The organism is Microseira sp. BLCC-F43 (assembly GCF_041929235.1).
GTDB lineage: Bacteria > Cyanobacteriota > Cyanobacteriia > Cyanobacteriales > Aerosakkonemataceae > Microseira.
Genome location: NZ_JBHFNP010000131.1, coordinates 115,344 through 173,014, shown reverse-complemented (window position 1 = coordinate 173,014; position 57,671 = coordinate 115,344). Strand labels below are relative to the sequence as shown.

Annotated in this window: 55 protein-coding genes (2 of these 55 cut by a window edge); 28 read left to right on the top strand and 27 right to left on the bottom strand. The window is 44.4% G+C overall.

The window, feature by feature from the left end:
- The 3 genes from ACE1CM_RS18865 to ACE1CM_RS18855 form a co-directional block, all read right to left on the bottom strand.
- Positions 1-343 carry the 5' portion of a hypothetical protein gene (locus ACE1CM_RS18865; protein ID WP_374879269.1) on the bottom strand. 74 nt of this gene lie to the left of the window's left edge, so the window shows 343 of its 417 coding nt (coding positions 1-343); it begins with the start codon at positions 341-343; its stop codon lies off the left edge, out of view.
- Positions 344-433: 90 nt separating this feature from the next.
- Positions 434-790 (bottom strand): DUF2442 domain-containing protein, encoded by a 357-nt coding sequence (locus ACE1CM_RS18860; RefSeq protein WP_374879268.1) that lies wholly within the window; start codon positions 788-790, stop codon positions 434-436.
- Positions 783-1,025, bottom strand: a complete 243-nt coding sequence (locus ACE1CM_RS18855) for a DUF4160 domain-containing protein (RefSeq protein WP_374879266.1) — start codon at positions 1,023-1,025, stop codon at positions 783-785. Before ACE1CM_RS18855 ends, ACE1CM_RS18860 begins: the two co-directional genes overlap by 8 nt.
- A gap of 30 nt (positions 1,026-1,055) precedes the next feature.
- Between ACE1CM_RS18855 and ACE1CM_RS18850 the strand changes: the two genes are divergently transcribed.
- Positions 1,056-1,187 carry a hypothetical protein gene (locus tag ACE1CM_RS18850; protein WP_374879264.1) on the top strand — a complete coding sequence of 44 codons (132 nt, stop codon included), beginning with the start codon at positions 1,056-1,058 and terminating at the stop codon, positions 1,185-1,187.
- Here ACE1CM_RS18850 and ACE1CM_RS18845 read toward each other — a convergent pair.
- Positions 1,184-2,248, bottom strand: a complete 1,065-nt coding sequence (locus tag ACE1CM_RS18845; RefSeq protein WP_374879262.1) for a glycosyltransferase family 4 protein — start codon at positions 2,246-2,248, stop codon at positions 1,184-1,186. The genes ACE1CM_RS18850 and ACE1CM_RS18845 overlap by 4 nt on opposite strands.
- 729 nt (positions 2,249-2,977) lie before the next feature.
- Here ACE1CM_RS18845 and ACE1CM_RS18840 point away from each other — a divergent pair.
- Positions 2,978-5,956, top strand: coding sequence for a tetratricopeptide repeat protein (locus ACE1CM_RS18840; protein WP_374879260.1), 2,979 nt, complete (start codon positions 2,978-2,980; stop codon positions 5,954-5,956).
- A gap of 687 nt (positions 5,957-6,643) precedes the next feature.
- Here the strand turns inward: ACE1CM_RS18840 and ACE1CM_RS18835 are convergent.
- The 4 genes from ACE1CM_RS18835 to ACE1CM_RS18820 form a co-directional block, all read right to left on the bottom strand.
- Entirely contained in the window at positions 6,644-7,297 is a 654-nt protein-coding gene (locus tag ACE1CM_RS18835; protein WP_374879259.1) for a transposase, read from the bottom strand.
- 119 nt (positions 7,298-7,416) lie between these two features.
- Positions 7,417-10,170: a DUF3656 domain-containing protein gene (locus ACE1CM_RS18830; protein ID WP_374879258.1), complete on the bottom strand. Its 2,754-nt coding sequence runs from the start codon at positions 10,168-10,170 to the stop codon at positions 7,417-7,419.
- Between the two features lie 163 nt (positions 10,171-10,333).
- Entirely contained in the window at positions 10,334-13,048 is a 2,715-nt protein-coding gene (locus ACE1CM_RS18825; RefSeq protein WP_374879256.1) for a CHAT domain-containing protein, read from the bottom strand.
- A 141-nt stretch (positions 13,049-13,189) separates the two neighbouring features.
- Positions 13,190-13,774, bottom strand: coding sequence for a hypothetical protein (locus ACE1CM_RS18820; RefSeq protein WP_374879254.1), 585 nt, complete (start codon positions 13,772-13,774; stop codon positions 13,190-13,192).
- A 152-nt stretch (positions 13,775-13,926) separates the two neighbouring features.
- Between ACE1CM_RS18820 and ACE1CM_RS18815 the strand changes: the two genes are divergently transcribed.
- Positions 13,927-15,099, top strand: coding sequence for an RNA-guided endonuclease InsQ/TnpB family protein (locus ACE1CM_RS18815; protein WP_374879252.1), 1,173 nt, complete (start codon positions 13,927-13,929; stop codon positions 15,097-15,099).
- Between the two features lie 53 nt (positions 15,100-15,152).
- Here the strand turns inward: ACE1CM_RS18815 and ACE1CM_RS18810 are convergent, their stop codons facing one another.
- Positions 15,153-16,610 carry a filamentous hemagglutinin N-terminal domain-containing protein gene (locus ACE1CM_RS18810; RefSeq protein ID WP_374879250.1) on the bottom strand — a complete coding sequence of 486 codons (1,458 nt, stop codon included), beginning with the start codon at positions 16,608-16,610 and terminating at the stop codon, positions 15,153-15,155.
- 252 nt (positions 16,611-16,862) lie between these two features.
- Entirely contained in the window at positions 16,863-19,856 is a 2,994-nt protein-coding gene (locus ACE1CM_RS18805) for a filamentous hemagglutinin N-terminal domain-containing protein (protein WP_374879248.1), read from the bottom strand.
- 395 nt (positions 19,857-20,251) lie between these two features.
- Between ACE1CM_RS18805 and ACE1CM_RS18800 the strand changes: the two genes are divergently transcribed.
- Positions 20,252-21,907, top strand: coding sequence for a S8 family serine peptidase (locus tag ACE1CM_RS18800; protein WP_374879246.1), 1,656 nt, complete (start codon positions 20,252-20,254; stop codon positions 21,905-21,907).
- A 128-nt stretch (positions 21,908-22,035) separates the two neighbouring features.
- Here ACE1CM_RS18800 and ACE1CM_RS18795 read toward each other — a convergent pair whose 3' ends face one another.
- A complete protein-coding gene (locus tag ACE1CM_RS18795) occupies positions 22,036-22,224 on the bottom strand; it encodes a DUF928 domain-containing protein (protein WP_374879245.1) in 189 nt (62 codons plus the stop codon).
- 660 nt (positions 22,225-22,884) lie between these two features.
- Between ACE1CM_RS18795 and ACE1CM_RS18790 the strand changes: the two genes are divergently transcribed.
- The 4 genes from ACE1CM_RS18790 (at position 22,885) to ACE1CM_RS18775 (ending at position 29,291) form a co-directional block, all read left to right on the top strand.
- Positions 22,885-23,601, top strand: coding sequence for a transposase (locus ACE1CM_RS18790; protein WP_374879243.1), 717 nt, complete (start codon positions 22,885-22,887; stop codon positions 23,599-23,601).
- On the top strand, positions 23,495-26,278 hold the full coding sequence (locus ACE1CM_RS18785) for a peptidase domain-containing ABC transporter (protein WP_374879241.1): 2,784 nt from the start codon (positions 23,495-23,497) through the stop codon (positions 26,276-26,278). Before ACE1CM_RS18790 ends, ACE1CM_RS18785 begins: the two co-directional genes overlap by 107 nt.
- 220 nt (positions 26,279-26,498) lie before the next feature.
- The gene (locus ACE1CM_RS18780) at positions 26,499-28,343 is read left to right on the top strand and encodes an HlyD family efflux transporter periplasmic adaptor subunit (RefSeq protein WP_374879239.1); all 1,845 of its coding nucleotides are present in this window, start codon (positions 26,499-26,501) and stop codon (positions 28,341-28,343) included.
- Between the two features lie 225 nt (positions 28,344-28,568).
- A complete protein-coding gene (locus tag ACE1CM_RS18775) occupies positions 28,569-29,291 on the top strand; it encodes a peptidylprolyl isomerase (protein WP_374879237.1) in 723 nt (240 codons plus the stop codon).
- 258 nt (positions 29,292-29,549) lie between these two features.
- Here the strand turns inward: ACE1CM_RS18775 and ACE1CM_RS18770 are convergent, their stop codons facing one another.
- The 9 genes from ACE1CM_RS18770 to ACE1CM_RS18730 form a co-directional block, all read right to left on the bottom strand.
- Positions 29,550-29,705, bottom strand: coding sequence for a hypothetical protein (locus ACE1CM_RS18770; RefSeq protein WP_374879235.1), 156 nt, complete (start codon positions 29,703-29,705; stop codon positions 29,550-29,552).
- A gap of 389 nt (positions 29,706-30,094) precedes the next feature.
- On the bottom strand, positions 30,095-30,265 hold the full coding sequence (locus tag ACE1CM_RS18765; RefSeq protein WP_374879233.1) for a hypothetical protein: 171 nt from the start codon (positions 30,263-30,265) through the stop codon (positions 30,095-30,097).
- A 577-nt stretch (positions 30,266-30,842) separates the two neighbouring features.
- Positions 30,843-32,102, bottom strand: a complete 1,260-nt coding sequence (locus tag ACE1CM_RS18760) for a ScyD/ScyE family protein (RefSeq protein WP_374879231.1) — start codon at positions 32,100-32,102, stop codon at positions 30,843-30,845.
- A 52-nt stretch (positions 32,103-32,154) separates the two neighbouring features.
- Positions 32,155-33,273 (bottom strand): T3SS effector HopA1 family protein, encoded by a 1,119-nt coding sequence (locus tag ACE1CM_RS18755; RefSeq protein WP_374879230.1) that lies wholly within the window; start codon positions 33,271-33,273, stop codon positions 32,155-32,157.
- Between the two features lie 25 nt (positions 33,274-33,298).
- A complete protein-coding gene (locus ACE1CM_RS18750; RefSeq protein ID WP_374879228.1) occupies positions 33,299-34,453 on the bottom strand; it encodes a phosphotransferase in 1,155 nt (384 codons plus the stop codon).
- A 566-nt stretch (positions 34,454-35,019) separates the two neighbouring features.
- The gene (locus ACE1CM_RS18745; RefSeq protein WP_374879227.1) at positions 35,020-35,274 is read right to left on the bottom strand and encodes a hypothetical protein; all 255 of its coding nucleotides are present in this window, start codon (positions 35,272-35,274) and stop codon (positions 35,020-35,022) included.
- 464 nt (positions 35,275-35,738) lie between these two features.
- Positions 35,739-35,960: a hypothetical protein gene (locus ACE1CM_RS18740; protein ID WP_374879225.1), complete on the bottom strand. Its 222-nt coding sequence runs from the start codon at positions 35,958-35,960 to the stop codon at positions 35,739-35,741.
- A gap of 19 nt (positions 35,961-35,979) precedes the next feature.
- Positions 35,980-37,239: a nif11-class peptide radical SAM maturase 3 gene (locus ACE1CM_RS18735; RefSeq protein WP_374879223.1), complete on the bottom strand. Its 1,260-nt coding sequence runs from the start codon at positions 37,237-37,239 to the stop codon at positions 35,980-35,982.
- 81 nt (positions 37,240-37,320) lie between these two features.
- Positions 37,321-37,659, bottom strand: a complete 339-nt coding sequence (locus tag ACE1CM_RS18730) for a Nif11-like leader peptide family natural product precursor (protein ID WP_374879221.1) — start codon at positions 37,657-37,659, stop codon at positions 37,321-37,323.
- 292 nt (positions 37,660-37,951) lie between these two features.
- Between ACE1CM_RS18730 and ACE1CM_RS18725 the strand changes: the two genes are divergently transcribed.
- The 3 genes from ACE1CM_RS18725 to ACE1CM_RS18715 all read left to right on the top strand — a co-directional run bounded on the left by ACE1CM_RS18725 (position 37,952) and on the right by ACE1CM_RS18715 (position 39,951).
- Complete coding sequence (locus tag ACE1CM_RS18725; protein ID WP_374879220.1) at positions 37,952-38,242, top strand: hypothetical protein; 291 nt, start codon at positions 37,952-37,954, stop codon at positions 38,240-38,242.
- 263 nt (positions 38,243-38,505) lie between these two features.
- The gene (locus tag ACE1CM_RS18720; RefSeq protein WP_374879218.1) at positions 38,506-39,096 is read left to right on the top strand and encodes a transposase; all 591 of its coding nucleotides are present in this window, start codon (positions 38,506-38,508) and stop codon (positions 39,094-39,096) included.
- A 588-nt stretch (positions 39,097-39,684) separates the two neighbouring features.
- On the top strand, positions 39,685-39,951 hold the full coding sequence (locus ACE1CM_RS18715; protein WP_374879217.1) for a hypothetical protein: 267 nt from the start codon (positions 39,685-39,687) through the stop codon (positions 39,949-39,951).
- A gap of 212 nt (positions 39,952-40,163) precedes the next feature.
- Here ACE1CM_RS18715 and ACE1CM_RS18710 read toward each other — a convergent pair whose 3' ends face one another.
- Positions 40,164-40,421: a hypothetical protein gene (locus ACE1CM_RS18710; RefSeq protein WP_374879215.1), complete on the bottom strand. Its 258-nt coding sequence runs from the start codon at positions 40,419-40,421 to the stop codon at positions 40,164-40,166.
- 581 nt (positions 40,422-41,002) lie between these two features.
- Here ACE1CM_RS18710 and ACE1CM_RS18705 point away from each other — a divergent pair.
- Together ACE1CM_RS18705 and ACE1CM_RS18700 are read left to right on the top strand one after the other, a co-directional pair.
- The gene (locus ACE1CM_RS18705) at positions 41,003-41,203 is read left to right on the top strand and encodes a hypothetical protein (RefSeq protein WP_374879213.1); all 201 of its coding nucleotides are present in this window, start codon (positions 41,003-41,005) and stop codon (positions 41,201-41,203) included.
- 111 nt (positions 41,204-41,314) lie between these two features.
- Positions 41,315-41,494: a hypothetical protein gene (locus ACE1CM_RS18700; protein ID WP_374879211.1), complete on the top strand. Its 180-nt coding sequence runs from the start codon at positions 41,315-41,317 to the stop codon at positions 41,492-41,494.
- A gap of 396 nt (positions 41,495-41,890) precedes the next feature.
- On the opposite strand, the gene ACE1CM_RS18695 is transcribed toward ACE1CM_RS18700, so the two are convergent.
- Entirely contained in the window at positions 41,891-42,367 is a 477-nt protein-coding gene (locus ACE1CM_RS18695; protein ID WP_374879209.1) for a hypothetical protein, read from the bottom strand.
- Between the two features lie 599 nt (positions 42,368-42,966).
- Between ACE1CM_RS18695 and ACE1CM_RS18690 the strand changes: the two genes are divergently transcribed.
- Positions 42,967-44,526, top strand: a complete 1,560-nt coding sequence (locus tag ACE1CM_RS18690) for a Rieske 2Fe-2S domain-containing protein (protein ID WP_374879207.1) — start codon at positions 42,967-42,969, stop codon at positions 44,524-44,526.
- A 42-nt stretch (positions 44,527-44,568) separates the two neighbouring features.
- On the opposite strand, the gene ACE1CM_RS18685 is transcribed toward ACE1CM_RS18690, so the two are convergent.
- On the bottom strand, positions 44,569-44,829 hold the full coding sequence (locus ACE1CM_RS18685) for a hypothetical protein (protein ID WP_374879205.1): 261 nt from the start codon (positions 44,827-44,829) through the stop codon (positions 44,569-44,571).
- Positions 44,830-45,001: 172 nt separating this feature from the next.
- Between ACE1CM_RS18685 and ACE1CM_RS18680 the strand changes: the two genes are divergently transcribed.
- From ACE1CM_RS18680 to ACE1CM_RS18650, 7 genes are all read left to right on the top strand, one after another.
- Positions 45,002-46,093, top strand: a complete 1,092-nt coding sequence (locus ACE1CM_RS18680) for a sulfate ABC transporter substrate-binding protein (RefSeq protein WP_374879203.1) — start codon at positions 45,002-45,004, stop codon at positions 46,091-46,093.
- A gap of 28 nt (positions 46,094-46,121) precedes the next feature.
- Complete coding sequence (gene cysT / locus ACE1CM_RS18675) at positions 46,122-47,066, top strand: sulfate ABC transporter permease subunit CysT (protein ID WP_374879202.1); 945 nt, start codon at positions 46,122-46,124, stop codon at positions 47,064-47,066.
- Positions 47,059-47,925, top strand: coding sequence for a sulfate ABC transporter permease subunit CysW (cysW, locus tag ACE1CM_RS18670; protein WP_374879200.1), 867 nt, complete (start codon positions 47,059-47,061; stop codon positions 47,923-47,925). The genes cysT and cysW overlap by 8 nt, the downstream gene beginning before the upstream one ends.
- 2 nt (positions 47,926-47,927) lie before the next feature.
- On the top strand, positions 47,928-48,206 hold the full coding sequence (locus tag ACE1CM_RS18665; protein ID WP_374879198.1) for an NIL domain-containing protein: 279 nt from the start codon (positions 47,928-47,930) through the stop codon (positions 48,204-48,206).
- 455 nt (positions 48,207-48,661) lie between these two features.
- Positions 48,662-48,997 (top strand): NIL domain-containing protein, encoded by a 336-nt coding sequence (locus ACE1CM_RS18660; protein ID WP_374879196.1) that lies wholly within the window; start codon positions 48,662-48,664, stop codon positions 48,995-48,997.
- 395 nt (positions 48,998-49,392) lie between these two features.
- Positions 49,393-50,520: a sulfate ABC transporter substrate-binding protein gene (locus ACE1CM_RS18655; RefSeq protein WP_374879194.1), complete on the top strand. Its 1,128-nt coding sequence runs from the start codon at positions 49,393-49,395 to the stop codon at positions 50,518-50,520.
- A gap of 367 nt (positions 50,521-50,887) precedes the next feature.
- Positions 50,888-51,538 (top strand): cadmium resistance transporter, encoded by a 651-nt coding sequence (locus ACE1CM_RS18650; protein WP_374879192.1) that lies wholly within the window; start codon positions 50,888-50,890, stop codon positions 51,536-51,538.
- 60 nt (positions 51,539-51,598) lie between these two features.
- On the opposite strand, the gene ACE1CM_RS18645 is transcribed toward ACE1CM_RS18650, so the two are convergent.
- Together ACE1CM_RS18645 and ACE1CM_RS18640 are read right to left on the bottom strand one after the other, a co-directional pair.
- Entirely contained in the window at positions 51,599-52,396 is a 798-nt protein-coding gene (locus ACE1CM_RS18645) for a sulfite exporter TauE/SafE family protein (RefSeq protein ID WP_374879191.1), read from the bottom strand.
- 74 nt (positions 52,397-52,470) lie between these two features.
- Complete coding sequence (locus ACE1CM_RS18640; protein WP_374879189.1) at positions 52,471-52,722, bottom strand: hypothetical protein; 252 nt, start codon at positions 52,720-52,722, stop codon at positions 52,471-52,473.
- A gap of 137 nt (positions 52,723-52,859) precedes the next feature.
- Between ACE1CM_RS18640 and ACE1CM_RS18635 the strand changes: the two genes are divergently transcribed.
- The 6 genes from ACE1CM_RS18635 (at position 52,860) to ACE1CM_RS18610 (ending at position 55,805) form a co-directional block, all read left to right on the top strand.
- The gene (locus tag ACE1CM_RS18635) at positions 52,860-53,312 is read left to right on the top strand and encodes a hypothetical protein (RefSeq protein WP_374879187.1); all 453 of its coding nucleotides are present in this window, start codon (positions 52,860-52,862) and stop codon (positions 53,310-53,312) included.
- Positions 53,313-53,507: 195 nt separating this feature from the next.
- The gene (locus tag ACE1CM_RS18630) at positions 53,508-53,816 is read left to right on the top strand and encodes a cadmium resistance transporter (protein ID WP_374879287.1); all 309 of its coding nucleotides are present in this window, start codon (positions 53,508-53,510) and stop codon (positions 53,814-53,816) included.
- Complete coding sequence (locus ACE1CM_RS18625; protein ID WP_374879185.1) at positions 53,762-54,127, top strand: cadmium resistance transporter; 366 nt, start codon at positions 53,762-53,764, stop codon at positions 54,125-54,127. The genes ACE1CM_RS18630 and ACE1CM_RS18625 overlap by 55 nt, the downstream gene beginning before the upstream one ends.
- 61 nt (positions 54,128-54,188) lie before the next feature.
- On the top strand, positions 54,189-54,452 hold the full coding sequence (locus ACE1CM_RS18620) for a hypothetical protein (RefSeq protein ID WP_374879183.1): 264 nt from the start codon (positions 54,189-54,191) through the stop codon (positions 54,450-54,452).
- 15 nt (positions 54,453-54,467) lie between these two features.
- Positions 54,468-55,295 carry a sulfite exporter TauE/SafE family protein gene (locus tag ACE1CM_RS18615; protein ID WP_374879181.1) on the top strand — a complete coding sequence of 276 codons (828 nt, stop codon included), beginning with the start codon at positions 54,468-54,470 and terminating at the stop codon, positions 55,293-55,295.
- A gap of 18 nt (positions 55,296-55,313) precedes the next feature.
- Positions 55,314-55,805, top strand: a complete 492-nt coding sequence (locus ACE1CM_RS18610) for a DUF1634 domain-containing protein (protein WP_374879179.1) — start codon at positions 55,314-55,316, stop codon at positions 55,803-55,805.
- A gap of 59 nt (positions 55,806-55,864) precedes the next feature.
- Here ACE1CM_RS18610 and ACE1CM_RS18605 read toward each other — a convergent pair whose 3' ends face one another.
- Both ACE1CM_RS18605 and ACE1CM_RS18600 read right to left on the bottom strand, forming a co-directional pair.
- Positions 55,865-56,080: a hypothetical protein gene (locus ACE1CM_RS18605; RefSeq protein WP_374879177.1), complete on the bottom strand. Its 216-nt coding sequence runs from the start codon at positions 56,078-56,080 to the stop codon at positions 55,865-55,867.
- A 462-nt stretch (positions 56,081-56,542) separates the two neighbouring features.
- On the bottom strand, positions 56,543-57,130 hold the full coding sequence (locus ACE1CM_RS18600) for a Crp/Fnr family transcriptional regulator (protein WP_374879175.1): 588 nt from the start codon (positions 57,128-57,130) through the stop codon (positions 56,543-56,545).
- Between the two features lie 71 nt (positions 57,131-57,201).
- Here ACE1CM_RS18600 and ACE1CM_RS18595 point away from each other — a divergent pair, with 71 nt between their 5' ends.
- Positions 57,202-57,671 carry the start of a sulfate/molybdate ABC transporter ATP-binding protein gene (locus ACE1CM_RS18595; RefSeq protein WP_374879173.1) on the top strand. It continues 547 nt past the right edge of the window, so 470 of the gene's 1,017 nt are visible here — the first part of the coding sequence; the start codon lies at positions 57,202-57,204; its stop codon lies beyond the right edge, outside the window.

Below are 57,671 nucleotides of genomic sequence, written 5' to 3'. Positions count from 1 at the left end.
TTTGACGCCCAGTATCAAGAGCCAAAGATATTCCGCTATGCCTCAAGTAGATGGTTCCCTCAACGCAAAAAATGTGGATATCGTTATCGTGAGAATCCGCGCTTAGAATTTCAAGCGATCGCGATTCTATTACTGATAATTCTGTGAACCGACTCGAACTACCGTAGGGTTCATACTCAAACTTCTGGCAGTTATCTAGAGTCACAATTATACTTTTTCCATCTTCAGAGAACATCTGCCGTAGGTAGAGAATATTTACGCGAACTTGTACTTTTCCGGGGATATTGCCGCTGATACTGTCAATACATCCATCATGGAGCATGTTCCAAATTTGTTCTGACATGAATCATTTTCTCACCGTGTAACGCTGAAGCTGACGGGCATGGTTAAGAATGGATTTGCGATTTGCGATCGCATCCCAAGCACCAAAACCCTAGCTTGCTTGTTTCAACTTGATTTGTTCCATCCAAGCTTGAGTCCCGAAGGCACCTGCCAAAAGAGCGGGAACGCTAAAATCTGCATCCAATTTTTCCCAGTGCAACCCATCACCTGAGGGAGTAATTTCAACGTCTGCTAAATCTTCAGAGGAAGCACCTGCCAAACCGGGCGCGATTTCTGTTGGAAAGCTGAAAGTTGCGCCGCTTTTTAAATTAATTACAATGCGATCGCTACTAGAGTCATAGTATGCTGACTCAGCTCTGGGTTCAATAGCATTTGCAATTGCTGCTGCTTCTCTTGCCTTGGCAATTGCTGCTTTCAACGCTGCCTCATCCAAGTTTGCATTAGCCATGATATTCCTCGCACCTTTGCAGTAGTTCTACTTGATGCTCAATTATTATTGATAGCGCTTTTGCAGCATCTTTATCGCTCATTCCTTCAAGCTCAACCAGTTGAGGACTTTCAGTTCCACTACCGAGGCTAATTCTTGCCTGTCCTCCACCTTTGAAAACATGGACGTGAGGAGGCAAGTCGTCGTTAAAGTAGATGCGAACGGCAAAGCCATCCTTCCTGAGAACAGTTGGCATAATTATATCTTGACAGGTTAGCGATCGCTCGTGTTTCTACAAACCCCATTATTTCAGAAAAGTAACGGCAAAACCCTCGACTCCCATTATTTCATAAATGAGAAAGCGATCGCATCCCAAATTCGGTATGCGATCGCATTGTTCAAACCTCTGCTGCTTTAAATTAAGCTGCGTAAGCGTCCATTTTGAGCCAACTTTTCTGCCAAAATTTGCTGATAAACCGCCTCATAGCCATCGGTCATTTTCTGAACGCTGAAGCGATTCTCTACATGCTCTCGACAATCATCGCGGTTGATTTCCTCAACTCTTCTCACCCCACTGACGCACTCGGCAACCGAGTTGCATAAAAAGCCGGTTTTTCCATCAGCAATGACTTCGGAAGTAGAGCCTAATTTCATGGCAATCACTGGCGTTCCCGATGCCAGTGATTCAATCATTACTAAGCCGAAAGGTTCGCTCCAAGTTATGGGGAATAAAGTGGCGATCGCTCGCCCCATCAATTCATTTTTCTGAGCATGATTTGCTTCACCCAAATACTGAATTTGCTCGCCATCAATGTGGGGTTTGATTTCGTTTTCGTAATACTCGACATCAACCACATCCACCTTACCCGCTATTTTTAACGGCAAACCCACTTGTTTGGCAATTTCTATGGCATGGTGCGTCCCTTTTTCCGGCGATATCCGACCTAAAAACGCTAGATAGGGAGGCTGATCGGGTTGCGGGTAAAACTCGTAACTGCCTACATCAATTCCATCGTAAACCGTCGCCACCCAATTTAACCCTAATCTAGGCTCCCGTTGCGTATTGGAAATGCTTACATATGGCTGCTTTTTGGCATATGTAAACATTTTTTCATTGTCTGGCGTAAAAATGCCATGCAGCGTGTGAAGCGTGGGGGTTTTTACCAGATTGACATAAGGTAGTGCAGCGCAACCCATATGGGAATGAATGATGTCAAATTCTGACGCTTGTTCGTACACTCGACTCAGTTGCAGCATCTCATAAATACCGTATTCTTTCACGCTGGTATCGAGTCTTAAAGCGCGGGGATGAACCGATTCAAGTTTCGCTAAAGTGATAGAATCTCCCGATGCAAAAAGGGTAACTTCATGTCCACGTCGCACTAATTCATCGGTTAGCAGACTTACCACTAACTCAATACCGCCATACCCAGGAGGTGGGACTCTCTCCCATAAAGGTGCGATCTGTGCAATCCGCATAATCATCTCCTAAAAACTGAAACTTTAAACTGCTTTCAATCGATTCACCAGGCGAGCGAAACCGGGTTTGAATCCTAACTCGCTCAACAATTTCATAAACATTTTGTAAGTTTAACCGGGTGAATTCTACTACCTTAAGGTAGAGAACGCCTATGTCTTGAAGCGTAAATTCACATAAACCCGGTTTGTTCTAGAAACCGGGTTTCTGGTGACATCTGCTCGCCCTACAATACCCACTCCCTTACAGCGCTAGCGACCTGGGCAATAGGCAAACTAATTTGCCAAAATAGCAAATATTATTTTTGTATAATCCAATGCACAATTCCCCCGACGACATATCTATCAAGAAAACGGCAAAGAAATAGGTAGAGCCGATACCGACTTAGAACGCGCTGCTCATATGCTATTCGTAGTCCGTGGCGGCACCTTTTAACCCCTCCCCCCCCTCGTTCCCAGGCTCCTGCCTGGGAACGCAGATGGAGGCGAGGCCTCCCCATCCTTTGACGGCGCTTAAGCGCCTACTACTAACTGACTGACGGCGCTTGGGCGCCTACTACTAACTGACTGACGGCGCTTGGGCGCCTACTACTAACTGACTGACGGCGCTTGGGCGCCTACTACTAACTGACTGACGGCGCTTGGGCGCCTACTACTAACTGACTGACAGCGCTTGGGCGCCTACTACTAACTGACGGCGCTTGGGCGCCTACTACTAACTAAAACAAACAAATGACACGCACATTACCAGGAGAAAAAGGATTTTGGGGTAAAGTTTGGGACGGAGTAAAAGCCGTATTTACTCCCACAGTTTACCAAGCCGACAGACAAGCAGAAACCCTAACCCGCAACACAGATTTAACCATTGAAGCCAATCAAAGACTCGAAGAAAGTCGGCAACAACTCCGCAAACAAGAACTAGCATTACAAGAATTCCAGCGCCAAGCCAACCTAGAATTTCAAGCTGAACAAAACGATCTAAATAGTTCCTTACAATCAGAACTAGCAAGACTTACCCGCGAATTACAAACCCAAGAAGCATTACTAAACCGCGAATTCCAAGCGAGTGAAGGCCAGAAAAACCGCAAACACCAAGAAAAACTTGCCCGCCTCAACATGGAATTGCAAGCCGAAATAGCAAAGCTCAACCGCGAATTTCAAGCCAAGGAAGGTAAACTCAACCGCGAACACCAAGTCCAACTAGAAATTTTCCGGTCAAACCTGCAAAAATGGTGCATCGAACAGCAAAAAGAACTGCAACTAGAACTTAAAGCCCTCGATGCCGAACTCGCTCGCGAACTGAGAATTTATCACCGCCAAACTGCTATAGAAGTTATCCACGAACAGCAACGGCAAAACAACTACCCCATTTGGTTAATTGCCGAAGATCTTCTCCACTCTAATCCAAATCAAAATCCGATTCCCCTGCGAGTTTTTCTCTCGCCTCCCAGCCTGCGGTTCGACCGTTCCGGCGATGGAAATGATGCAGCAAAAGACTTTCCCGATATGGAAGAAACACTGGGAGCCTACCTGCAACAGTTCTTTGAAAAATATTCAGCCCAAGGGCGTCCAATTGAATTCCTCTCAGGTGCTTGGACGAGTAAGTTTTTCCACAGCCAAGCAGCTACAAAATCAATGTTTCGCGGCTTAAAAACCGAGCCTACTTTAATTTTAGAATCTGCTGCTGAAGGGGATTATTTCAATCTCCGCTTTGGTTATTGGGGTTTAAATTGGGCTACTTACCGCTACAAATCAGCTATTACTATGCTGCCTTGGCAAGAAGTGCTTTTCGACTTTGCTAAACAGCGCGCCTTGCGGTGGAAAGAAAAGCGAGACAAGCACATCGCTGCGGGGAAAAATGCCGAAGAATTTGATAACCGCTACGGGATGGAGACGGTAAAGCGGTATCGCCGAAACTTGGAAATAATTGAAAACGAGCGGCTGTGTATAGAAGATGGCGATGACCCCAGCGAAATTGAACGCCTCTACAGTATCCATCAAAACGATTACAATCAATTGCGTCAATTTATCGGCATTTGTCATTGCATCATCGCGGGTTTGCTTGCCGATGAATACTTTTTAGTTCACGTTTCCCCTGAAGTCCGCCAGCCGCCCCTGTTGCCTCAAATTTTGCCCGATTTGCTGGGAGAAATACCCTCAGAAGAACAGGATAATTTAGCAGAAATTGTTGTAAATTTTTACAGGAAACTGTATAATGTTATTGGGCAAGAAGAATCGGCGTGGGTTGCAGAAATGTGGTTAAATTTAGCCGAAAGTATTCTCAGATTGCCAAAAAAACATTGGGCAGAAGCGCAAATATTTGAGTCGGTAAAAGCTTGGCTAAACTTAAAGAAACCGGGTTTTTTAGAAAAACCCGGTTTCTGGGGGGAAGGCGAACTATTAGATGCCTTAGATTCAGCTTTGACAATCGACGATTTGAGTTACGTTGAGAAGCTTAATAGCTGTTTAGATGCTGTGGGTAAAAATCGCAATTTTAGTGTTGTTAAGTCTTGCTACACCCGGGAAATTCAACATGGCAAAGAGGAAAAATATCTAGCCGCTATTGATGACTTCAACCAAGTGATTCAAATCAATCCCGATTTAGCTGACGCTAATTACAATCGGGGATTGGCTTATGCTAAATTAGGCGAGTATCAAGCGGCAATTGAAGATTACACCAAAGTATTGATATTGAATCCAAATAATGCCAATGCTTATGACAAATTGGACGAATCCGAACGAGCAATAGCTGACTACAACCAAGCATTAAGCATCAATCCCAATTTACCAGTAGTTGCCCACAACCGCGATGTGGCACAAGGCGTGTGGGATGAGAAAAAGCGCCAGCATCGGGAAGAAGAGGAACGGCGAAAAGTGGAGGAAGAGGAGAAAAAACAAAAGCAGCGAGAAGAAGAGGAATCTAAAGGGCAAGAATTTCATTTTGAGATTATTACAGTCAATGCCCAAGGGCGCGAAATTAGTCGCAAACCGGGTAAAGCAATCCAGAAATTGGCAGAATTGGGTAATGGTATCAACTTGGAAATGGTTTACATTCCGGGGGGAACATTTGAAATGGGTTCATCGGAATACTCTGGCGAACAACCCGTACATCAAGTAACCGTACAACCTTTCTTTATGGGCAAATATCCCATCACTCAAGAACAATGGCAAGCGGTGATGGGAAATAACCCTTCTAGTTTCAAAGGTGCGAAACGTCCGGTAGAAAACGTATCGTGGCAAGATGCCATGGAATTCTGTGGCAAATTGTCGCAAAAAACGGGGAAAAATTATCGCTTACCCAGCGAGGCGGAGTGGGAATATGCTTGTCGTGGGGGTACAACGACACCTTTCCACTTGGGCGACACTATTACCCCCGATTTAGTCAATTATGACGGAAACTACCCCTTTGCTTCGGCGCCAAAAGGACTTTACCGCCAAGAAACAACCCCGGTGGGGAGTTTTCCGCCGAATGCCTTTGGGTTATACGATATGCACGGGACTGTTTGGGAATGGTGCAGCGATCGCTGGCACGATAACTATAATGACGCGCCTACTGATGGAAGTTCTTGGGAAACTGGTGGATCTGATTACCGAGTCCAGCGTGGTGGTTCGTGGGACGACGATGGGGTCCTTTGCCGCAGTGCCTACCGCATCAGGAACGCGCTGGGCAATAGGTACAGGGTTTTCGGATTTCGGGTTGCGGTTTCTTAGATTCCGGGCGTTTGGTTTTCGAATTTTTAGTTTCCGCCTTTTTGGTTGCCAGTGTTTTGATTTCTGCTGGCGATGACTCTTCTTCTCTTCCCTTTAACCCTTTAGTCCTTTGCTCTTTTTCTTTTTCTCTCTTTTGCCGAAGGCGGAGCGAATTTTTTTTCAGAAACCCGGTTTTTCCAAAAAACTGGGTTTCTAGGATTTAAAAACAACCGTTTTTCGGAGAAATTAAAAGAGTATCCATTTTTCTCGTACAAGCGAGAGAGTGGAGAAGGGGCAGGCACTTCCGAGTGCAGCGTGGTGGTTCGTGGAACAACAATGCGGTCAATTGCCGCAGTGCCAACCGCAACAGGAACGCGCTGGGCAATAGGAACAGGAATTTAAGTTCGTAGTAGGTAGTTCAGTACCTCGACCTCGGGCGATCAATCGCCTACTACGAACTGCTTGTATCATCCAACTAAGATTAAGTTCGTAGTAGGTAGTTCAGTACCTCGACCTGCGGCGATCAATCGCCTACTACGAACTGCTTGTATCATCCAACTAAGATTAAGTTCGTAGTAGGTAGTTCAGTACCTCGACCTGCGGCGATAAATCGCCTACTACGAACCGCTTGTATCATCCAACTAAGATTAAGTTCGTAGTAGGTAGTTCAGTACCTCGACCTCGGGCGATAAATCGCCTACTACGAACCTAATTATCCCATTCTTTACCATAATCTCGAACGGGGTATTTAACCCACAAATCTCTTAACCATTCCCTTTTATAATGTTCTAAATACCAATGTACGCTGCTTTCAACCCAATCATAAGGAGATTTTGCCCATCCATGTTTGACGGGATTGTAGTGAATATAGTTCAAGGTTGTATAATAGTGCCGTTCGGAACGAATTGCGCGATCGCTATAACGAAACCAAACTTTACGTTTAGTTACATTGTCTGACAAATTCCATTGCCGAGAAGAAACACCATGAACTGAACGAAATATTTGTCCCAAATTATCAAAGTTAGTAGTAGGCGCTTGGGCGCCGTAATCGTAATAGTTAGTAGTAGGATCTTCAGCGTCACTATTAACCTTCACTAATAAATGATAGTGATTCGGCAAAACAACCCAAGCTCGTATTTCCATCCCTACGTTTATAAATTTTTCAAACAGCAAATTGAGTATTTGTTGACGACGCAGAGCGGATTTCATATGACACCGATGTTCGTAACAAGCTGCTGTCAATATGTAAAAAACTTGGTCGCGCACGGGGTGAGGAGGTTCGTGAGGTGGAAAACCACGAAGTTTGCGATCTTGAACTAATTGTGCTTTTTGTTCTTGGGTTAAGTGGCGATATTCGTACATGTTAGTTATTTTGTGATGAAATTGATCTAGAGTGATGGTTTCGGCGCTTTAGCGCCTACTACGAACAGTTTAGTTGTTGCGGCGCTCAAGCGCCTACTACGAACAGTGCCTAGTAGGTGTCAGGTAGATGTTAATCCCAAAGAACCCCTTGTAACGCCTAGTTGATTTTGCAGTTTTAGTTCTCGCCAAAGTTGGGCAGCTGTTATTTCTCCTTGCAGTAGTTGACGATACCGATTAATTGTCTGGGTTACTTGTGCGGGTGTTTCGTTGACGAATTCGATGCGGAAGTTGCACAAGGAGAGCGATCGCATGTGCTGCACGTACTCTGCACCTGTTTGTGCTGTGCCGTTATATACGGTATTGCGACAACCTGCATCTGCCTGGAGGATGTGTTCGCTACCGACACGGTCTCGCATTTTCACTTCGTACTTTTCGCAAGGACGACCGCAGTTAGTATAATCGGTTCCCTCGGACAAAAACGCACAGAAAACGCAATGTTCCATATGAAACATCGGCATGTGTTGGTGAATTGTTACCTCAAACCAATTAGGCGGACAACTAACAAGCAAGTCTTCCAATTGATTGATATTCAAATCGTAAGATGCCGTTAACCTTTCTAGTTTAAATTGCTGCTTAAAATAATCCGCCGTTAAAGCATTGGCGACGTTGAGGGAAAAATCCCCGATGCATCTATCTGCACCAAAAAATTGCAATTGGTCGTAGTTTCGTACCAAATATCCATCCGCTTCGCAGGAACGCACTTGTTGCAAAATCCAGTTTTCCCCCGGTTTGGTAATTCGCGGCGGTGCCACCCAAATTGTTTGGTTAGCAACTGTTTGATTTTCGCGGACAAACTGCACTGCTTTACCATAAGCACGGGGATCTTCAAATTCGCAGTAAATGGTCTCTATTCCCGCTGCTAATGCTGTTTGCAGTTGTTGCATAGAACGTACTAACACAATTAAGTTGGTGCCTTGAACATTAGCGATATTTGGTTGATAGTTTTGTGGGATGGGCGTCTCGCCCGTCTCTTGTAATATCGCGGCGGGCAAGATGCCCACCCCACAAGAGTTATCCTCTACTTGTGCTGCGGGCAAGATGCCCACCCCACAAGAGTTATCCTCTACTTGTGCTGCGGGCAAGATGCCCACCCCACAAGAGTTATGCCCAACTTGTGCCACAGTTTTTTTAGCTGGCAATAAATCTGTAATAGCAGCATCTTTCCGCAATTCCCAACGTTTAGGTTTCGCTCTCAATTCTTCTAACTGGGATACAATCTCTCGCCGCAAGCGGTTCAATTCGCTTACGGGCAACATCACATCACCCTTGAGGTGATTTGTCAATTCCCCTAAACAAAAAGGAGTATTGCCCAAGCGCCCGAATTGTTCTTGCAATCGTTTGGTTGTCAGGGGTTGATTCTGCGCTGCTGCTAGGGTAATTGCAGATTCTACTTTAACTATATGACCGGATTCGTCGCGTGCGATCGCGCACAAATGCCCCCCCATTTCCCCATAAATTTCTAACCCAATCGGACGCTGAAATTTGGGATTTTCCCCAGCGAAACTCTGACGCAATTGTTTGTCTAATTCCGGATCGCTAGTTTTCCAAACTTTATCGCCTACTTGTATCCGTCGCCAGTTCAAATCCCCTCGTCCAAAAGTCAGCAATGTTTCGGCACCTTTTTGTTCCACCGCATAAACTCGACCGCCTTCTTCTTTTGTTTCCGGGCGATTACAATCAAACACAACCCCATCCCCAGGTTTAACAGGTGCTTCTAACCGCAACGCTATCTTTTCATTGCGGATGCGAATCACTTCACCTAAATAAACTCCCCGCTTTTTACCAAACCTGGCGTGAACCAATTCTTGATTGTTAATTCCCTCAAACCATCCCGTATAAAGTCCGCGAGAAAATGCCATTTCCAAGTTGTATTTTTCTTGTTCAGAAACAGAAAACTTCTTCCCTTCCTCCCCTTCCTTCCCCGCGTCCCCACGTCGGGGCGTCCCCCCGTCCTCTTCCACTCGATCCAATGCTTCGCGATAAACTCGAGTCACATTTGCCACGTACTCAGGACTTTTCAAACGCCCTTCAATTTTCAAAGAACTTACGCCAGCTTTGACTAACTCTGGTAATATCTCTAACCCCGCTAAATCTTGAGGACTTAACAAGTATTTCCGGTTACCCAAATCTGCCACTTTTCCATCTACAATTAACTCATAAGGCATCCGACAAGCTTGAGCGCATTCGCCGCGATTTGCCGAACGTCCTCCTAATGCTTCGCTAGTCAAACACTGACCCGAATATGCCACGCACAAAGCACCGTGTACGAATACTTCTAAAGGCAACGAAGCATTTTTTTCTGCTATTTGTTGCTGAATTTTATCAATTTCTTTCAGCGAACATTCCCGCGCCAGTACAACCAACTGACAACCCAAAGACTTAGCAAACTCTACCCCAGTCGCGCTGGTAATAGTCATTTGAGTAGAAGCATGGATGGGAAAATCTGACGAGAGGTGACGAATTACACGACAAATTCCCACATCTTGAACGATCGCTGCATCTACACCCGCTGCAATAATCGTGCGGATATATTGTTCTGCTTCTGCTAGTTCGCCCGCAAAAATTAGCGTATTAAAAGTCACGTAGCCTTTTACACCTCTACGGTGCAAAAATTCCATCAAGCGGGGTAAATCAGCTTCGGTAAAATTTTGCGATCGCATCCGCGCATTAAACCGCTCCAAACCAAAATAAATCGCATCTGCCCCATTTTCCACAGCAGCTTTAGCACAATCCCAATTACCTGCGGGAGCAAGCAACTCCGGGCGCTTAAAATTGATAGAGGTAGATTCCGATTGTTGGGTGGGTACGTTCATCTTGGGTGCGTGCGGCTTTTTGCAGTTCCATAGCCATGATATCGTCGATTGCTCTATACGTACACAGGCAGCGCGATATCCCTACAATTTCTACCAACCTCTTCTTCTTGGCGTTCTTGGCGTCTTGGCGGTTCGTTTAAAAGTTAAATACAATTTCTCAGATTTAAAGCCAATTACCCAATAACACATAGGGTGCCCAGAATCGCGGACGTTGATACTGAGAATTTTGCAACAGATTTAGCTGAGCTTGACGCAAAGCTTCGGCTTTTGTAAGTTGTTTGTCAGCAATTCCTTGATAGAACTGACTCATCAACAGACTAGTGGACTTATCATCTACTTGCCACAAAGAAGCGAGAGTACTGCGCGCCCCCGCCCGCAGCGCTACTCCAGCTATTCCCAAAGCTGCTCTTTTGTCTCCTTTAGCAGTTTCGCAGGCACTCAGGACAAGCAATTCAATTGCTTCCGGACGGCGTTTGTCTCTACTTCGGAGCAAGCTGTTTAATTCATTAACTTTAATCGGTTTATCCCAAGCCAGAATAAAAGTTTCTTCGGCATTGGAACTAAACTTACCGTGAGTCGCTAAATGTACCACGGTCAGCGCCTGCAAATTAATTTGATTGTTGAAAGATTGGGTATTAAATAGCTGATTTAACAACATTTGCCCAGAAACTTCAGATTGAATTTGCTTTAACTCATTCTCAACATTAGGGAGAGGCGAGAAACCATACCGCGCTTCGGAGATTCCTGCAATTAAAGCTTTCAATTGTATTTGTTTCACCGGTTTTGGTTCAACAATTTGCAGACCTGGTGAAGAGGCAATGGCATACTTTTCAATCAGATATTGCTGCCCATCGTAAAGTGCTGCCATCGGGATATTTCGCAACGAACCATCTAGGACAAATACTATGGTTTTGATATTGCTTTGCTCTAAATCTGTGGCAGCGGGTCGAATCAACCAGTTATACACTTGTTGCGATAAAGATTGAGCTTCTTTAAGCCTGTCTGGTTCTGTGAGGTATCGCCGCAATTGTTCTAGAATACTTTCTACTTCTGACTGAGCAATAGAAGTGGTGTAACGACGCAATGGTTGTTGGGGTAATTTGAAGATAACCTCGATGCGGTCTGGCAAAATAATTGGATAGATAAATGCTGCTGTTTGGTCTTGCTCAACTACAGCGTCAATCGGACGTTTGGCAACTAAACAAGCTTGCCGAAAGAAGTTATCTAGTTCTGCTAACTGTAAAGATTCGATCGCTTGACGCGCTTTCAGGAGATTTTCTTGTTTGGGTTGAGCTGGAAGAGGACGCGGGGAAACAGGGACGCGGGGACGCGGGGATTCTAACAAGGAAAAATTTTCTTGGTTTAGAGGAATAAATGAAGAAGGGTCGCGCAGAGCTTCTCCCCAACTCCTTGTCTCCGCGTCTTCTTCCTCAGGGGATTGCAATAGTAAATCAACGAACTGCCGATAAACGGGTTCCACTTTTTCGCGAAAAGAAAATTGCACGTCGGAATTGATTGCCACTAAATCGGAACGCAGGGATTGCAGGGTTTGGACGGCTTGTTCGTAAGCTGAAATGGCTCTTTCATTATCTCCCTTAGTTTTTAGCAGGCGTCCGATCTGCCATTGCCATTGATAAGCAATTTCCGAGGCATCAATTGTTTGCGCGATCGCTAATGCTTGCTGAGTTAGGCTAAGTGCATCAGACTCCTGCTGGTTTTGTTCGTATAATTGCCCTAATGTGCCAATTGCATAGGATTCGGCGCGTTGGTCTTGCAGATTTTTTGCCGCTTGGACGGCTTTTGCCAGCATCTGTGCAATATCGCCGGATACCGCCAACCCCGATTCCTCAATCGTTGATAGTTTCATCAGACTTTCAGCTAAGTCAATGCGGGCGTAGACAGTGGTTCGACTTGGGGGTAAGCTATCAATTTGAGTTAGGATGGCATGCCATAAAGTAGAGGCTGCATTCCATTGCTTTTCTTCCAACAACAAACTCAGTTGATTGAGTTGGATTTGGATTTTGATGGTAGGGGAAGGAGAGGAAACGATCGCTTCTTGGTAATAATTTAAAGCACTTTGGTTATCTCCTCTGGCTTGAGCGGTTTTGCCCAAACCGAGTAGCGCTTCGCTAATATATTGGGGCGAACGCACAGTTCGAGCGACTGCTAAACTCTGTTGCAAAGCTGCCTCAGCGCGGTCTAAATCGCCGATAATTCGGATAACGTTGCCCAGATTCTGCATTCCCGCCGCTTTCAGCGGTGAATCTGCTTGTTTTTCTAGAATTTCGCTGACTTCTGCCAGGGTTTTCTCAGCCAGACGGTAAAGCCCCAAAGCTTGCTGTGCAGTAGCTTGATTGATGCGGCTGCGAATCGCTCCAGATGTGTCGCCGATATGTGCATAAACCTCAGCCGCCCGTTTCCAGCTATTTAAAGCTGGTTCCGCTTGTCCCCGCGCCAATTGCAGACGACCTCGCACATCCAGAGTTTGGGCGAGGATGTGCAATCGCTCTAGAGCAGGAGTTGGATGGGGTTTGGTTTCGAGGAGGGAGAGACTTTGAGCGGACGCATTTTCTGCTTGGGACCATTGTCCCAATTGTTGATAAACCAAGGAGAGATTGCTTAACGCCGCCGCTTGCCAAAGTTTGTTTCCAGAAGTTTGGAAGGCAACTAATGCCCGTTGCAACATAACACCCGCCTCAGAAAATCGTTGAGTTTCGTACAAAGTTCTACCCTGTTGCATCAACGCTTGAGCATCAGATACACCTTGAACGATAGAGGTTGCTACAGCTTTATGAGCGATAGTAGGCAATGCTGCTGCGCCCAAGAACATTGCTAAAAGTACCAGGACGCTTCCCCAACGGTGCCCCCACTTCAACAAAGATTGGATTCTCGGGAAAATTTTATAGCGGTTTTTATACATATTTTTGGGATTTTGTCAAGCTTATAAACCGGGTTTCTGGCTGGGATATCTAGTTTTAAAGCGATAGAAACCCGGTTTGTTGGCGTAAGTCCTAAGTTATTAATTATTCAGTCGCGATGCAGGGCAGAGAATTGACCGATACCAAGTCCCGCGAGGGGTTGCAGTTGGCGGGTTAGCCGTGAGGATAACCTCGCCATTAGCACCCCTAACCCACCCAGTCGCTTCCACAATCTCAGTCGGCATGGGCGACTCCTGAGCCCCTCTGCTCCCCTGCTCTCCTGCCCCCCTGCTCTCCGGCGCCTGTGGGTTAGGAGTGACCCAACCAACATCAAGGGCATTGTTGGCAAGAGCTTCCCTGGGAATCGGAGGTAAGCCGCCGCGTCCGGTGATGAAAAATTCGTTCGCGGCTAGCCTTGTACCTGTGGGACAATCTGGAGCGATTAATCGAGTAACATCAACCAAGTTGGCTGGTAATTCTATTAATCCAGAGCTAGGGTCAACATCGGGGGTGTTAATCGTAACGGTGCCACTCAACCCAATGTTAGAAGTGGCAGTGATGTCGCTAGTTTGGGGGTTAGGTTGTTTTCTCGCCTCTGTGCCAAAGATTGCTTGAGCGTTAATTCTGACTTGACCGCCAATGCCGCCGAAGGCGTTGGCATCAATGTCGCTATTTTCTATAGCCACAATATTTTCGGAGGAGTGATTACTAGGAACGCAAAAACTTAGACATTTTCCGAAAAAGTAGTACATCTCGCTGTAATAAGTGCAACTAGCTGTAATAATATTTAACTATTAGCGCTAGATATCGCCAGGGCTGGTGATGGTTATAATTGGTTATGACGCTCGGCAACACGGCTGGTATTCGATTAACATTCAAGCTCAGGCAAGAAGGACATTTTTCTGTGTTGTTAACCGCAATTAAAACCAAGCTGAAATTGACCGACTCCCAAAAAGTTTTGATGGCCAAACATGCGGGAATATCTCGGTTTACTTATAACTGGGGTCTAGCAACTTGGCAGGATTTATACCAATCGGGACTTCAGCCAAATCATTACCTGCTAAAGAAATTCTTTAACAATCAAGTTAAGCCAGTTTTACCCTGGATTAAAGAAAAAGGGATCTGTCAAAAAATTACTGAATTTGCGTTTGAGAATTTAGGGAAAGCCTTTAAAAACTTTTTCGACGGCCTCTCAGAGTATCCCAAATTTAAAAGGAAAGGCTGTCATGAGAGTTTTACAATAAATGCAGGTGGAAAACCAATTGCCATAGGCGGAAAAAGGATTAAATTACCAACCATCGGATGGGTGTCAACTTATGAATCTTTACCTCACACCACAAGCACAAAGGTTACTATATCCCAAACAGCAGGCGATTGGTACATTGCTTGCGCCTATCAAATCTACCCAGAAATCACCTCTAAAAAATCCGATTATGTCGGGGTAGATTTAGGAATAAAAAAATTAGCTATTTTATCAACAGGAGTAGTTTTTGTCAATCCCAAAGCGTTAAAAAGAGGCCAAGCGCTTTTAAAGAGATTACAACGTCAACTTGCTAGAAAAGTTAAAGGGAGTAACCGTTATAAAAAACAAAAACTTCGGATAGCTAAACTGCATAGAAAACTTGCTAATATTCGTAATGATGCGACGCATAAAGCAACCACATATATCTGCAAAAACCACGCAGTAGTTGCTTTAGAAGACTTGAATACCTCTGGAATGTTAAAAAATCATCGGCTGGCTGGTGCCCTCAGCGATGCTAATTTCTCAGAATTTCGGAGACAGGTTGAATATAAAGTTATTAGATACGGTGGAACTCTCATCATAGTTGATAGATTTTACCCATCTAGTAAAACTTGTTCAAGTTGTGGACAGATTCAAGAAATTAGTCTGGCTCAACGTGTTTATGTTTGCCAGAAATGTCAGCTAAGTGTTGACCGAGACTTAAATGCATCTAAAAATTTAGAGAAATATGCACGGATGGCTAAGCCGTGCCTGGACGTTAAGGGATAACCCCTCCCATGCTCCTGATGAAACGTCAAGTAATGTCTAGTTTTGTCTGGATTTTATCTAGCAGCTACCACTCCGGCTCGCCCCGTAAGGATTAACCGCCCGGTTTCGACGGTTAAATTGCCTCCAGCAGCCGTGGCTCCTTGCGAAACTGAGCTAGTTAGACCGCTAGTCAAACCGCTGCCTATCAATTGCACCGACTCCCTTGCCATTACGGTTAAATTACCACCCTGTCCTGCACCTAAAGTATTAGTTGATACGAGTGCCCCATCCCGAATGATTAACCGCCCCGTTTCAATCGTTAAATTGCCCCCAGCGCCCGTAGCTCCTGGCGAGACTTGAGTACTCAAGCCACTACGAAGCCTTCCATCAGCTGAAGTTCCCATCACTTCCACCAAGTCGCGAGCTGAGACTGTCAATCTGCCTGCCGTTCCCGCACCCGAAGTATCCGCAGATACCCTTGCTCCACCCCGAACGATTAATTGTCCCGTTTCAATCGTTAAATTGCCCCCAGTCCCTGTAGCTTTTGGTCTTACTGAGGTAGATAAGGCGCTGACAAACCGACCATCAGCGGCAGTACCAATTAATTCCACTAACTCGCTTGCTGTCACGCTCAACGTTCCCCCTGATTTTGACCCCAAAGTCTCGGCTAGAATCGCGGCACCGTCCTGTAGCGTCACCCGCCTGCCCCAGACTCGAACATCACCGCCCCCCTCTCCACTCGCATCAACAATAGCCTTGCCAGACAGCTCAATGTCCTGGAAATTCTGCACGCCCTGGTATCCCAGAACAAAGCCTTGAGGCGTTGGAGTTAGACTGACCAGACTGTTACTCGCGACACTGCCAATTTCAATTTGCCCTTGCTCTGCCGTCAGAATGCCGCCCTCCAGTGCGATATTTCCACCGACCAACGATAGAGTTCTACCTGGGTTTACCTGGAGTCCAACAAATACATTATTACTGTCAGTAACCACTGAGCGATTAACGATCCTGCCTGGATTTGCACCAAATTGCAAGCCAATGGGCACATTGATAGTTAATAAAGGTGGAGCTTGCAGATTCGTGGCACTAAACTCTGTCCCATCAGCAAATTTGATACTACTTGCCGTACTGCCAAAAAACGAACCTCCAATATTCAACCTTGCATTCGGCCCAAAAATAATCCCATTGGGATTGAGTAAAAATAAATTCGCCGTACCATTAGCGCGAATCAACCCATCAATATGAGAAATCGACCCACCCGTTACCCGACTAAAGATGTTTTGAATATCACCAGTATTGTTAAAAAAAGCTTCGCCACCTGTGGGAACGGAAAACTCCCGAAAACTGTGAAATAGGTTCCTACCTGCCGTCGTGCCTCCCTCAATCGCGCGAGTCGTTCCTTGTAGGTTGACCGTGGAGTTATTTGGCAGAGTAGCATCGGGGACAATTTGTGCCGCCGTTGGGTCAGCGACCCATAAACAAAACAGAACGCTGCCTGAGAGCAACCCGAATCGGAGAGGACACCCTTTCATAAGCCGAAGCATTCAGGTTTTGCCGCAATGATGGCGATGAATTTTACTGGAAACGGTTGCCCAAGTCTAGATGAAGTTTTGGGCAGTGACAGTAGGCAATGCTGCTGCACCCAAGAACATCGTTAAAAGCAGCAAGACGCTTTCCCAACGGTGCCCCCACTGCAACAAAGATTGGATTCTCGGGAAAATTTTCTAGCTGTTTTTATACATATTTTTGTGATTTTGTCAACTATTAGGCAGAGTTAATAGCGATCAATTATTTGGTCGCGGTGCAGGGCAGAGTATTGACCGATACCAAGTCTCGTGAGGGGTTGCGGGCGGGTTAGGCGTGAGGATGATCTCGCCATTGGCACCTCTAACCCACCCGGTTGCTTCCACAATCTCAGTGGGGGGCGGCTCCTGGGCCTTCTTGCTCCCCTGCTCCAGGGCCCCCCTGCTCCCCTGCGCCTGTGGGTTAGGAGTGACCCAACCAACATCAAGGGCATTGTTGGCAAGAGCTTCCCTGGGAGTTGGAGGTAAGCCGCCGCGTCCGGTGATGAAAAATTCGTTCGTGGCGTACCTGGTGCCTATGGGACAATCTGGAGCGATTAATCGAGTAACATCAACCAAGTTGGCTGGTAATTCTATTAATCCAGAGCTGGGGTCAACATCGGGAGTGTTGATTTCTACAGTGCCGCTTAACTCCGGCGCTCCCCCAGTGGCGGTGATGTCACTTTCTAGAGTAGATGCGAGTCGGAACTGAGTGCCAAAAATGCTTTGGGCATTAATGATGACTTTACCCCCAAAGAAATTGTCAGAATTGGCGCTAATATCGCTATCTTCTAAGGCAGCAATTACATCGGTGTCGAGGGTGATGTTGCCACCTTTGATCTCGGTTCCAGTCAAGCTTCCTTGGGCATTGGTGGTGATGGTACTGTTTTGGCGCAATATCAAGGCAGATGCTTGCACGTCTATATTGCCACCGCTTTCTCCTGCGGTGGCATTAGTGGTGATGCGACTGCCACGGGTTAATAGCAAGGACTCTGAGCGCAGCCTAATATTGCCTTCGCCTCCAGTGGTGTCAGAGCTGAGGAATGCTTGGTTGTCCAGACGGATAGAGCCAGCGTTGACTACTATGTCGCCTGCCCTACCATTCCCTGCACTGGTAGCTGTCAGTGCAGCACCATTACTAACAGAAAGCGACCCGGTAGTAATCTCGATACCGCCCCCTTTGCCCACTGCTCCAGCTTCCACTGTGCTGAAGGCTGCACTGGCGGCTCCATTACTACCCACCCCATCAAACGAGACACTATCGGTGGCAGTAATCTTTACACTTCCGGCATCTCCCTGTCCGCGAGTGCTGGCATTGAGTCGAGCGCCGTCTGCGATCGCAAGCGACTTGGCAGTAATCTCGATACTGCCACCTTTGCCCACCGCTCCTTTTTCTACCGTGCTGAAGCTGGCACTGGCGAATCCATTGCTACCCACCCCATCAAACGAGACACTATCGGTGGCAGTAATCTTTACACTTCCGGCATCTCCCTCTCCGCGAGTCAAGGTATTCACTTGAGCGCCGTCTGCGATCGCAAGGGACTTGGTAGTAATCTCGATGCTGCCACCTTTACCCACTGCTCCCTTTTCCACCGAGCTGAAGGCTGCGCTGCCTCGATCAAAAGAGACAGTATCGGTGGCAATAATCTTCACACTTCCGGCATCTCCCTGTCCGCGAGTGCCGACAGCCAGTTGAGCGCTGTCTGTTACAGCAAGGGAATTGGTAGTAATCTCAATGCTGCCACCTTTGCCTACTGCTCCCACCGCAACTGTGCTGAACGCATCACCTCCATCAAACGAGATGGTATCAGTGGCAGTAATCTTCACACTTCCGGCATCTCCCTGCCCACGAGTTAAGGCATTCAGTCCAGCGCCACCTCTAACAACAAGCGACTTGGTAGTAATCTCGATGTTGCTACCCTTGCCCACTGCTCCCTTTTCCACTGTGCTGAAGGCTCCACTGGGAAATCCATTGCTACCCACTCCATCAAAGGAGATGGTATCGCTGGCAGAAATCTTCACACTTCCGGCATCTCCCTGCCCGCGAGTCAAGGCTTGTAGTTGAGCCCCGGCTGTGACAACAAGCGATTCGGTAGCAATCTCGATGCTGCCACCTTTGCCCACTGCTCCCTTTTCCACTGTGCTGAAGATGCCACCGTCTCCATCCAAGGAGATGGTATCCCTGGCAGTAACTTTCACGCTTCCGGCATCCCCCTTGCCAAAAGTGCTGGCATTCAGTTCGGCCCCGCTGGCGATCGTCAGCGACTCGGTGGTAATCTCAATGTCGCCCGCGTCGCCCATCCCCCCAGGTAGCACCGAATTGACAATCAGGCTGTCATTGGCAATCTTTATTGCCCCTGTAGCATTAATTTCAATATTTCCTGCTCGACTATCAATAGAACCCAATTCGGATGCTATACCCGCCAGCAGTACACTTTCTGCCAAAATTTCCAATTTACTGGCATTAATGGCAATACTGCCACTATTGTCAGCCGCTACGCTAGCTATAGAGCCGTTTGTCAAAGACACATCTGCTCTTTGGATGCCATCGGGGAATTGTAGAGATGGGAAATTTCCCGTCTCTACATCAGCATTGATGCCAACAGTTCCCTCTCCTACCAAACCTCCTAGTTCAACCCGACCCCCAAAAGCCTCCAAAATTACGCCATCCAATCTCACTGTGCCGCCAATCAGCGCTAAGGCTTTACCATTCGGCACTCTTAGAAAAGACCCCTGCACCTGAATATTTCCGGCATTGTTCCCGTATTGCAAGCCAATCGGCACGCTGATAGTCAGTAGTGGTGTGGTTTGGGATGGTATAGCACTAAACTGCGTTCCATCAGCAAAAGTTAGACTCCTAGCTGTACTCGCAAAAAACGAGCCGCCAATATTTAACCTGGCATTCGGCCCAAAAATAATCCCATTGGGATTGAGTAAAAATAAATTCGCCACACCATTAGCACGAATCAACCCATCAATATTAGAAATCGACCCACCCGTAACGCGGCTAAAGATGTTTTGAATATCACCGGCATTGTTAAAAAAAGCTTCCCCACCTGTGGGAACGGAAAACTCCCGAAAACTGTGGAACAGGTTCCCACCTGCCGTCGTTCCTCCCTCGATCGCGCGAGTCGTTCCTTGTAGGTTGACCGTGGAGTTATTTGGCAGAGTAGCATCCGGGACAATTTGCGCCGCCGTGGGGTCAGCTACGCACAAACAAAACAGAACGCTGCCCGAGAGCAACCCGAATCGGAGATGACACCCTTTCATAAGCAGAAGCATTCAGGTTTTGCACGCAATTATGGCGTTGAATTGTACTGGAAACGGTTGCCGAAGTCTAGACGAACTTTTGGGCAGGACTGACGCCAAGAAACCGGGTTTCTCGGAAAAACAGAAACCCGGTTTCTAGCGCCAACACACCCGCCGGATCGGTTTGATCCTACACAATGTAAATAATTGTCACAAAACACCATACTCGACCAAAAAAAATATATGCCCGGTTGGAGAAAGAAGTTGAGCCTTCGCTGCATAACTGCGCTGGAGTAGGACATATCCATTTTTAGAGCGAGATGGAAAGCTTTCTGAACACCTAAGTCTATAGGAGATAACTTATGGCTACCTCTATTCCCTATAACAGTCTCTTCGGCTATGGTCTGGTAAATGCCTCAGCGGCAGTGGCGCAAGCAATTGGACAAAACTCGTTTGCAGATGTCCCCAATTCAGGCGGCGATAATTGGGGATTAGATATGGTAAACGCGCCAGAAGTTTGGAATAGAGGATACACAGGTGAGGGAATTGTAGTTGCCGTTATTGATAGTGGAGTTGACTACACCCACCCTGATTTAGATAACAATATCTGGGTCAACTCAGACGAAATTCCTGGCAATGGAAAAGATGATGACGGGAATGGTTATATCGACGACATTCGGGGTTGGGATTTTGTCAATCGCGATAACGACCCGATGGATATTGATGGTCACGGCACTCACATCGCGGGCATTATTGCAGCAGAAAAAAACGATTTTGGTGTCACTGGCGTCGCTTTCAATGCCAAAATTATGCCCGTGAGAGTGCTAAATTCATCGGGCGGAACTATTGCTGATATTGCTGCTGGAATTCGTTATGCCGTCGATAACGGTGCTGATGTAATTAACCTCAGCTTGGGTGGTCCGTTTACTTCTCCTGAAGAAGCGCAAGCGATTCAATACGCCTTTGACAAAGGAGTAGTTGTTGTTACCGCAGCTGGCAATGATGGAGGATTGCAACCTGTTTATCCAGGTCGCCACTCTACTGATTTTGGTATTACGGTCGGGGCAGTCGATCGCAATAATGTTATGCCTTATTACTCGAACCATGCTGGTACTAGACCCCTAGATTATGTCGTCGCTCCAGGAGTAGATGTTCGCTCTACATTTCCAGGTAATAGGTATGAAAAAGGGAGCGGTACATCGATGGCTGCTCCTTATGTAGCGGGGGTTGCAGCTTTAGTTTTAAGTGCTAATCCCAATTTATCTCCGGCGCAGGTAGAAACCACGCTGACAGCAACCGCTAATTCTACTGGCATTCATTCTAATGTCTTTAATGGTTTTTTCCACCTATCTTCCGACCATGACTCTTTTGAGATTGCCCCAGGTGTGCTGGCTGATTCGCCGCTAGGACTGCTTGCCTTAGACGGAAACGATACGGTTGAAGGTTCGTCAGAAAGTGACATTATCAATGGCAACCAAGGCGATGATTTCCTTGGCGGCAACGGCGGCAATGACACCATCTGGGGTGGTAAAAACAATGATGATATCTTTGGGGACGCTGGCAACGACAACCTCAACGGTAACATCGGTGACGATTTCGTTGCCGGAGGATCTGGAGATGATACTGTCCGAGGTGGCAAAGATAACGATGACCTGCTAGGTGGAAGTGGCAACGATCAAGTCTTCGGCGATATTGGGAGCGATCGCCTCCATGGCTACGGAACCAGTGGTATAGAATACGATACTCTAACTGGCGGTACTGACTCGGATACCTTTGTGTTGGGCGGTTTCTGGGGTGTGTCCTACCAGGGAGCAGGACATGCCATCATTACAGATTGGGAACCGCAGTTAGATCGGATTGAAGTGCCGGGCAATGCCAGTCAGTACTCCCTCAGCTTTAGCAACTTAGGGGTTGGTAGTACTGCGAATGATACGGGAATCTATTTCGGTACCGATCTGATTGCAATTATTCAAGATTCCACCGACGTCAACATTTCTCTTGACTTCCGATTTGTTTAGTAATCCAAGTTGCTAGAACTAATGGCTAATGGCTAATGGCTAATGGCTAATGGAAAGATATGATTGAGTTTGGCAATTAGCAATTAGTAATTAGCAATGCCCAAGTTTATAACTAGCTACTTGCGCCATTAATTTTCCACTATCGCTTCTGACGCAATCTTGCTCAAGCCAACTTCTTGCAACAGATTAGCCCAATTGGGATCGTTTGAGTTAGTGCGACGCAATTCGGCAGCAGCAGTCAGCGCCTCGTACCAAATCCCGTTGCTGGCATAAAGGGCAATTTTCTGCTGTGGTGTGAGGATAACTCGCTTTCTCATAGGCGCCTGCTAGCGATCGTTAATCAACATAAATTACACGATTAGTTGTAGTTGCAATGCCAAATTGGCACTATCTATGAAGACCCTATGAAAAATCTATGCAGCAACCGGGTTTATGGCTTAGTAGTAGGTAAGTTCTGATATAATAATACATTTTAAAAATATGACTCGGCATAGCTTGTTGGTTCGGTTGAGGTACGAAACCGAACCAACATATTCGGGACTTACGGACGACGAGTCAGAAACCTTGTTAGTTTCAATCAAAATTTCAATTTCATCAGTTGCATTCAAATTTACTTGTAATCCATCCCGGATTTTTTCCCAGTCTTTAGATCGGGATTTACGCATTGGCACTATCTATGAAGACCCTATGAAAAATATATGAAGCAACCGGGTTTATGGCTTCGTCGTGGGTAAGTTTTGATATAATACCACATCCCAAAATCTGACTCGGCATAGCTTGTTGGTTCGGTTGAGGTAGGAAACAGAACAAATATATTGATTCGCCTCACAGCCCAAGAAGGATTGTTTTAAGATTTGTTTCCGATCGGTGCATAACTGCAGGGATAAATGCCATAACCGAAGCCATATAACTTTTTCAGTTACGGTTAAAACCTTTCTGGAGAGCCTAGTGCCAAAGAGTGTTGAGGCTTTATGCATATGTCTGATTCCCAAACCAAGCATGATACTAAAGTTTCAGGTACTCACGAGGGTCAATTTTTAACATCATTTCAGCGCAAACTGTTGCGAAAAAAGCTTCAAGAAGCAAATTTACCTCAGTCTTATCGCCAGCGCCTGGAAATTATGTTGCTGGCAGATGAGGGCAAATCTCAATCGGAAATTTGTCAAACATTGGGGTGTTGTCCGGCAACAGCGCGGCATTGGATGCACATAGCGCGTACTGGGATGGCGCACCAATGGCAGGAATGTCCGATTGGTCGCCCGAAGGCAGTCAATCAGGCATATTTACAGCGCTTGCAAGAACTGGTTAGCAATAGTCCCCGCGATTATGGCTATGTTTTTCGGCGCTGGACGGCAAACTGGCTGAAAAAACATCTGGCAAAAGAATTTGGGGTGGAAGTAAGCGATCGCCATCTGAAGCGACTGCTGAAACAGATGGGGTTATCCACCATCCCCAAAACCAACCATACCTCTGAGAAGGCTAAGGGGTCGAAAATCCAGATTAATGACCTCAAAACCGAACCTATCGCCGATAATTGCGGATTTTTGCCTTTTAACTTCGCCGAATTAAGCAAGGATTCAGATCGTCATGGTGCCAAATCAGTTAGATCGGTTAGTTTCGCTGCAACAACTGGGCAATATTTTGGGATATCGTGTTTCGGAACAGGAATATCAGCGCTGTCTTCAAGCAGCTAAACTTCTGACTCCGAAGGTGGGAAAGTTCTGGCAAGGAAAGGATGGGGAAGCGGGGATATATATTGCGATCGCAGGCAAAGTCAGGTTGCTTGATGATGCGGATGAGTTAATCGCGACTTTGGAGGCGGGGGACTCGTTTGGGGAATTTACCTTATTTCCGGAGCGTCAGTTTCAGCCTTATACTGCTAGAGCGGCAGTCAATGTGCAACTGTGCTTTATTCCCGGCGAGGCGCTGTCGTCATTGATGGCTAAGTATCCGCAAATCGGGGAACATTTGCGGCAGCAAGCACAAGCGCGTAATTTCCTGTTAGTAAAATCCGATGATTCTGCCAAACAGAATCGGGAAAATAGCGCCAGGAATTCCTTAACAAAAACAGATAATACCAAAGAAACTTTCCCCGCGTCCCCCCATCCCCACCTCCCCGCGTCTTCTTCCCCCGCATCTGAGAAACAACCTCAGAAAAAAATTAGTAAAGCCTATTTTCCCAGTCCCACACAGCAAGTTGGACATTTATGGCAGCGTTTCGTGCAGCGCTATCCGTTTTTTGCACAGCAGAGTGGATCCGACTGCGGTGCAGCTTGTTTGGTAATGGTATCTCGCTATTGGGGGAAAAACTTTAGCGTCAATCGCTTGCGGGATATCGCCAACGTTGACCGCAATGGCGCGTCCCTGCGGGGTTTATCGACAGCAGCGGAAAGTATTGGTTTTGCCACGCGCCCGGTGAAAGCGAGTCTCGACCAGTTGGCGAAACAACAATTACCCGCCATAGTCCATTGGGAAGGAAAACACTACATCGTTGTTTATGAAATTACCAAAAAACATGTTATTGTAGCCGACCCCGCCATCGGTCAGCGCACCCTCAGTCACCAACAATTTAAACAAGATTGGACTGGTTACGCGCTGTTGTTGCAACCCACAGTTCTACTCAAAGATGCCAAAGAAAGTACAACCCCTTTTTGGCAATTTTTTGAGTTATTGAAACCCCACGGGTTGGTGATGTTGGAAGTGTTTCTCGCTTCCCTGTTTATTCAGATATTTGGACTCGTTACCCCCCTATTCACCCAGTTAATTTTAGACCGGGTAGTCGTGCAGCGTTCCGAACTAACTTTATTTGCTGTCGGTTTAGGATTGCTGATTTTTAGTTTATTCCGCGTGGCGATGACGGGGTTGCGGCAATATCTGCTAGACCATACAGCGAACCGCTTAGATTTAGCAATGATTGTCGGATTTATTCGCCATACCCTGCGGCTTCCTTTGAGTTTCTTCGAGAATCGTTATGTGGGGGATATTATCTCTCGCGTTCAAGAAAACCGCAAAATTCAACGATTCCTTTCCGGCGAAGCACTGTCTATCCTGCTAGATTTAATCACCGTGTTTATCTATGTGGGATTGATGTTTTGGTACAGTTGGAAAATGGCATTGCTGGCGTTGGCGATCGTCCCGCCTTTTTTCCTACTAGCGTTGATTGCCACGCCGTTTTTACAGCGGATTTCCAGGGAAATATTTAATGCTCATAGCAATGAGGGTAGTTATCTAATCGAAGCCTTAACCGGCGTGCGAACAGTTAAATCTACCGCCGTAGAACATACAGTGCGCTGGCATTGGGAGGAGTTGCTTAATAAAGAGGTAAAAACCAGCTTTTCCGGGCAAGTTATTAACAATCGCCTGCAAATTTTTAGCAACTCAATTGAAGCCGTAGTTACTACAGGTTTGCTGTGGTTTGGCGCCCACTTAGTGATTCACAACCAATTAACCATCGGTCAATTGGTCGCATTTAATATGCTGCTGGGAAATATTATTCGCCCCTTCCAACGATTAACGGTGTTGTGGAATCAATTGCAGGAAGTGATGATTGCAGTCGAACGAATTAACGATGTTTTAGATGCGTCACCGGAGGAAGATTTACACATCTCTGCGCGGCAATCGTTACCAGCAATCAAAGGGAATATTCGGTTTGAAAACGTCACCTTCCGCTATCATCCAGAAAGCGATGCTAATGTGCTGCAAAACCTCAATTTTACCGTAAAATCGGGGCAAATGGTAGCCCTCGTGGGGCGCAGCGGTTCGGGAAAAACAACCATTTCTAAGTTAGTTTTGGGGTTGTATCCGCCTAGCGATGGCAAAATATCCATCGACGGACACGATATTACCAGTATTTCCTTGCGTTCCTTGCGCCAGCAGGTGGGAGTCGTTGACCAAGATACATTTTTGTTTGGCGGAACAATTCGGGAAAATATTAGCTTGGCACATCCGGGGGCAAGTTTGGCAGAAATTATCGAAGCAGCGCGATTGGCGGGGGCGGATGAGTTTATTAAAAAGTTGCCGATGGGGTATGAAACCCAGATTGGTGAAGGGGGAGGAATGCTGTCAGGAGGACAACGACAGCGGATTGCGATCGCGCGCGCTTTATTAGGCAATCCTCGGTTGTTGGTTTTAGATGAAGCAACTTCCCATTTAGATACCGAATCGGAACGAATTATTCAGAAGAATTTGAACTCAATTCTCAAAGGCAGAACCACTTTAGTAATTGCCCATCGCCTTTCCACCGTGCAGAATGCCGATTTGATTTTAGTTTTAGACCAAGGAGTGTTGATTGAGAGTGGAACTCACGCCGAATTAATGGCGCAACGAGGACATTATTTTTATCTCAATCAACAGCAGTTGGCTAATGGCTAATGGTTAATGGCTAATGGTTAATGGCTAATGGCTAATGGTTAATGGCTAATGGCTAATAGAAAGAAGAATGCTATATTACTATGCCTCACAATTAGCAATTAGCAATTAGCAATTAGCAATTAGCAATTAGCAATTAGCAATTAGCAATTAGCAATTAGCAATTAGCGATTAGCGATTAGCAATTAGCAATTAATAACAACTCGCATTAATAGGAGAATTTATGACCAATACATTAAATGGACGGGTGAAAAAGCAACTGGATGAAATAGAAAGCGCTCCCATAAACTCAACCCCCCCAACACTAGACTCAACCCCCCCAACACCAGTCATTTCAAACGATGATTGGTCTGACGCAACGAAGGAATTACTCGATAGCTTGCCCCGGGTTTGGACAAGGGGAATGCTATATTTTTTAGTAACATTTGTATCGATCGTTTTACCTTGGGCGATGCTATCTAAAGTCGATGAAACTGGTAGCGCCAGAGGGCGACTAGAACCATTTGGCGCCACGCAAAGATTGGACGCTCCTGTTGCCGGAACCGTCACCGCCGTGAGAGTAAAAGAAGGAGAAACTGTAAAAGCAGGACAATTGCTGTTGGAACTAGACTCTGATGTCTTGCGAACCGATTTCCAACAAGCTCAAAATAAACTGGAAGGGCAACAAAATCGATTAGGACAGTTGCAGTTACTCAAAAACCAAATAATGCTAGCGATTAGCGTTCAAGAGCAACAAAACCAAGCGCAACAATCCGAAAAAATTGCTCAAGTGAATCAGGCGCAGCAAGACCTTAATTCTAAACAAACTGCGTATAATTTCCAAACAGAAGAACAACGTGCTGCTGTCGAACAAGCGCAGCAGAATCTGGATGCGCTCAAAAAAGCTTACAACTCGCAAACACAGGAAAAACTTGCGGCTTTTGAGCAAGCGCAGCAGAACCTTGATGCGCTTAAAAAAGCTTACAACTCGCAAACAGAGGAGAAACTGGCAGGAGTTGGACAGGCACAGCAGACACTTTCTCAGAGCAAAAACGCCTTTGAATTTGCCAAAACTCGCGTCAAATCGGATCAGATAAAATTCGATCGCTACAAACAAGCACTTGAGGAAGGTATCATTTCAAAAGACCGATTCAACGAAGTAGAACAGGCGCTACAAGCAAGCAAACAGGCGCTATCATCAGCTCAATCCGATATTTCCCAAGCCGAACTACGCCTGAAAGAGCAGCAAAACCACTATCAGAACTTTATTCATCAAGCTCAATCCGATATCTCCCAAGCCGAACTACGCCTGAAAGAGCAGCAAAACCACTATCAGAACTTTATTCATCAAACTCAATCGGATATCTCCCAAGCACAATTGCGTCTGAAAGAACAACAAAGCCGCTATCAGAACTTTATTCATCAAACTAAATCGGATATCTCCCAAGCACAATTGCGCCTGAAAGAGCAACAAAGCGCCTATCAAAGCCTGATTCAGGCAGGTAAACTCGCCGTGCTTAAAACACAGGAACAGCTAAAAGATTTGCAAACACAAGTTACAACCCTGCAAGCAGAAATAGCTCAGAGCAAAACACAAATTCAGTCTCTAAAATTGCAGTTAGAGCAACGAGTGCTACGTGCGCCTGTAAGTGGCATAATTTTTCAGCTACCTATCCAAAAAGCTGGGGCAGTTGTACAACCTTCCCAGATGGTAGCGGAAATTGCACCCCAAGAAACACCCCTCGTGCTGAAGGCACAAATGGCTACAGGCGAAAGTGGTTTGTTGCGTGAGGGAATGCCTGTCAAGATGAAATTTGATGCCTATCCTTTCCAAGATTACGGCATATTAGAAGGTCGTTTGAGCAAAATTGCACCTAGTTCCAAAGTAACCGAAACATCACAGGGTCAAATTGCTACTTATGACCTGGTAATTACTTTGAATCAAACTTGTATTACCTCCGGCAATCAATGCATCTCCTTAACTCCAGGTCAGACAGCAACCGCAGAGGTAATTGTGCGCCAGCGGCGGATTATTGATTTTCTGCTTGACCCGTTTAAGCAGTTGCAACAGGGAGGTTTTAAATTATAGTAAATAGGAGGAGATCGATCGCATATACACAGAAAAAAGCTGCGGTAAAAAGTTGGCTATCGCCGACTTGATTTAGACAAATATCAAACAAGAACAGTACTTACGCAAAGAAACCAGGTTTCTCCGAGAAATTGTTGGTTTGGCAACCATAGATTGACTCTGAAACCAGGTTTCTGGCAACGCCCTTGCGTCCTGAAAAAATCAACTTAAACAAGGAGAAACATCATGTTAAAAGCACTCGCCATTACCAACGAAGATATTCTGCATCAAGTCAAGCTATCCTGCAAAATACCTGAAATAATTGAGCAGATTATTGCCCGTAAAGCGATCGAAAATGCCGTTGCTGAAGCGGGTATCAAAGTGGAGACAGAAGAACTTCAGAAAGCAGCAGACCAAATGCGGTTGATCAACCAACTCCTCAATGCCGACGATACCTGGGCGTGGTTGGAAAAGCATCATCTGTCTCTCGATGATTTTGAAGAAATTGTCTACACCAATTTGCTCGCTGGTAAGTTAGCTCAACATCTATTTGGGGATAAAATTGAACCCTACTTTTTTCAAAACCAACTCGATTATGCAGGTGTGGTAATGTACGAGGTTGTATTAGATGATGAAGATGTGGCGATGGAACTTTTCTATGCTGTTAAAGAAGGTGAGATGAGTTTTCATGATGTGGCGCGTCAATATATCCAGGATGTGGAATTGCGGCGCAAAGGAGGATATCTGGGGATGGTGCATCGCAAGGATTTGAAAGCGGAAATTTCTGCTGCTGTTTTTGCGGCTAAACCGCCGCAGTTAATTAAGCCTGTTGTGACGGCTAAGGGTGTACATCTGATTTTAGTAGAGGAAATAATTCAGCCGGAATTAAATGAAAAGCTCCGCACAAATATCATTTCAAACTTATTCTCTCAATGGCTTAATCAACAAATTGCTGAAATAAGCAAGTAAACCTAATTAAACTATTTGTTTCATCAGGACTTACGCGCGACGAGGCTAGAAACCGGGCTTCTTTTCATAGAAACCCGGTTTCTTTGCGTAAGTCCTGTTCATTATTGGCTTGATAGAACATACCAAAAAACCCCTCAACTTGGTTGAGGGGTATGCTATTTTTCTAGACTATGACTCAGCAGGCTAATCAAGCCTATGCTAGTGTTTTAATGGAAAGCCATAGTATGAGGTCTGGTTCCTCCCTTGATGCTGAGAGCATCAAATTATGATAATTATAATGATAACCCCAGTTCCACCCTTAACGCTAAGAGCATCACCTTCAGACAATTCTGTTAACTGATCCAAATAGCTTTCCGAATCAGAAAAGAATTCGCTGCCGCTGACGGATAGATTTTCAATTGTGATTTTAGCCATGGTTTTATCTCGTTTGAATGTTTCTGTGAATTTGGGTTTTCAAGGATTAGTTAACCTTCCAATCCTTATGATTATATATTTGCAGATTAAACCGGCAATAACAACTACTTCAATCGTTTTTTTGATGACATAATTGTTTCAGTTTTTGCTTGAGATCGGATTACGAAAAACCCCTCAAGTTGAGGGGTTTGTTTTTACTCTAATTTAGACATGAAAAAGGCTCATCAAGCCTAAAATGTATACTACTCCCAATACTGCTCGGTTAAGAATATTCTTAGGTTGGGTTAAGCAACAGTGCAACCCAACCTACACATCAGTTTTTTGAGCTTAACCGAGTAGTATTAATACTACTCTTTTAGATTTGATACTTTCCAGATAGCAGTAAATGCTTAATAAGCAGGAAATGCTATGAATAAAAGAGTAGTAGTAATCCAAGTTCCACCCTTAATGCTGAGAGCATCACCTTCAGACAATTCTGTTAACTGATCCAAATAGCTTTCCGCATCAGAAAAGAATTCGCTGCCGCTGACGGATAGATTTTCAATTGTGATTTTAGCCATGGCTTTATCTCGTTTGAATGTTTCTGTGAATTTGGGTTTTCAAGGATTAGTTAACGTTCCAATCCTTTGATTCTATATTTACACATTTAATCTGGAACATTAACTAATTTAATTGTTTTTTTATGGCATAATTGTTTCAATTTTGGCTTGAGATAAAATTACGAACAACCCCTCAATATAGTATCTTTTGATTTTCAGATATATTTTATTTGAAATTTGTGCTGTCAAGGATTAGTTTAACTATTTCCTAATCCTTTAATTAAATCTTAGTATTTAAAACCTGAATCAGTGACTATAAAAACAATGTTATTGTGACATAAATGTTTCAGTAATGGCTCTAATATCTAGACCATAACTGCCTAATATTCACAGGACTTACGCAAAGAAACAAAGGGCGATCCGAAAAATCCTTGGTTTGTCAACTCGAGAACGACGAAGAAACCGGGTTTCTGGCAACGCCCTTGCGTAAGTCCTGATTCAATATAGTTGGGGTAAAAATACTTACTTAAAAAACAAAAAATCTGGCATTTCTGCCAGAGGAAATAGATTTGTTTATATCAAAGATTATGTTCAGCAATCACTCAAAACAAGTTTTGACAGAATTGCTTGATTTCTGTTTGCGTAAGAACAACGAAGTCGGAATCAAAACACCAAAAGCTAACAGACTGACTGTAGAATTAGGTTCGGGGACAGAAATCTTCACAATCTGACCTTGTCCCGAAAAGTAACCTCGGTTTGAAATATAGATGTTACCGTCAGAACCAAGTGCTAAAGCCGTGGGGAAAATTAACCCTTCATTAGCGATAGTTTTGCGATTACCATCAGGAGCTACATAAATCAGCTCACCATAAGGAAAACCATTTTGAGGGTTTAATAAATTAGAGGCAAACTGTAAGACATAAAGACCACCGTTGGGATCGAAAGCCAGATCAACTATTTGTGTGAAACCATCAGCGTAAACCACTGGCTGATTATCGGCACCTACTCGAAAGATACGTGCTGCCTTGTCTGGATTAGGGTACCCTGTTAATTCACCTACATACAAAGCACCATCAGGACCAGTGGCGATAGATGTGGGTACTGATTGCATTGCAATAGTTTGACCTGTAGCTGGGTCAGTCACAGGTCTCTCAGGAAACACAGACAGCAACTTCAGCTCACTCCCATCGGTTTTGGCTTGGAAAAGATCGTTTCCGGCTGCATCAACTATATAAGCATTGTCTCCCTGAATTAGGAAAGCATAAGGATTACTATCAATGCCATTTTGATAAGGATTGTACAAGCTACCACCTGTATCATCGGGATTGTATAAGCCCTCATAGGCTGCCAGATCAGCCAGCATTGTCCGCGAAGACCCAGTCTGAAGCCGATCGATAGCGATCAGTTGTCCAAAATCAGGGATTTTCAAGACATTATCCCGTTGTTCTGGAGAAGAACCCAAACCAATAACCAGATAAGGCTTTCCAGTCGCATCAAATTGTATGTCTTGGGGACCAAAGGCATTAAAACTTACAGGTATTTGTGGAATGAATGTTGCTAGGGATGGCAGACCTGTAACTACACGCTCTTGCTTGCCATTCTGAATGCGTGTCACAGCACCAGTCGCACCATAACACATCGACAGCCCACTGCCAGTACCTGGTGCCGGAATACAAGCTCCTCTACCGCCTCTACCTGCTTCCGTCACGTAGAGAGCGCCATCTGAACCAAAGGTCAGTCCCCTTGGTCCATCAAGACCACTAGCTATGACATTCAAACTAGCTGCATAGGATACTTCTCCAACTCCAAGAGTAATGAATGCTGCTCCCGTCGCAGCCATCAACAACTTTTTCAGCATTTTTTAGTTTCCTATTGAATGAGAATTCTGACGCTAAAGATCATCCCTACCACTAATCCTCATCTATCGGCGAATAGATATCTTCAGAATTGGCATTCAAGTAAACACGTTGTAAGTCAATACCCAAAAGAGAAAACTGATCGAGGATAGCCTTCATCCGCTTCTCTGGTAAGTTATCCCCTTGATGCCAAGCTGCTAACAATCCATTAGCCAGAATCTGACAGCGATTCATCCCAAAACTTTCCTGTTCGCCAAACTTTTGGTTTGGTTCCTCTGCTAACCCCAACCCTGGTGCTAGCGGCATTGTGAATAGGGGAACTTCTGGTTTGAAAAGGGATTTGTGTTCTGCATAAACAGTCTTGACAACTCGCTTTATGTCTTCATAATCCCTCCTATTAAAATACAAAACTCCAGAATCGTAGCGTTGGTAATCCTTTGGGTTATACAAAACCTTGCAGCTAAAAGGAATTTCCCTCTCGTTCAGTCCCTGGGTTAGACTTCCCATCACTGCAACAGCACCTTCAGGAGTTAAATTGAAATATATTCGCACCGTTACTTGTTGATTATTTGCATCCTGATAACGGCTTGAACCCACATTACCAACCGCCATGTAAAAGCCATTTTGCACCAAATTTTTAGGCATACGGATAGCAACCACATCACCAACTACAGCCGCTGATTCATCTGGTTTTAGATGCTTATCCCGCTGAATATGTAACCTCAAACTACCGTTAGTTACTGCTAAACTCCCATCACTTTCCTCTCTCAGGACATGCCAACCAGGCGCAAAGTACCCCTCTCCACAATTACTTTCATGTAATCGCTGATAAAATCCCACATCTATGCCTAAGAGGGTATTATTTTCCAAATCTAGGCGCAAAGCTTTTCCCTCTCCATCTAGTGCTAGAGAACTTCGCATTGAACCGTTGTAATAAATACCGTAGAGAAAACTCCGCAGTTGCAGACTCAGATATTTCTGCTGCATTTCTTCAGGCATTTTCTGAAAACGCTCAACCACCTCTGCTGGCAGTTCCAACGGTTTGTAATCTGGATGACGAATGGAGAAATCGGACTGAATCTCAACCAGGCGAACAATATCTTCCAAAACGTCCATTAATCGGCTATATGCCTCAGTCTTTAACCGAGTTTGAGTAGAATCGAGTAATTGCATAATCCTTTATCGACAACGAAGTACCTTAAGCAACAGGACTCTTTTGAGTAAATTCAGCAGCCACACCAAAAATTGTTGGCATTGATTGTTCTGGACGACACAACAATGTCTTGGCAACTTGCAGCATGGCAATTCCTCCATTACCAAAATATTTTTGATACTGAATCATTGCCTGAATCTGTTGAATCAAAGCAAAACCCGCAAATTGCACCACGCGCAACAAGAAATCAGAACGGTGTTCTAAAATTTCTGGGAAAACCTGCAAATAAGTTTGAGTTAATGCAGCAATTGAAGGCTGAAGCTTTTCTAAAGGAGTCATAGCTAAGCGCAAAGATTCCTCAATACTCAAAGACTTACTGATAACCAAACTACCCAACCAAATGTGTAGATAGCTGCTAATAACTGTTCCTAAATCAAAAGCTGGATCTCCCCAAGCAGAACGTTCCCAATCAATCAGCCGTACAATACCGTTACTAGATTGCTGCCAATTTGCGTGCAGAAGGATATTATTTAGTTTCAGGTCATTGTGGGTGAGACAAGAAGGAATTACAGCATTACCTAAATTAGCGATCGCTTGCCCTAAACTATCGTACCGCTGATAGAGGGCAAAAAACTTCAATCCATCCGCAGGCACCGCACCAAAGATTTCTGGACTAATCCGTTCCAACCCCTGAATTAAATTAGTCACCATGTCAGCCTTTAGATTATCTGGATTTCGCGAGAAAAAATCCTGATATTCTTGGTGGTTGAAACTATGCCGATGGATAGTTGCCATCAGCGTACCAATTGCCGCAGCAATTTCTGTATCAAAGCTATTCTCCTTCGTATAGAAATCCATTAAATCTCGATAATCATCCAGATATCGGAAGACAATAATCGAGTTTTCCCGATCAAAATGCAAGGTTTCTGACAATAACGGACGTAGGATATCCAGTTCTGGAAATTGTTGTAGGAATTCCTGAATTCGCCACTCACTTAAAAACTCACCAGCCACTTGACCCTCGTGATTATGCCGTTCCTGCTTAACCAGCAGCTTACGACTGTCTGGAAAAGTGAGTAATAAGTTAAAGTTTTTGGCTTCAAGTGGCTCTACCTTACTCAAAGGTTGCTCTGAGCGATCGCATAAACCATTCTGAGCTAAATAATCAAACACATTATGAGAGTTTAAGATAAATTTCATAAGCTATGCTCTGGTTGATTTGCAATTTTGCTTGAAGAATTTAACTTATTATGGTCATCTCATGTCTCAGAAATGAGCGTCATAATTGCCTCATCTCTAGATAATCATAGGCAAGTTCAAAGGTATTTAACCAAATTGACAAAGTTTTGAGGAGAAACAAATAAAACATTTATGTTCCCAAAAATCCAGTCACAGGGAAGCCAGAAATCACAAAAACCTTCATTTCTCGTAACCTTACACTGCAAACTTTGGGCAAGAGCTAAAACATTTATGTCCCAAAAACCTGACCAACTGCTAAGCTTGCTGCATTGCTCCCACAAGATGTAACAGATGCGCTCGCTTGCACCTACCTCACCAAATTCCGTTGATTCCGTCTGCGCCTTGCTGTTGGGAAGGCGTCTATTGACATAGAAACCGGGTTTCTTGAAGAAGAAGCTTAAGGTTATATCAAGAACCCCGACTTCTTTAAGAAGTCGGGGTTCTGAGTCTTTTGATTTGGTGGAATTAAGTGGAAACCAATATTTCAGGTGATGTTGGGTTGCGCGATCGCGCAACCCAACCTATAATTACTCAAGTGCGTTAGAAATCCAACTTTGAATAGGTGTATTTTCATTTAACCACTGTCCAGCTTCCCACCCTGCTTGAAAAGCCCCCCAAACAGCACCTACAGCTGTCAAACGAGTTGCTAAACGAGTACTTCCCGAAAACCACCCACTCACAGGAGATTCTGGTGTTGGACGCAATCCACCCCATATTTGTTCTAATTCCTCACTTGTCAAGGTGCTTTCTTGGTTTAAATCAGAGATGACAATTCTAGACATTTTTCGTGACTCCTAAGAAATTGATTTTGTTTGAGATTCGAGGTTTAATTCAATTACCTCGTATTATTAATATAATCTCTTATTAATTCGTGATTTTACAGGATTTTTCATTTTATAAAGTGACATAAATAATGCATTCTATTGACTTAATAAATAAGTCAAAAATTTCATATAAAAATTTCCCATATATTTTCAAGTTATTTATTGTGATAAAATGAACATAAATCAAGCAATTATGAGTGATTTTTGCATTAAATTCAGTCTAGTTTGAATATAATTACAACCTTGTGGTTGAACAGTCAACTCTCCAAAGTATCAAAAATCAAACATTTATGTCCTGTTTGATTTTTCAACCCTGCTTTTAAATTAAAAAAACAAAAAATCAACCCAATAAAAACATTGGGTTGAAACCAAATAAGTATTAAACCTCAAATCAAATCACGCTTATATGGAGCTAATCAGCATTAACTTTTCAACACACCTACTTCCCTCTCAATTCTATCTAAAGCCTTCTTTGCTCTAAAAAGCACTCGCAAAAAAGCCACCTGACTGCCCCAAGCAGAACGAGGCAACAGAGGAGTGAAAGAGTTTACCTCAGCCTGAGAGTTATCCATTGATGACTCTAAACTACCATTCCTCCGATCAGAAACAGTCGTATCTTCTAGTGAAATAGAATCAGCGTACATAGTATTCACCTTGCAGTTATTAAACCCTTGCACCAACCAATAATGCTACTTCTGTTTCCTCTGCCCAACCTTCTGGCCATTGAATGCGATCGCTGTTAAAATGCAGCGGATCGTTTTCCGGCAAAGGAGCATCAATTGGTGCCTCAATCAAAGCAAACTCTCCATTATCAAACGGTTTCCCATCCGCTCGCCGCTTGAGAACCACTCTCTCCCTCTTGCCGCATTTAGCTTGTGCGATCGCTCGGTGATGACAGTAAGGATTATTCCCTCTCTTATCAAAGAACACATGAGCCGTCCAACTGCAACCCCCGCGACACAGTTCGGCAAATTCGCAAGTCTTGCAGAAACCCCACAAGTGTTCGGTTCCTTTAGGAGTATCAGCCCCCAAATTAAACCGCAATTCTTCTGTTTCTTCAATAATTGTCCGCAGTGAATAGTCTCGAATATTGCCCCCAGTGTAAACAGAAGTTGGCAGTGAGGGACAACCTTTAATTGCACCATCCGCTTCTATTCCCAAAGCAGAAAGTCCAGCACTACATCCCTGCCAAAACGACCAAGCATCGCCTCCTCGCAACAGTCGCTCATAAGGGCCATAGTAACCGATATTATTCCCTGGCTGAATTCGTACACCTTCTCGCTTCGCCCTTTCAGCAACACGAGCAATCATTGGATACACATCCAGTAATTCATAAGGTTGTAAAAGAATGTCGCTATTATCTGCTGCATTCCCCATCGGCACAGTTAATTGAATTTGCCAAGCAAAGATTCCGGCATCGCGAATATGCTCGTAAATCCGGGGGAATTCCGGTGCAGAAAGGCGATTGATTTGAGTATTGCAACCGAAGGGAATACCCGCTTCTTTAAGGTGGCTCATGGTTTTAAAAGCCCATTGCCAGGAACCTTTTTTACCACGCAGTCTGTCATGAGTTGCTTCCAAACCATCAACCGAAACAGAAACTACTTGAATTCCAGCTTCTTTCATCCGGCGTGCTGTATCTAGATTAATACCAAAACCGCCAGTTGTCATTCCACAAACCATCCCAGCTTGGGTAATTGCTTTGGCAATTTCTAACCAATCAGGACGGAGAAAAGCCTCACCCCCAATTAGAGTTACTTCTTTTATTCCGACTTCCGCTAGCTGTCTGACAAGATCAAGAGCTTCTTCAGTAGAAAGTTCTTTCTCCCGCGCATTACCTGCACGAGAACCGCAATGTTGACACGCGAGATTGCACTTAAGAGTTATTTCCCAAACTGCATAACTAATTCTGCGATATGTCATCAAAATACCCTCAAATAATTTCTACAAAAGGGGGAACCCATCTCCCCCAGAAATCTCGGCTTATGCCTCAAACTTTCTTAACTATTCATAAAAATTTTGGCTTTGGATCCAGGACTCCGGTGGAGTCACTCCTCCATACATTAGGTAGTCATATGGATATTTTGGAATAAATAAAAAACTCTTTCCACCAAAAACAACTTCCAGTTCTTTTTCATCTAATTCCCTGAGTTCGCCATCAGCCCCATCTGACTCTAACAACTGGGCGGTATATTCTTCAAACTCCTCTGGGGTGAAATCGTAGCCAGCAGCTTTGACGATTTGGCTACATTCATCCTTGCTATTAACCTGCTGAATTCGAGAGCGAAACGCTTCATCAGTAGACAGCCTTTTGTAGAAAGCTTCAACATTTGCTAGAGACATAGTTGGATCCTTTTCAGTTATTTAGACTCAAACAATAAGCTTCATAATTGCCTATTGTCTACACAATACTAGGCAATTTCAAAGGTATTTAACCAACTTGACAAAATTTTGAAGAGAAACAAATCAAACATTTATGTCCGCAAAAATCCATTCAGAGGGAAGCCAGAAATAACAAAAACCTTCATTTCTCGTAACCTTAGACTAAAAAATTTGGGCAATAACTCAAACATTTATGTCCCAAAAACCTTGCCAACTGATACGCTTGTTGCATTGCTCCCACAAGATGTAACAGATGCGATCGCGTTGCACCTACCTCACCAAATTGCGTTGCTCCCGTCTGCGCCTTGCTGTTTACAACCTTGCCAACTCTATTTGGTCAGCTAGAGAATATTTTGCCGATTCAAACGAGGGATGGCAACGGGAGTTGCTGTTGGGAAGGCGTCGGATTTTAAAATCAGATATTCATGAAGTAGAAACCGGATTTATTGAAGAAACCCGGTTTCTACTTTGTATAGGTCAGGTTATGAAGTCAATTTTTATGGAACAATTAATTGAACAAGGTGCTGCTAAGCTTTCTGGGTGAAGTCGTCCGCGTTTACGCGCTTGACGATGAGGGCGAAATTGGAGGCGATCTCCGCTTCGTGCAAGCAACCCGACTGTAGGGTTATCTCAAAGCATCGACAGCGGTTAGGATGCAGAGTTAATCAAATCTGCCAGAATGGCAACATCTAGGCGGGTTTTTTATTTATATTTTTTGATTACAGACTGCATATTTCTCTCACTCTATCCCCATCTTAGATTAGATGTATTAGCTCTGAGTTAGCACTCTAAAAACTTTCAATAAATATGTCTCCCAATCAATTCTTCACCGCTCCCAATAATTTATCCCGTGCTGTAGGTCAATATTTAACTCCTTTTCAGCGCAAATTGCTGGAAAAGAGTCTGCAGGAAAATTTACCTGAGTTATACCGTCAGCGCGTCGAGATTATGTTGTTAGCTGATAGGGGAAAATCGCAAGCAGAAATTTGTCAAATTCTGGGATGCTCTCCGGCAACTGCCAACCGTTGGATCTTAGTAGCTCAAAGTGGCATGGCACACGAATGGCAAAAACGTCGGCGTGGTCGTCCTCAAAAAGTCAACGAGCAATATTTGGAACGTTTAAAAGAATTGGTCAGTCACAGTCCCCGTGACTTTGGTTATGCTTTTGAGCGCTGGACGGGAGGCTGGTTAAGCAAGCAGTTGGAAAAAGAATGTGGCTTAAAACTGAGCGGACAGCACATTAATCGTCTCCTCAAGCATATTTTTCCTCAATCGAATAATCTAGCGCCAAAGGAAATCAATATTCCCTCAAATTCTCGTCTCATTATTCGCGATCTGCCCTTGCCTAACTCGGTAAACTCTCCCGGATCGCTGTTTATTGGCGGTTCTCTCGACTAAAGTCACCCATCATTTGTTTGCCGATGGGGTAGAGCCGTATTTTGTGGAACACACCTTAGTTAACAATCGCGGATCAAGAGGTGTCTGCCGTTGCGTAGAGAGAGTTTGGTTTAAAGAAGCTGGTATTAACCCCTAAAGTCGCGTTGGTGATTTTAGGGGGATTTTTTTGAGGAAGTTTTGAATTGAGGGGATTTTTTTAGGTAATATCATGTCCGTTGAATTGCCCATAATAAAAAAAACCTCACCCCGTCGTTGCGTAGGGACACGGCATCAAAGATATCTCGGACAAACAGATAACGTTAATAATGCCGTGTCCCGGCTTGGGATCGTGGGTAATCGACCGGACATGATATAAGTTTTGAATGCAAATAGTTGATGAATTTTCAAAAAGTCTTGATTTAAAGGTTTTTGAGTTTAAATAACTTTAAATAAAAGTGGATTTTTTCCTCTTGAGGCTTTTCAATGCTGAAATCAATTAGTTTATATAATTTAAAAAAACCGCTGATACGGTGTTGCAATTAACTTGAGTTTAAAGTAGTCTAAAAAATAGATTGTTGCTGATACTTCGATAAAACGAGTGATTTGTTTATGGCACGAATTACAATCTCCGACATCAATAATATCAATATTATTGAAGATATAGATGAGCTAAAAACAAGTGAAATTTCTGGAGGAGCTAACGAAGGGGTCTTAATTGGAACGCTTATTGGTATTGGCTACGGAGCCTTAGCTGGAGGTGGTATATTGACTCCAATTTCAGCAGCAGTAGGTGGTTATATAGGTTACAACCTATCATATCCATCGGGTGGTGGTGGTGGTAGGGGTGGCATGATTTGTGAAATGATAGCAGCCTAAAAGTAATTAGTTACTGCTAAATCTTGTTCTGGCGTCCTTTGTCAAAGAGTAATTAATTTAAAAACAGATGGGTGAAATTAACCCAATCTAAAGCCAATTACTTTTTTATAATTAGACGGAAGTTACCCCGCGTCGCAGGGTAACTTCCTCCTGAAACCTCTATCAGAAACTCAAAGCCAGAGGCTGTCTCTAAAGAAGTCTAAAAAAAATGGTTATTCCAACATATTTTGTATAATCCCTCCGCCTCCGCCTCCGCCTACAACGTCAATTACTGTTCCAACTACGCGAATCCAGCCTCCGTCTACATTGTCATGAACCCAATCATCAAGCTTTCGCAAAAATGACGGAGTACGGATACCAGTCAACTTACGAAACCAGCCTCCTCCTAAAATAGCCTCCATCTCTAATTGAGAGAGTTCAGCAAATTCAAACTGAGTATGTTGTAAATCAGCGATTTTGATCTTAGCCATGATGAGTTAACTCCTTATGGTTTGTTTTCTCACATCTTGCACCAGGGTTATCACCAAAGTTTCTGGCAACTGCCTTTACCTGAAAGCCTAGATTTTGCATCTAGAAACCCGGTTTATCAAGCCTTATTGAGCAAGGTGCAAGATGTGAGTTTTACTAATTTCATCATGAATCATCTTTTTTTCAATCGCCATATTTTTGGGGATTTAATTAACTTATTTATGTCTAGGCTCAAACTTAAAATATTAATGGTTGCTCTGATTTTTCAATTACAAGTCTTTCAAGTTCATGGTTTAATCAGAATATAAATAGCTCAATTAGGTTTAGTTTATTTATTTTTAAACTTTCGATTAAAATCATTTTGATGGGTTTGAACAAAAATAAGTTATTTTTGTGACAGTTGCACTAACGAAATTTAAAGCTTTTTCAGCAGTGACAGTGTTTTTGATGGACTAGATAGAGATAAAATCGGGACATAATTAGCTGAATTTATGTTCGGTGAATAAGATTTGAGGGGTTGATTTATATTTTTTATATGATTATGATGTAAATCATAAGCATTTTAGAATCAGGAAAAACTCAAATGGCTAAGATTCATGTTTTTGATTTACAACCCAGAAAAATTTCAGATTCTGAAAACCATCTTTCAGAGCTATCTGAAGCGGATTTAACGGTTCAAGGTGGAGGTTTTGTTGTAGCTGCTGTTGTAGTAGTTGCTTCTGTCGCTCTTGCCGCAGCTCCTGTAGTAGCAGTTTGGAATGCTGTTAAAAGTCAGCAGAAGTAAAAGAAACAATTAGACGTCACTGCCCGCTAAATATCAGTGACCATAGTGTCCTTCTAGAAGCGACGCGGGGATATTTGCTTGGCAGATTCAGTTAACCGTAAGGAACAGCCCATGACTGGAAATTCGCCCCTAAATACAGCCAACAATTCTCACCAGCAAAGTGAGACTCAAAAGCCCTTATTACCCCGAGCTGCTTGGTATAGTCAAGTCGCTTATTTGAGAGCCTTATTTCGCGTCAAAAAAGCCTTGGATTTGAGCGAGCAAGAAGCTGGTGTATTCAAAAGTGAGTAGGGTCTCATATCATGTCCGGTCGATTACCCATGATTAGGAGTAGGGAACATTATTAACGTTATCTGTTTGTCCGAGATATCTATGATGTTCCCTACCCAACGACGCGGTGAGGTTTTTTTATTATGGGCAATTCAACGGACATGATATCAGATGCGATCGCCTTGCACCTACCTCTTGCTGTTGAAAACCTTGCCAACTATATTCGCCAGCTATAGAATATTTTGCCGATTCAAACGAGGGATGGCAACGGGAGTTGCTGTTGTAAAGGCGTCAGATTTTAAAATCAGATATTCATGAAGTAGAAACCGGATTTATTGAAGAAACCCGGTTTCTACTTTATTTATCGATTGTAGTAATGGTTTAGCAACTTCTGGTTAAAGTGCGTAAGTCTTAAAATCAATTCTCCGGAACTCTAACCATTGCTGTCCCTACAGGGATGTCTCCCATCAATCCCTGCTTCATAGCAAAAACCCGATAAAGCACTGTTTCTCCCACCTGGTTCATTTCAACACCATTCAGCATCACCCTTATATAATTGTCAGGCGCTACTGGTTGAGGAAAGTTAATTGCCACGCTTCCCGTACTGACTGCCACATTCGCTGCTATCTCTTTCCCTGTTTGATCCGTAATCCGAACTTGCCGGACACTTTTCATCTCGTTTGGTAAAGCGATCGTTAGATTTGTTAGAGGATACCCCGTAACAGCTACGTTAATGAAATGGCTATCGTTATTAGCACTGGCGATACCCGAATCAGCAATAAAGGGCGCGCTAAAGTTGAAACGCATCTGTGCCTGTGCTTTAGGGGCAATAGCAGGAACAACAGCAGTACTTAGTATCAAAGCAGATAGACCACCGTAAATTAGACTTTTCACTTGCAATACTCCTGAGTGGATAAAACCCATCAATTGATTGTTTGGCTTTGTCAGTCCTGACGCAAACACCAAAGTTTCTCTGAAAAATCGTCGCTTTGGAACTAGAGATAGCAGCAAGAAACTTTGGTGATAAGCTCGTCGTGCGTCAGGACTGTTTGTTTTGATTGCCTTCAATCAATAGAATGATTTACCCAGATGAGATGAGGCTGATTAATAGATTAAAGTTAGATGAGAATTTGAATTTGTCGCTCGCTCGCTGGTTTGGCCAGAACTTATACTTGTTGCCAAAGTCAGCTAAACCGGAAAGCGCAAAAATGTGACAACCGACACCATCGGAAAATATAGTTTAATATAAAACATTTTTAATCCTTCTCGGCCATCGGTCAATAATAACGCAAGTTGCTAGTTATAAACTTTGGCGGTGCTAATTGCAAGCTTGCTAATTGCTAATATAGGATTTTTACTGACATTAGCCATGAGCCTCGTGACCACGGCTCTGCCTGGGAACGCCATTAGCTGCTATGCATGAGATAACTAGCAACTTGAGTTATTAGCCAAATCGTAAGATTTTGTCGGGTTGTATAGACCTGATAAAAATTTTGGCTCAATCTGCCGCCCGCCCAAGAATGCAGCAAAATAAAGATAGCAGCAAACAAAATGCATTCACAGGTATGGAGACGACCCCAACAACAATTGAGCAGACTCTGTCGTATCAAAACACAACTGTAGATAACGACTGGACGACTAGCACAACGCTAGAAAAACAAGCGGCGGGATCTAGCTCAACTGACACCATGCCTGCTGGTGGCAGCGACCTTTCTCGTTTTGATTGGAAGGAAGCGTGGTATCCCGTCTACTATATCGACGATCTGGATAAATCTAAGCCTTCGCCTTTTACCCTACTAGGCAGAGATATTGTCATCTGGTGGGATAAAACCGCTTCTTGTTGGCGCGCGTTTGAGGATAAATGTCCCCACCGCCTTGCACCCCTATCCGAGGGCAGAATTGCCGAAGATGGCAATTTAGAATGTCCTTACCACGGTTGGGCTTTTTCTGGCAGCGGTGAATGTCAGCGCATTCCGCAACAAGTTGAAGGTGGAACGGCGGAACTTTCTAAACGTGCCTGCGTTGCTTCGTTCCCGACGGTGGAAAGACAGGGATTATTATTTGTCTATCCGGGGGAACCAGAAAACGCGGCTAAAACCAAAGTTCCCATCGTTGAACCCCTAGAAGATTCTCCCGCTGAGTGGACTTGCCTCAATACGTTTCGGGATTTGCCTTACGATGCCCTGACGCTGTTAGAAAATGTCCTAGATGCGAGTCACGTTCCTTATACCCACCATCGCAGTGTGGGAAATCGCGCCTATGCCAGCCCGGTGGAGCTAGAAATAGTCGAATCTAACCGACAGGGGTTTAAAGGGGTTTGGGAACAAGGGCCGCGACGGGGGACGCTAGGCCGCCAGGATACGACGTTTGTCGCCCCCGGTTTGATGTGGCACGATTTGACCTCGAAGCAGTTTGGCAGAACCTTGACGGTGGTGTATGCAACTCCGATTCGCAAGGGGGAGTGTCGGGTATTTGCGCGCTTTCCGTTTAAGTTTTCCAGCAAATTGCCTGCTTTGTTTATCAAGCTGACTCCACGTTGGTATTCCCACATCGGACAGAATGCGGTTTTGGAAGATGACCAGATTTTCTTGTACTTTCAAGAACGCTATCTGGAGGCGGCGGGTGGTAGTTCGCGCTTTGCCAAAGCATTTTACCTGCCAACTAAAGCAGATCGGTTCGTGATGGAGTTGCGTCAGTGGGTGAATCAATACGACGCGGAACCATTTCCAGGGTCGATATTGCCTCCACCTGCGCCCCGCGAACAGTTGTTAGAGCGGTATTATTCTCATACTCGCAAGTGTGCGAGTTGTCGGACAGCTTTAGCGAATATCAAGCGGGTGAGGATGGCTTTGGCTATTTTAGGAGCGATCTCATTCTCCATCACCCCTCTACTCGCACTCTCTCTGGGCGAAACCGCAACCCCAACCGTTGCCCTCTTAACCCTCCTAACCTTGACTTGCGGTGCAGGATGGCTGTTTTTAGGACGCCTGGTGCGCCAATTTTACCAAGGTCGCGATATACCGCCGCGCAACTTGCCGGAGAAAAAGCGTTGACTTACTCCCCTGTCTCTTGACGAGGGGATGCTTAAAAGGTTGTTACGAGGCGGTCAATAGACACGCCTCTCCACCTTTCTTCCTGTTTCTCGGATTCTTATAGCGGATTGCAGCCGTATGAGGTACGGCGCTTGGTGTGCCAGCAGCAAAAATGGCTGCGGCTTTGTTTGTCAAGCGCGCAGCCATTTTTGCTGCGCGCTTGACAAACAAAGCCAAAAGGCTGTACCTCGATCGTTTGCCATCCGCGATCAACGTATTTTGCTCAAAAGCTAGATCCCCGAATTCTCCTGTGAAGTCGGGCATCTCCGCGTCAAGGCTCCCTAATCTTGTAAAATCTTTCTTAAATCTCCACTTTCTCACTAGAGATTGTGGAGTTTTTGCTTGCGTTTTGTGTCCAGTGGGGGTAATATCGATAAACGAGGTTGTAAAATACGGTATCCCTACCAATTTACCGTATGTTATCGGGGGTAAAAAAATGACCATATGGCAGCGCCTGAGTAGGCTGAGAGTGAATTCGATCAAAAGTTTCGTATCGTTATTTTTGGTAGGGGTGAGTTTGAGCGTTGCGATCGCTGCCTGTTCGAGTGGCGGTCCAAGCAATTCTACCACTGGCAGTCCCGGTGCCCAAAACAAGCAAAATGTCGAAGTAACCCTAGTTTCGTTTGCCGTCACCAAAGCCGCCCACGAAGCGATTATTCCTAAATTTGTGGAAAAGTGGAAGCAAGAACATAACCAAAACGTCACCTTCCAGACAAGCTATGGCGGATCTGGTTCACAAACACGCGCGGTAATTGATGGTTTGGAAGCAGATATTGTCCACTTGGCACTAGCGTTAGACACTCAAAAGATCGAAAAAGCCGGACTAATTCAACCGGGATGGGAACAAGAAGTTCCTAACAACGCCATTGTTTCCAAATCCGTTGCCGCATTAGTCACTCGTGAAGGCAACCCGAAAGCAATTAAAGATTGGTCAGATTTGGGAAAAGATGGAATTAAACTAATTACTGCGGACCCTAAAACATCGGGCATTGCGCGGTGGAATTTCCTAGCCTTGTGGAATTCGGCGATTAAAACAGGCGGAGATGAAGCGAAGGCTTTGGATTTTGTCACCAAAGTTTATAAAAATGTGCCAATTCTAACCAGAGATGCGCGGGAAGCAACCGATGCCTTTTTCAAACAAGGTCAGGGAGACGCGCTGATCAACTACGAAAACGAGATTATTTTGGCACAACAAAAAGGCGAAAAGGTATCATATGTTATTCCCGATGTCAATATCTCGATCGATAATCCAATTGCCGTGGTAGACAAAAACGTAGATCGGCACGGTAATAGAGAAGTGGCTGAAGCATTTGTCAAATTCCTGTATACTCCAGAAGCGCAACAGGAGTTTGCTAAAGTCGGTTTCCGACCTGTAAATCAAACAGTCGCCCAAACCAAGGAATTTGCCGACAAATATCCCAAAGTCAAAACTTTAGGTACGGTTAAGGATTACGGCGGTTGGGGTGAAATTCAGAAAAAATTCTTCGAGGACGGGGCGGTTTTTGACCAAATTCAAGCGAAAAAATAGAGGGGAATTGCTAATGGCTAATTGCTAATTGGTAATTGGCAGAAAACAACTGGTGGGGGCAGGTATTATCCGCCCCTACAAAATTGAAAACGGACACATTCTGATTTTTATGGCTGTATCTTCTCGAGGGCAACTAAATTCTCAAACGCCAGTGGTTAAAAGGTTATGGCGATCGATAGTCCAGCTTCCCTGGACTTGGCGAATTACCCTGGGATACCTCGCGGTAATGTTGCTGGTTCCCGTAGTAGCAATGTTTGCGAAAGCGAGTACTGAAACTCCGGCGGAATTTTGGAGAATTGCTACCAGTCCGATTGCACTCGCTACTTACGATGTTACGTTTACTACCTCGTTAATGGCGGCTGCAATTAATGGAGTTTTTGGCACTTTAATTGCCTGGGTTTTAGTCCGGTACGACTTTCCCTTGAAACGAATTGTTGATGCTTCGGTGGATTTACCCTTTGCATTACCAACAGCAGTTGCTGGGTTAACCTTGGCAACAGTTTATAGCGATAATGGCCCGATTGGTTCGCTGTTCGCACCCTTGGGAATTAAAATATCTTTTACCCGGTTAGGGGTCGGGGTAGCGATGATATTTATATCCCTACCTTTTATCATCCGGACGGTACAACCAGTACTGCAAGAAATGGAAAAAGACATTGAAGAAGCTGCCTGGTGTTTGGGTGCTTCGGGATGGCAAACCTTTTGGCGAGTGATTTTACCGCCGCTATTTCCGTCGATTTTAACCGGGGTGGCGTTGGGTTTCTCCCGTGCAGTTGGGGAATATGGATCGACTGTGATTATCGCTTCCAATACTCCGTTTAAAGATTTGATTGCGCCGGTGTTAATTTTCCAGCGATTAGAACAGTATGACTATGCGGGTGCAACGGTAATTGGCATCGTACTGTTGGGGATTTCATTGGTGATGCTGTTAGGAATTAATCTCTTACAAGCTTGGGGAAGACGTTATGGCTAATTTGGATGTATCTAATAACCTGCCTCTAAAAACTAGAACTACCCGAAAGCAGATAAATTGGGTGCCGATTGTTTTGATTGGGGTAGCGATCGCCTACTTAGCGCTAGTTCTCTACATCCCTGCCTTAAACGTCTTTTACCAAGCGTTTAAAAAGGGAGTCGGGCCATTTTTCTCTAACTTAACCAAACCCGACTTTCTCCACGCAGTCAAGCTAACGGTGATGCTAGCTGCGATCGCCCTGCCGCTGAATACGGTTTTTGGACTGTGTGCGGCGTGGGCGATCGCAAGGCATAAATTCCCCGGTCGTGCTTTAATTTTGAGTATTATCGACTTGCCTTTTTCTATCTCCCCGGTAGTGGCAGGATTGATGATTGTGTTGCTTTACGGAAGTAACGGTTGGTTTGGTCCTTGGTTACAGGAACACAATCTCAAAGTTATCTTTGCCTTTCCAGGAATGGTGTTAGCAACGGCATTTGTTAGTATGCCATTTGTTGCCCGCGAAGTGATTCCCGTTTTAGAAGAAATCGGCAACGATCAAGAAGAAGCAGCTAAAACTTTGGGTGCCAAAGATTGGCAGATATTTTGGCGCGTCACCCTGCCCAATATTCGCTGGGGTTTGCTTTACGGCTTAATTTTAACTAATGCTAGGGCAATGGGTGAATTTGGTGCGGTTTCGGTAGTTTCTGGCAACATTGCTGGTAAAACTCAAAGCTTACCTTTGTTCGTGGAAGATTCTTACAAACAGTATGAAACAGAAGCCGCTTACTCGGCTGCTGTTTTGTTAGCTTTGCTTGCAGTAGTAACGCTAGTGTTGAAAGAAATTTTGGAACGCAAAACCCGCATTAAACAGGAGAAATAGACATGCAAGCTTCTACAACGGATGATAATCGACTGACGCAGAAAAGAATCAGAATTAGAATTCCCAAGCAATATCACCAAGATCCGGTGATTTCTCGCTTGATATCTGACTACAACTTGACGGTGAATATTACCGCCGCAATTCTGGGAGGCAATGCCAATGGCGATGGCTGGTTCGATCTAGAATTACGGGGAACAATTACCAATATTCGCAGAAGTCTGGACTATCTCAACGAGTTAGATTTGGAAATTTGGAACGACACTGAAACCGATGGGTGGTGAAAGTGTTAAACGATACCCATTCTGCAAAGTTCGCCTAAGCGATCGCCGTTAATAACTTAAAAATCCCGGTTTCTTAGAGAAACCGGGATTTTGCCCGCAAGTTGATCGCTGAAAAATCCCGGTTTCTTAGAGAAACCGGGATTTTGCTATCAAATTAATCCAAGACTTACCCAAAGAATCTAAATGTAGGGTGCGTTAGCCAGCAGAGTACGGCACCGCAAACCACATATGGTGTTGCTGCGTAAGTCCTGTAATCAATATTTATATAAATCTATTAAACTACCATATCTCAATAGATAAACCGTAAATTGAGTATATTCACCCCTTGTATTTTTAGGTTTTTTGTGGCAATCTCATTTATATAGTTATAATACGGTATTCCTACCAGCATACAGTAGATTAGCCAAAATTTGCCTTAGCTACTGGGTCAGAAATGAAAATTATCGATTAAATAAATGGAAGCAATAAATTACCGTTCCTTGACAACTGGAGTGAAACTAACTGTTGTTTCGCCAGTGTCTCAAAGCAGCGTCACTCAAATTCGCCTGCGGGTGGAGATTCCCCCGTGTTACCAGCAGGAACCTGTAATTTCCCGGCTGATTAGAGACCATGGCTTAATCGTCAATATTACTGGAGCGAAGCTGGGACAAAATACGGGTTTGCAGGGATATTTTGACCTGGAACTGAGGGGAACGCAGCCACAAATTTGTAGCGGTTTGACTTACCTGCAATCTTTAAATATCAAAGTTATCGGGAAGGCGAATCCTGATGGAGATAGCTGGCATTGTTGATAGTTTTTCATAGATAATCGCAGATAAAAATAAAACTCCTGTTTATCGATCGAGATTAAAATGATTATGGTATAGTTTATGACATACACCAGTTTTAACCGTTGCTAAAGTCAAAGATAAATTAGCAACGTCAAGGCTGACTCATAAGCGAGTCCAGTCCTAGTTGTGGTGCAAGTTAACAAGTAGGTAGATAGATAAACACAAATGTTTTACCTCCAGGACTTACCCACGGGGAGCCAAAAACAAAGGTGATGGGTCAATCTCGCGACTATCAAGCCAGGATTTTTCGGATCGCCCTTTGTTTTTTTTAGAAGGAAGGGGAGTTTTGATGTCTACCTACTAAGGGGAATATCGCAGTATTTCACCGGAGATTCAAACAGGAGGAAACTTTATCTATGTGGTTTCGTCGTTTGAGGAAGTCGCCTTGGCTGTCCTCAAAAATAAGCATCGGTTTACCAGCTTTTCCTAAAAAGTTAGCAAAGTCGATCAAATCTTCTAGGTTGAGGATTTTTACGTTATTTTTGGCTGTGACTTTGGGATTGATTTGGTTAGTTCCTCAGCCAGTCAGAAGCCAGCAGCGACCCAGAGATGCTGAATTAACCTTGGTTTCTTTTGCAGTTACCAAAGCCGCCTACGACCGGATTATTCCAAACTTTGTGGCAAAGTGGAAACGAGAAAATAACGGTCAGAATGTCAAATTCAACCAAAGCTATGGTGGTTCTGGGACTCAAACTCGGGCGGTTATTAGTGGTTTGGAAGCAGATATAGTACATCTTGCGCTTGCTTTAGATACGAATCGCATCCAACAAGCTGGTTTAATTCAACCGGGTTGGGAACGAGAACTTCCAAGTAATTCAATTGTGGCTAAATCAGTTGTGGCTTTGGTCACAAGACCTGGAAATCCGAAACGAATTCAAGGCTGGTCAGATTTAGCCAGAAATGGCGTTAGCGTTATTACAGCTAATCCCAAAACTTCTGGTGTGGCTCGTTGGAATTTCCTAGCTTTATGGGGTTCTGTAGTGAGAAACGGAGGAAACGAACAAGCGGCGCGTAACTTTGTCAACCAAGTTTATCGAAATGTGCCAATTCTTCCCAGGGATGCTCGCGAAGCTTCAGATGTTTTCTACAAGCAAAATCAAGGGGATGTACTGATCAACTATGAAAATGAAATTCTCTTAGCGAGACAGCAGGGTGAAACAGAACCCTTCATTATTCCCCCAGTAAACATTTCCATCGACACTCCGGTGGCTGTGGTCGATAAAAACGTAGACAAACATGGAACTCGTCGAATCGCAGAAGCTTTTGTGAGATACCTTTACACTCCTGAAGCCCAACGGGAATTTGCTAAGGTTGGTTTTCGACCCGTTAACGCGGCGGTTGATTCAGAATTTAGCCGAAACTTTCCCCGGATTAACAATTTGTTTACCGTCGATAGTTTAGGAGGCTGGAATGGAACGCAAACAAGATTCTTTGCTGATGGGGCGGTATTTGACCAAATTCAGACTGCCTTAAATAGAAGGTAATATCAAATCCGGTTGCATCGGAATGATTAGCTTTGTTGGTAATTGGTAATTGCTAATTGCTAATTGCTAATGGCTAATTGACCCTACAGGTTGTAATTCCGATGCAACTGGAAACGATATAAGTTGTTAAGGTCAAGAAGACGCGCAGACGGGGAGAAGGGGAGACAAGGGAGAGCGACCCTTCTTTTGATCGAAGTACCTGGTCTAGCAGCCCCCCCGAATTTATTCGTGGAGAATCAGAAAATTCTGACTTACTGGAATCCCCTGGCACCTACCATGGGGTGTCCCCGCGTCACTGTGTCAGAGTGTCAGAGCGTCCTCTTCAAATAAAATTGAGATCTACAATCATCTTCTCCAGTAATCGAGCGTGAGTCAACTTGCAACAGCGATCGCGGAAGCAATAATTGCCTTTACCGCCACCAATATCGACGACATCATTATCTTGCTGCTATTTTTCTCGCAGATAGATATTAATTTTCGTCGCCGACATATCATTGTAGGTCAATACTTGGGTTTTATCTTGCTCGTTATTGCCAGCTTACCAGGGTTTTTTGGTGGTTTGGTAGTCTCGCGAGAATGGATTGGATTGCTGGGACTGCTACCGATAGCAATTGGCATCAAGCAACTGGTGAATCGGGAACAAGAAACAACAGAAATTCAGACGATAAGCAGCGATTTTACCCAATCCTCATCAAAGCGATCTATAAAGTCTTTTTTATTGAGTATTCTGAGTCCCCAAACTTATCAAGTAGCGGCGGTAACAATTGCTAATGGGGGTGACAATATCAGTATCTATATCCCGTTATTTGCCGGGAAAACCCCCATCGGTTTGCTCGTAATTCTCAGCGTATTTTTTTTCATGGTAGGGGTTTGGTGTGCCTTTGCTTACCTATTAAACCGTCAACCTACCATCGCTTATGTTTTAAGTCGCGTGGGTAAAAAGGTTGTCCCTTTTGTATTAATTGGTTTGGGTTTGTTCATCATGTACGAAAGAGGTACATTCAGCCTGTTCCGTTAATACTTGCTTCCCATTAGCAATTAGCAATTAGCAATTAGCAATTACCAATTACCAATTACCTCAGACTTGATAAACTAACTTCCAACTCACCATCATCAAGATGGTGTAAACAACAAACCGCAGAGGACGTTGAGGAGCCATCTGACAAAGTTTAGCACCGATTAACACCCCTGGTACTGAACCTAACCATATTGGCAATACCAGACTCCAATTAACCGTCCCAAGGCTGAGGTGTCCGAGTGAAGTAAATAGTAATAAAATACCAGCTTGTGAAATATCTGTACCGACTAATTTACGCGCATCCAGTTGGAAAAAGCCAATTAACACGAGGGCAAACATCGAACCGGAGGAAACGCTAGTTAATCCGACCAAACAACCTAAAACCGCTCCCACGCTTATTGCCAGAATGCGACCACACTTGGTTTCTAAATCAAACTTCGGCAATGAGGGTAACTGCAACTTGGGGAAAAAAGTCAACAGCAACAATTGAGTTAGTGCCAATAAGGTTACTAACAGAATCATTACCCCAAGTAAGTGCAGCAGCATGGAATTTATGTTAAGCTCTGAAGAATGCTTGAGCAGGTGCAAAATTCCCACCCCTCCGAGGGAACCGGGAACGCTTCCCAATGCCAACCATTTAACTGCTTGCTGGTCAAGAGTTTTTTGCTGCCAGTGTTTGACGCCGCCGATAACCTTCATTAACGTGGCAGATACGACATCTGAACTAACAGCAACTGCAGCGGGAACTTGAAAGATAAAAATCAACATCGGGGTGATGAGAGACGCGCCCCCAATTCCCGTCAAACCAACAATGATGCCGACAAAAAAGCTCAATATCGGTAGTAATACGTAATTCACGATCTTGTCACACCTTACAACGTTAGATTAGATTAGATAGATGAATTTTGAACCGCTACTCTTGGAGTTTTTTGTCAGAGTTTAGCAGTCACTTGTCCGGCTTTTGGGGTTTTTACTGTAAAATCCTCTATCTCGATTAACTTACCGTAGTTTATCTTAAACGATCGGTAAGTGTCAAGAGTGAGCGTATTGAATGATACAAAAATCCCCCAATAAATCTGCCTGTAAGGCTTACAGGTTTTGAGTATTTGCAAGTGGAAGCGATCTCGCACCCACATGCATCCCCAAAGCCAGTAATCTCCGGTATCGCGCTGGGGTTTTTCCATAAAATAATAGGTATTGGAGTCGCGATCGCCGAATCGATCAAATCTTAAATGACATATGTGGCAATCTGAGAGGGGGAATATTTTTTTCCTTCCTCAATTTTTTTAAGCGGCTACTCGTTGCTCATTGGCTGACGCTGGTGCTGCTATTAATCGGAATTTACTTACCATTGCAAGTATTTGAAATCCTTACAGTCAAAGTATGGCAGAATCAAGGCGGCTTCCGGTGGGATGTGCCAATTTTGCTCTTGATTTACGCAACAATACAGGTGCAACTGGATATTTTTGCAGCAAGGCTAACAAAGCTTGCCTCGTCTAAAATTATAATTCCTGTTGTTAGTTTAATCGCCTTAGTGTTGTTGCTTTGCAAACAATGGCGACGCCGCGCATATTTAATCGCCACAATGTGGGGAAGCTTAATAATTAATCGCGTCGCCAAGGAATTTATGCATCGAGTGCGTCCGCACCTGTGGGACTCACCCGCACCAGAAATTGATTATGCATTTCCCAGTGGTCATGCAACGATGCTCGTGACGTTAGTTATGGCGGCGATTGCAACATCCCTTAACTTTACACCTCTGTCTGGAAAATAGCAGGTGAGCAGGTGGGCTTCTGCGGCAGGTGAGATGGATTTTATCCTTGGTTGTGAACTTAGTTCATGCACGTCTCTTGCTAAAGCAAGCAAGTCAACAAAAATACATACAACAACAGCCAAAATAGGGCAAAATAAAAATGAGCGGATTCGTAACTGCCATTAGCACGGGGTAACGGCATTCGGTGCCACCAACATCGATGATATTGTTATCCTGACGCTGTTTTTATCACAGGTTAATGCAACTTTCCGCCCCTGGCAGATCGTTGCTAGTCAGTACCTGGGTTTGGGCGCACTGATTCTGGCTAGTCTTCCCGGTTTTTTTGGCGGTTTAATTGTACCCCACCCCTGGATTGGACTATTTGGTTTCGTCCCAATCCCTATCGGGATCAATAACTTGCTGAATCGGGACTCAGATAAGTCGGAGGAAGTCATACCAGAAATAAAGCAGTGCTTTCGCGCAGCTGGCGCTTGGCATATCGCTCGTTCCTTGCCCATTTCTTAAACCTGCAAACCTTAAGCGTTGCAGGTGTAACCTTTGCCAACGGTAGCGACAACATTAGCATCTACGTACCGTTATTTGCCAACAGTTCTTGGCAAAATCTGTTAATAATATTAAATGTATTCTTTACTCTAGTGGGTATTTTGTGCTTCACAGCCTACAAATTAACCCACCTGAGAGATCTGGCGCAGCTACTAACTCGCTACGGGCATAATCTCGTGCCTGTAATCTTGATTGGATTGGGTGCTTTTATCCTAATAGAAAGCGGCGTTGTTAGTTTCATAACTGCCCGTGTAAGTCTTGCTTGGACATAGGACACCTGGGCAGAGGGGCAAGTGTGAGAGATTTGACGTTTTTGGGATATAGGACTTACCCATGACGAATCTATCACCTTTGTTTCTGCGTAGTGTAGGGGCGGGTTTAACGAAATATCTCCTGCCCCCATCCCCATCCCCGTGCATGGTTGGTAAAACCCGCCCCGAATTTCCCAGTCGAAGATTGTTGATAAAAACCCGGAATATGCGCCTAAGTCCTGGAATAGTTTCTCAACCAGCGAGTAAGTTCAATACTCACCTGCACACCCGCACACCCGCCCACCCGCTCACTGGCACTTCTTTTGCCCTTCTCCCTCAACCATAAAAAGAGGTATAAAACTTGAATATCCTGGAATTTACTTTGCTAGTTTGGATTGGTTCGTTTGCCGCAGGCTTTCTCGGAGCGCTCACCGGGTTAGGCGGTGGAGTCGTAATTGTTCCCTTATTAACTTCGGTATTTGGAGTTGATATCCGATATGCGATTGGTGCTTCCCTAGTGTCCGTAATCGCGACTTCTTCCGGTGCGGCATCTACCTACATTAAAAAAGGCTTCACCAATTTGCGACTGGGAATGTTTTTAGAAGTCGCAACAACAATTGGCGCGATAGTCGGAGCAACGATCGCTACTTTTGTTTCTGTTAAAACGCTAAGTATCGTACTGGCTATTATTCTACTTTATTCGGCATATTTGTCACAGCAACCCAAACCCGAATACTCTGAAAGCGAGTTATCCGATTCCCTGGCAACTCATTTAAAACTCAATAGCACCTACCCAACTCCAAATGGACTGATGCCTTACCAAGTTCATTCTGTCCCGGCTGGGTTTGGCGTCATGGCAATCGCCGGTGTAATTTCCGGATTGCTCGGCATTGGTTCGGGAGCATTTAAAGTACTCGCGATGGATCAAGCAATGCGTGTCCCGTTCAAAGTTTCCACAACCACCAGCAATTTCACTATCGGCGTCACAGCGGCAGCGTCAGCGGGGGTTTACCTAGCACGGGGTTACATCGATCCGGGACTGTCTATGCCAGTAATGCTAGGAGTACTGCCTGGTGCTTTGTTGGGAGCAAGAGTTTTAGTCGGAGCCAAGACTAAAATATTAAGAATTATTTTCAGCCTCGTACTGGTATTGATGGCTTTTAAGATGGTTTATAACTATCTAATCTAATTGGGGAGCTATAAGTAAATGATTAAATTGGATGCAGGTTTTCTTCTAGGTTCATTAAAACGGTCGGATGCTAAAGCGATCGTCCTCCCGTTACAGCAAAAACCAGACTGCCAGGTAGAATGCGACGGCAACATTACGAAATCACCGAGGGAGCAGCTACTGGAAAAGTTGCTCAGCAACCTACTAAAATATGGGGTTATAATTGCCAGCGCTATCGTTTTGCTCGGCGGTATCCTATATCTAATGAACCACGGTACCGAACTCCCTAACTACCGAGTTTTTCATGGCGTCCCCTCCGAGTTTCGCTCGCCACAAGGCGTCGTGACAGCGGTTGTCTCAGGCAGCCGCCGTGGCATTATTCAACTGGGTCTTTTGACGCTAATTGCTACTCCAATTATTCGCGTGGCAGTTTCCCTGTTAACTTTCCTGTGGCAGCGAGACTTGGTATATATTTTAGTGACTTTGCTCGTATTGTCTGAACTGATTTACGGCTTGGTCGGAATTTCTTAGTTAATTCTCCAGAAACGACCGAGAAACCCGGTTTCTTTAAGAAACCGGGTTTCTCGTTATCAAAATAGGGGAATAAAACCTATGTATTGTTCCATCACCTTAGTCAAGTAACTTCTTACTAAATCAACTTCAACCGGAAACGTTCCTGATAAAATCGCCCCTATTAAGCAAAAAATACCGAGAATTAACGCCAGAGTTCCTCCCAAACAACCCGGATTAATTTCAGCAAAGCCTAATTTGATTTTTCCCAATACAGCAATTATCAGGAAACCCATACCTGATCTGAAAAAAACAGGGTTATAGGTAATTGCTAATTGGATTCATTGGTGCTTGAATCGTGACAATTACCAATTACCCATTCATTCACAAACAAAGGTGAAGAGTCAGAAACCCGGTTTCTTCCGAGATTTCTCCCTGTCAAACCCACGATTTTTTCCATCACCAAAGTTTCTTTAGCGTCAAACCCACGATTTTTCAGATCACCAAAGTTTCTTTGTCGTTGGATGTAACTAGCAACTTACGTGAATTACTGTCTTTGGCAGTTATACCTTAAAAAATTTGTGCGACAAACGCAATCAAAGCAAACTGTCAAATCCCATGTACTATATATAACGCAAGTTGCAAGCTTGCTAATTGCTAATTGCTAATTGCTGATTGCGAGAGCTAGTTAATATAGCATTTTGCTTGAGATTAGCCATTAGCCATTAGCCATTAGCCAGTATGCTTGAGTTATATACTTAAATTTCGTAATGCCAGAAATCTTCTTCGCGCAGTACCAACCGACTGAGAGAGAAACGCTCGATAAAACCTTGCTGTTCGAGTTGACTCAGGGTGCGAGTTATTGTCACCCTCGTTGACCCCAAAATTTCTCCAAGATCTTGATGGGTTAGACGTAGATCGATCAAGCGTCCCTGCTCGATTTCGCGCCCGAATCTTTTAGCGAGCCAAGTCAATAGTTTAACCAGCATGATATCGGTTTTTTTATATCTGCGAATCACCATTAATTCTTCAGCCTGTTGGATGTGCCTAAGCAGAACCGAGGTAAGTGGATGCCACTCGGAAACAGGCAAATTTGTTGCCTCTACCCCAGTCAGGCACTCGATTTGGTAGGGTTCGACTTGCGACAAAGCTTTTCCGACTATATCTCCTGGTCCCCACAGTCCCAAAACTACAGTCGAACCGTCTTCTAACCAAGTCAAAGTTTTTACAACACCTGTTTCTATTTTCCACAGACTATTCGGCAAGAGGGGCAGCGTCGAGCGGGTTTTAAACTGCCGCAAATGAGGCTGGCGGGATTGATTTGGAGATTGCGAATACAAAGACATTGTAATAAAATACGACTTATCGATCAAATAACCGTATTTTTAAGTATATCAGTTTCTCACCGGGGGTGATTATGGGTATTGCAGTCGAGAATGTTTCTAAACAATTCGGCTCGTTTCGCGCTATCGATCGGGTGAGTTTACAGATTAAAACAGGCTCCCTCGTGGCGCTGTTGGGGCCTTCAGGGTCGGGAAAATCAACGTTACTGCGGATGATTGCGGGGTTAGAAGAGCCAGATGCGGGTGAGATTTGGCTGATTGGGGAAAATGCGACTAAAAAGCCGGTGCAAGAACGCCATATTGGTTTTGTGTTTCAGCATTACGCTTTGTTTAAACACCAGACAGTGCGGCAGAATATTGCCTTCGCCCTCGAAATCCGCTCTTGTGCCAAAAACTTTATTCGAGATCGGGTAGAGGAACTTTTGGAGTTGGTGCAATTGCAGGGTTTGGGCGATCGCTTCCCCTCGCAACTTTCCGGCGGTCAACGCCAGCGGGTAGCACTGGCAAGGGCTTTAGCCGTTCAACCCAGAGTTTTGTTACTCGA

What these genes read in the sequence shown, in the direction of transcription:
- ACE1CM_RS18620 (WP_374879183.1), top strand. Translation starts at nt 54,189, where the DNA reads ATGACGAATCTATCACCTTTGTTTCTGCGTAGTGTAGGGGCGGGTTTA.
- ACE1CM_RS18715 (WP_374879217.1), top strand. Translation starts at nt 39,685, where the DNA reads ATGGCACGAATTACAATCTCCGACATCAATAATATCAATATTATTGAA.
- ACE1CM_RS18780 (WP_374879239.1), top strand. Translation starts at nt 26,499, where the DNA reads ATGACCAATACATTAAATGGACGGGTGAAAAAGCAACTGGATGAAATA.
- ACE1CM_RS18665 (WP_374879198.1), top strand. Translation starts at nt 47,928, where the DNA reads ATGCAAGCTTCTACAACGGATGATAATCGACTGACGCAGAAAAGAATC.
- ACE1CM_RS18760 (WP_374879231.1), bottom strand. Translation starts at nt 32,102, where the DNA reads ATGCTGAAAAAGTTGTTGATGGCTGCGACGGGAGCAGCATTCATTACT.
- ACE1CM_RS18710 (WP_374879215.1), bottom strand. Translation starts at nt 40,421, where the DNA reads ATGGCTAAGATCAAAATCGCTGATTTACAACATACTCAGTTTGAATTT.
- ACE1CM_RS18655 (WP_374879194.1), top strand. Translation starts at nt 49,393, where the DNA reads ATGTGGTTTCGTCGTTTGAGGAAGTCGCCTTGGCTGTCCTCAAAAATA.
- ACE1CM_RS18815 (WP_374879252.1), top strand. Translation starts at nt 13,927, where the DNA reads ATGACGCTCGGCAACACGGCTGGTATTCGATTAACATTCAAGCTCAGG.
- ACE1CM_RS18810 (WP_374879250.1), bottom strand. Translation starts at nt 16,610, where the DNA reads ATGAAAGGGTGTCCTCTCCGATTCGGGTTGCTCTCAGGCAGCGTTCTG.
- ACE1CM_RS18605 (WP_374879177.1), bottom strand. Translation starts at nt 56,080, where the DNA reads ATGGGTTTCCTGATAATTGCTGTATTGGGAAAAATCAAATTAGGCTTT.
- ACE1CM_RS18795 (WP_374879245.1), bottom strand. Translation starts at nt 22,224, where the DNA reads ATGAGAAAGCGAGTTATCCTCACACCACAGCAGAAAATTGCCCTTTAT.
- cysW (WP_374879200.1), top strand. Translation starts at nt 47,059, where the DNA reads ATGGCTAATTTGGATGTATCTAATAACCTGCCTCTAAAAACTAGAACT.
- ACE1CM_RS18855 (WP_374879266.1), bottom strand. Translation starts at nt 1,025, where the DNA reads ATGCCAACTGTTCTCAGGAAGGATGGCTTTGCCGTTCGCATCTACTTT.
- ACE1CM_RS18830 (WP_374879258.1), bottom strand. Translation starts at nt 10,170, where the DNA reads ATGAACGTACCCACCCAACAATCGGAATCTACCTCTATCAATTTTAAG.
- ACE1CM_RS18785 (WP_374879241.1), top strand. Translation starts at nt 23,495, where the DNA reads ATGGTGCCAAATCAGTTAGATCGGTTAGTTTCGCTGCAACAACTGGGC.
- ACE1CM_RS18745 (WP_374879227.1), bottom strand. Translation starts at nt 35,274, where the DNA reads ATGTCTAGAATTGTCATCTCTGATTTAAACCAAGAAAGCACCTTGACA.
- ACE1CM_RS18790 (WP_374879243.1), top strand. Translation starts at nt 22,885, where the DNA reads ATGTCTGATTCCCAAACCAAGCATGATACTAAAGTTTCAGGTACTCAC.
- ACE1CM_RS18755 (WP_374879230.1), bottom strand. Translation starts at nt 33,273, where the DNA reads ATGCAATTACTCGATTCTACTCAAACTCGGTTAAAGACTGAGGCATAT.
- ACE1CM_RS18750 (WP_374879228.1), bottom strand. Translation starts at nt 34,453, where the DNA reads ATGAAATTTATCTTAAACTCTCATAATGTGTTTGATTATTTAGCTCAG.
- ACE1CM_RS18730 (WP_374879221.1), bottom strand. Translation starts at nt 37,659, where the DNA reads ATGTCTCTAGCAAATGTTGAAGCTTTCTACAAAAGGCTGTCTACTGAT.
- ACE1CM_RS18845 (WP_374879262.1), bottom strand. Translation starts at nt 2,248, where the DNA reads ATGCGGATTGCACAGATCGCACCTTTATGGGAGAGAGTCCCACCTCCT.
- ACE1CM_RS18740 (WP_374879225.1), bottom strand. Translation starts at nt 35,960, where the DNA reads ATGTACGCTGATTCTATTTCACTAGAAGATACGACTGTTTCTGATCGG.
- ACE1CM_RS18770 (WP_374879235.1), bottom strand. Translation starts at nt 29,705, where the DNA reads ATGGCTAAAATCACAATTGAAAATCTATCCGTCAGCGGCAGCGAATTC.
- ACE1CM_RS18725 (WP_374879220.1), top strand. Translation starts at nt 37,952, where the DNA reads ATGCGATCGCGTTGCACCTACCTCACCAAATTGCGTTGCTCCCGTCTG.
- ACE1CM_RS18765 (WP_374879233.1), bottom strand. Translation starts at nt 30,265, where the DNA reads ATGGCTAAAATCACAATTGAAAATCTATCCGTCAGCGGCAGCGAATTC.
- ACE1CM_RS18685 (WP_374879205.1), bottom strand. Translation starts at nt 44,829, where the DNA reads ATGCCCGACTTCACAGGAGAATTCGGGGATCTAGCTTTTGAGCAAAAT.
- ACE1CM_RS18680 (WP_374879203.1), top strand. Translation starts at nt 45,002, where the DNA reads ATGACCATATGGCAGCGCCTGAGTAGGCTGAGAGTGAATTCGATCAAA.
- ACE1CM_RS18800 (WP_374879246.1), top strand. Translation starts at nt 20,252, where the DNA reads ATGGCTACCTCTATTCCCTATAACAGTCTCTTCGGCTATGGTCTGGTA.
- ACE1CM_RS18860 (WP_374879268.1), bottom strand. Translation starts at nt 790, where the DNA reads ATGGCTAATGCAAACTTGGATGAGGCAGCGTTGAAAGCAGCAATTGCC.
- ACE1CM_RS18735 (WP_374879223.1), bottom strand. Translation starts at nt 37,239, where the DNA reads ATGACATATCGCAGAATTAGTTATGCAGTTTGGGAAATAACTCTTAAG.
- ACE1CM_RS18835 (WP_374879259.1), bottom strand. Translation starts at nt 7,297, where the DNA reads ATGTACGAATATCGCCACTTAACCCAAGAACAAAAAGCACAATTAGTT.
- ACE1CM_RS18700 (WP_374879211.1), top strand. Translation starts at nt 41,315, where the DNA reads ATGACTGGAAATTCGCCCCTAAATACAGCCAACAATTCTCACCAGCAA.
- ACE1CM_RS18705 (WP_374879213.1), top strand. Translation starts at nt 41,003, where the DNA reads ATGGCTAAGATTCATGTTTTTGATTTACAACCCAGAAAAATTTCAGAT.
- ACE1CM_RS18720 (WP_374879218.1), top strand. Translation starts at nt 38,506, where the DNA reads ATGTCTCCCAATCAATTCTTCACCGCTCCCAATAATTTATCCCGTGCT.
- ACE1CM_RS18775 (WP_374879237.1), top strand. Translation starts at nt 28,569, where the DNA reads ATGTTAAAAGCACTCGCCATTACCAACGAAGATATTCTGCATCAAGTC.
- ACE1CM_RS18600 (WP_374879175.1), bottom strand. Translation starts at nt 57,130, where the DNA reads ATGTCTTTGTATTCGCAATCTCCAAATCAATCCCGCCAGCCTCATTTG.
- ACE1CM_RS18610 (WP_374879179.1), top strand. Translation starts at nt 55,314, where the DNA reads ATGATTAAATTGGATGCAGGTTTTCTTCTAGGTTCATTAAAACGGTCG.
- ACE1CM_RS18660 (WP_374879196.1), top strand. Translation starts at nt 48,662, where the DNA reads ATGGAAGCAATAAATTACCGTTCCTTGACAACTGGAGTGAAACTAACT.
- ACE1CM_RS18640 (WP_374879189.1), bottom strand. Translation starts at nt 52,722, where the DNA reads ATGGAAAAACCCCAGCGCGATACCGGAGATTACTGGCTTTGGGGATGC.
- ACE1CM_RS18840 (WP_374879260.1), top strand. Translation starts at nt 2,978, where the DNA reads ATGACACGCACATTACCAGGAGAAAAAGGATTTTGGGGTAAAGTTTGG.